The organism is Mesorhizobium sp. M0618, from assembly GCF_040320765.1.
Classification (GTDB): domain Bacteria; phylum Pseudomonadota; class Alphaproteobacteria; order Rhizobiales; family Rhizobiaceae; genus Mesorhizobium.
This window is the reverse complement of sequence record NZ_JAMYQH010000026.1, coordinates 1-55338: the sequence shown is the minus strand read 5'-3', so window position 1 is coordinate 55338 and position 55338 is coordinate 1. Positions and strand designations below refer to the sequence as shown.

General features: G+C 60.2%; 60 protein-coding genes and 1 tRNA gene. 29 read left to right on the top strand and 32 right to left on the bottom strand.

Annotated elements, in window-relative coordinates:
- Positions 1 to 116 precede the first annotated feature (116 nt).
- On the top strand, positions 117 to 599 hold the full coding sequence (locus NKJ04_RS24605) for a RidA family protein (protein WP_023811957.1): 483 nt from the start codon (positions 117 to 119) through the stop codon (positions 597 to 599).
- 269 nt (positions 600 to 868) lie between these two features.
- Positions 869 to 1246, top strand: coding sequence for a GNAT family N-acetyltransferase (locus NKJ04_RS24600; RefSeq protein ID WP_352677694.1), 378 nt, complete (start codon positions 869 to 871; stop codon positions 1244 to 1246).
- 13 nt (positions 1247 to 1259) lie between these two features.
- On the opposite strand, the gene NKJ04_RS24595 is transcribed toward NKJ04_RS24600, so the two are convergent.
- From NKJ04_RS24595 to NKJ04_RS24565, 7 genes are all read right to left on the bottom strand, one after another.
- Complete coding sequence (locus NKJ04_RS24595) at positions 1260 to 2078, bottom strand: MBL fold metallo-hydrolase (RefSeq protein ID WP_023811955.1); 819 nt, start codon at positions 2076 to 2078, stop codon at positions 1260 to 1262.
- 3 nt (positions 2079 to 2081) lie between these two features.
- The gene (locus NKJ04_RS24590) at positions 2082 to 2876 is read right to left on the bottom strand and encodes a TatD family hydrolase (RefSeq protein WP_352677692.1); all 795 of its coding nucleotides are present in this window, start codon (positions 2874 to 2876) and stop codon (positions 2082 to 2084) included.
- Positions 2876 to 4426, bottom strand: coding sequence for a methionine--tRNA ligase (metG, locus tag NKJ04_RS24585; protein WP_023811953.1), 1551 nt, complete (start codon positions 4424 to 4426; stop codon positions 2876 to 2878). The genes NKJ04_RS24590 and metG overlap by 1 nt, the downstream gene beginning before the upstream one ends.
- Before the next feature lie 90 nt (positions 4427 to 4516).
- Positions 4517 to 5572 (bottom strand): DNA polymerase III subunit delta', encoded by a 1056-nt coding sequence (locus tag NKJ04_RS24580; protein WP_352441502.1) that lies wholly within the window; start codon positions 5570 to 5572, stop codon positions 4517 to 4519.
- Entirely contained in the window at positions 5569 to 6243 is a 675-nt protein-coding gene (gene tmk / locus NKJ04_RS24575) for a dTMP kinase (RefSeq protein WP_023811951.1), read from the bottom strand. The genes NKJ04_RS24580 and tmk overlap by 4 nt, the downstream gene beginning before the upstream one ends.
- A 137-nt stretch (positions 6244 to 6380) precedes the next feature.
- Positions 6381 to 7544 carry a D-alanyl-D-alanine carboxypeptidase family protein gene (locus NKJ04_RS24570; RefSeq protein WP_164892962.1) on the bottom strand — a complete coding sequence of 388 codons (1164 nt, stop codon included), beginning with the start codon at positions 7542 to 7544 and terminating at the stop codon, positions 6381 to 6383.
- A gap of 103 nt (positions 7545 to 7647) precedes the next feature.
- Positions 7648 to 8880 (bottom strand): septal ring lytic transglycosylase RlpA family protein, encoded by a 1233-nt coding sequence (locus NKJ04_RS24565; protein ID WP_352677689.1) that lies wholly within the window; start codon positions 8878 to 8880, stop codon positions 7648 to 7650.
- Positions 8881 to 9256: 376 nt separating this feature from the next.
- Between NKJ04_RS24565 and NKJ04_RS24560 the strand changes: the two genes are divergently transcribed.
- The 5 genes from NKJ04_RS24560 to NKJ04_RS24540 all read left to right on the top strand — a co-directional run bounded on the left by NKJ04_RS24560 (position 9257) and on the right by NKJ04_RS24540 (position 13065).
- The gene (locus tag NKJ04_RS24560; RefSeq protein WP_023811948.1) at positions 9257 to 9592 is read left to right on the top strand and encodes a hypothetical protein; all 336 of its coding nucleotides are present in this window, start codon (positions 9257 to 9259) and stop codon (positions 9590 to 9592) included.
- Between the two features lie 468 nt (positions 9593 to 10060).
- Positions 10061 to 10150 (top strand) — tRNA-Ser (locus tag NKJ04_RS24555).
- Positions 10151 to 10450: 300 nt separating this feature from the next.
- Positions 10451 to 11581, top strand: a complete 1131-nt coding sequence (locus tag NKJ04_RS24550; RefSeq protein ID WP_352677687.1) for an integrase — start codon at positions 10451 to 10453, stop codon at positions 11579 to 11581.
- Between the two features lie 615 nt (positions 11582 to 12196).
- The gene (locus tag NKJ04_RS24545; RefSeq protein ID WP_155930582.1) at positions 12197 to 12631 is read left to right on the top strand and encodes a hypothetical protein; all 435 of its coding nucleotides are present in this window, start codon (positions 12197 to 12199) and stop codon (positions 12629 to 12631) included.
- Between the two features lie 164 nt (positions 12632 to 12795).
- Positions 12796 to 13065 (top strand): HGGxSTG domain-containing protein, encoded by a 270-nt coding sequence (locus NKJ04_RS24540; RefSeq protein ID WP_352441490.1) that lies wholly within the window; start codon positions 12796 to 12798, stop codon positions 13063 to 13065.
- 452 nt (positions 13066 to 13517) lie between these two features.
- Here NKJ04_RS24540 and NKJ04_RS24535 read toward each other — a convergent pair whose 3' ends face one another.
- The 9 genes from NKJ04_RS24535 to nanR form a co-directional block, all read right to left on the bottom strand.
- A complete protein-coding gene (locus tag NKJ04_RS24535; protein WP_352677684.1) occupies positions 13518 to 15494 on the bottom strand; it encodes a D-apionate lactonase family protein in 1977 nt (658 codons plus the stop codon).
- Positions 15491 to 16585 (bottom strand): ABC transporter ATP-binding protein, encoded by a 1095-nt coding sequence (locus NKJ04_RS24530; protein ID WP_352677682.1) that lies wholly within the window; start codon positions 16583 to 16585, stop codon positions 15491 to 15493. Before NKJ04_RS24530 ends, NKJ04_RS24535 begins: the two co-directional genes overlap by 4 nt.
- Before the next feature lie 11 nt (positions 16586 to 16596).
- Positions 16597 to 17445, bottom strand: coding sequence for a carbohydrate ABC transporter permease (locus tag NKJ04_RS24525; RefSeq protein WP_031213481.1), 849 nt, complete (start codon positions 17443 to 17445; stop codon positions 16597 to 16599).
- Positions 17445 to 18386 (bottom strand): carbohydrate ABC transporter permease, encoded by a 942-nt coding sequence (locus NKJ04_RS24520; protein ID WP_023811941.1) that lies wholly within the window; start codon positions 18384 to 18386, stop codon positions 17445 to 17447. The genes NKJ04_RS24525 and NKJ04_RS24520 overlap by 1 nt, the downstream gene beginning before the upstream one ends.
- A gap of 85 nt (positions 18387 to 18471) precedes the next feature.
- Positions 18472 to 20127: an extracellular solute-binding protein gene (locus NKJ04_RS24515; RefSeq protein ID WP_023811940.1), complete on the bottom strand. Its 1656-nt coding sequence runs from the start codon at positions 20125 to 20127 to the stop codon at positions 18472 to 18474.
- Positions 20128 to 20245: 118 nt separating this feature from the next.
- Positions 20246 to 21298: an NAD(P)-dependent oxidoreductase gene (locus NKJ04_RS24510; RefSeq protein ID WP_352677679.1), complete on the bottom strand. Its 1053-nt coding sequence runs from the start codon at positions 21296 to 21298 to the stop codon at positions 20246 to 20248.
- Between the two features lie 14 nt (positions 21299 to 21312).
- Positions 21313 to 22089, bottom strand: a complete 777-nt coding sequence (locus tag NKJ04_RS24505; RefSeq protein ID WP_352613355.1) for an HpcH/HpaI aldolase family protein — start codon at positions 22087 to 22089, stop codon at positions 21313 to 21315.
- A 46-nt stretch (positions 22090 to 22135) separates the two neighbouring features.
- Complete coding sequence (locus tag NKJ04_RS24500) at positions 22136 to 22441, bottom strand: putative quinol monooxygenase (protein WP_023811937.1); 306 nt, start codon at positions 22439 to 22441, stop codon at positions 22136 to 22138.
- Complete coding sequence (gene nanR / locus NKJ04_RS24495) at positions 22441 to 23148, bottom strand: transcriptional regulator NanR (protein ID WP_023811936.1); 708 nt, start codon at positions 23146 to 23148, stop codon at positions 22441 to 22443. Before nanR ends, NKJ04_RS24500 begins: the two co-directional genes overlap by 1 nt.
- A 177-nt stretch (positions 23149 to 23325) precedes the next feature.
- On the opposite strand from nanR, the gene NKJ04_RS24490 reads away from it, so the two are divergent.
- The 11 genes from NKJ04_RS24490 to NKJ04_RS24440 all read left to right on the top strand — a co-directional run bounded on the left by NKJ04_RS24490 (position 23326) and on the right by NKJ04_RS24440 (position 33561).
- Entirely contained in the window at positions 23326 to 23505 is a 180-nt protein-coding gene (locus NKJ04_RS24490; RefSeq protein WP_128304509.1) for a hypothetical protein, read from the top strand.
- A gap of 795 nt (positions 23506 to 24300) precedes the next feature.
- Positions 24301 to 25107: a heme-binding protein gene (locus tag NKJ04_RS24485; protein WP_502897968.1), complete on the top strand. Its 807-nt coding sequence runs from the start codon at positions 24301 to 24303 to the stop codon at positions 25105 to 25107.
- Positions 25104 to 26984: a methanol/ethanol family PQQ-dependent dehydrogenase gene (locus tag NKJ04_RS24480; RefSeq protein WP_352677674.1), complete on the top strand. Its 1881-nt coding sequence runs from the start codon at positions 25104 to 25106 to the stop codon at positions 26982 to 26984. Before NKJ04_RS24485 ends, NKJ04_RS24480 begins: the two co-directional genes overlap by 4 nt.
- Positions 26965 to 27834, top strand: a complete 870-nt coding sequence (locus NKJ04_RS24475) for a substrate-binding domain-containing protein (RefSeq protein ID WP_352677672.1) — start codon at positions 26965 to 26967, stop codon at positions 27832 to 27834. The genes NKJ04_RS24480 and NKJ04_RS24475 overlap by 20 nt, the downstream gene beginning before the upstream one ends.
- Positions 27831 to 28364, top strand: a complete 534-nt coding sequence (locus tag NKJ04_RS24470; RefSeq protein WP_023811931.1) for a c-type cytochrome — start codon at positions 27831 to 27833, stop codon at positions 28362 to 28364. The genes NKJ04_RS24475 and NKJ04_RS24470 overlap by 4 nt, the downstream gene beginning before the upstream one ends.
- A 14-nt stretch (positions 28365 to 28378) precedes the next feature.
- On the top strand, positions 28379 to 29374 hold the full coding sequence (gene coxB, locus NKJ04_RS24465; protein ID WP_352677736.1) for a cytochrome c oxidase subunit II: 996 nt from the start codon (positions 28379 to 28381) through the stop codon (positions 29372 to 29374).
- The gene (gene ctaD, locus NKJ04_RS24460) at positions 29371 to 31344 is read left to right on the top strand and encodes a cytochrome c oxidase subunit I (RefSeq protein ID WP_127296111.1); all 1974 of its coding nucleotides are present in this window, start codon (positions 29371 to 29373) and stop codon (positions 31342 to 31344) included. Before coxB ends, ctaD begins: the two co-directional genes overlap by 4 nt.
- Positions 31341 to 31946 (top strand): cytochrome c oxidase subunit 3, encoded by a 606-nt coding sequence (locus NKJ04_RS24455; RefSeq protein WP_023811928.1) that lies wholly within the window; start codon positions 31341 to 31343, stop codon positions 31944 to 31946. Before ctaD ends, NKJ04_RS24455 begins: the two co-directional genes overlap by 4 nt.
- A gap of 133 nt (positions 31947 to 32079) precedes the next feature.
- On the top strand, positions 32080 to 32289 hold the full coding sequence (locus NKJ04_RS24450; RefSeq protein WP_352677669.1) for a hypothetical protein: 210 nt from the start codon (positions 32080 to 32082) through the stop codon (positions 32287 to 32289).
- Positions 32286 to 33164 (top strand): cytochrome c oxidase assembly protein, encoded by an 879-nt coding sequence (locus tag NKJ04_RS24445; RefSeq protein ID WP_352552143.1) that lies wholly within the window; start codon positions 32286 to 32288, stop codon positions 33162 to 33164. The genes NKJ04_RS24450 and NKJ04_RS24445 overlap by 4 nt, the downstream gene beginning before the upstream one ends.
- On the top strand, positions 33145 to 33561 hold the full coding sequence (locus tag NKJ04_RS24440; protein WP_352552145.1) for a c-type cytochrome: 417 nt from the start codon (positions 33145 to 33147) through the stop codon (positions 33559 to 33561). The genes NKJ04_RS24445 and NKJ04_RS24440 overlap by 20 nt, the downstream gene beginning before the upstream one ends.
- An 80-nt stretch (positions 33562 to 33641) precedes the next feature.
- Here the strand turns inward: NKJ04_RS24440 and NKJ04_RS24435 are convergent, their stop codons facing one another.
- From NKJ04_RS24435 to NKJ04_RS24415, 5 genes are all read right to left on the bottom strand, one after another.
- Positions 33642 to 34478 carry a hypothetical protein gene (locus NKJ04_RS24435; protein WP_352677666.1) on the bottom strand — a complete coding sequence of 279 codons (837 nt, stop codon included), beginning with the start codon at positions 34476 to 34478 and terminating at the stop codon, positions 33642 to 33644.
- The gene (locus tag NKJ04_RS24430; protein WP_352442894.1) at positions 34475 to 34867 is read right to left on the bottom strand and encodes a phage holin family protein; all 393 of its coding nucleotides are present in this window, start codon (positions 34865 to 34867) and stop codon (positions 34475 to 34477) included. Before NKJ04_RS24430 ends, NKJ04_RS24435 begins: the two co-directional genes overlap by 4 nt.
- On the bottom strand, positions 34864 to 35469 hold the full coding sequence (locus NKJ04_RS24425; RefSeq protein ID WP_352677664.1) for a hypothetical protein: 606 nt from the start codon (positions 35467 to 35469) through the stop codon (positions 34864 to 34866). The genes NKJ04_RS24430 and NKJ04_RS24425 overlap by 4 nt, the downstream gene beginning before the upstream one ends.
- Before the next feature lie 318 nt (positions 35470 to 35787).
- Positions 35788 to 36633 carry a manganese catalase family protein gene (locus tag NKJ04_RS24420; protein ID WP_352552153.1) on the bottom strand — a complete coding sequence of 282 codons (846 nt, stop codon included), beginning with the start codon at positions 36631 to 36633 and terminating at the stop codon, positions 35788 to 35790.
- Positions 36634 to 36805: 172 nt separating this feature from the next.
- Positions 36806 to 37723: a glycoside hydrolase family protein gene (locus tag NKJ04_RS24415; RefSeq protein ID WP_352442897.1), complete on the bottom strand. Its 918-nt coding sequence runs from the start codon at positions 37721 to 37723 to the stop codon at positions 36806 to 36808.
- Between the two features lie 360 nt (positions 37724 to 38083).
- Between NKJ04_RS24415 and NKJ04_RS24410 the strand changes: the two genes are divergently transcribed.
- Together NKJ04_RS24410 and glf are read left to right on the top strand one after the other, a co-directional pair.
- On the top strand, positions 38084 to 39256 hold the full coding sequence (locus tag NKJ04_RS24410; RefSeq protein ID WP_023811918.1) for a glycosyltransferase family protein: 1173 nt from the start codon (positions 38084 to 38086) through the stop codon (positions 39254 to 39256).
- Between the two features lie 2 nt (positions 39257 to 39258).
- Entirely contained in the window at positions 39259 to 40401 is a 1143-nt protein-coding gene (glf, locus tag NKJ04_RS24405; protein WP_352552155.1) for a UDP-galactopyranose mutase, read from the top strand.
- Positions 40402 to 40488: 87 nt separating this feature from the next.
- Here glf and NKJ04_RS24400 read toward each other — a convergent pair whose 3' ends face one another.
- Complete coding sequence (locus NKJ04_RS24400) at positions 40489 to 41655, bottom strand: glycoside hydrolase family 26 protein (protein ID WP_352677661.1); 1167 nt, start codon at positions 41653 to 41655, stop codon at positions 40489 to 40491.
- Positions 41656 to 41860: 205 nt separating this feature from the next.
- On the opposite strand from NKJ04_RS24400, the gene NKJ04_RS24395 reads away from it, so the two are divergent.
- The 4 genes from NKJ04_RS24395 (at position 41861) to NKJ04_RS24380 (ending at position 44504) form a co-directional block, all read left to right on the top strand.
- Positions 41861 to 42736, top strand: a complete 876-nt coding sequence (locus NKJ04_RS24395; RefSeq protein WP_128305823.1) for an MBL fold metallo-hydrolase — start codon at positions 41861 to 41863, stop codon at positions 42734 to 42736.
- Positions 42737 to 43075: 339 nt separating this feature from the next.
- Complete coding sequence (locus tag NKJ04_RS24390; protein ID WP_352677659.1) at positions 43076 to 43810, top strand: Crp/Fnr family transcriptional regulator; 735 nt, start codon at positions 43076 to 43078, stop codon at positions 43808 to 43810.
- Between the two features lie 19 nt (positions 43811 to 43829).
- Entirely contained in the window at positions 43830 to 44066 is a 237-nt protein-coding gene (locus NKJ04_RS24385; RefSeq protein ID WP_127296098.1) for a DUF6894 family protein, read from the top strand.
- A gap of 195 nt (positions 44067 to 44261) precedes the next feature.
- Positions 44262 to 44504: a hypothetical protein gene (locus NKJ04_RS24380; RefSeq protein ID WP_352552161.1), complete on the top strand. Its 243-nt coding sequence runs from the start codon at positions 44262 to 44264 to the stop codon at positions 44502 to 44504.
- Between the two features lie 600 nt (positions 44505 to 45104).
- Here the strand turns inward: NKJ04_RS24380 and NKJ04_RS24375 are convergent.
- From NKJ04_RS24375 to NKJ04_RS24365, 3 genes are all read right to left on the bottom strand, one after another.
- Positions 45105 to 46055 carry an NAD(P)/FAD-dependent oxidoreductase gene (locus NKJ04_RS24375; protein WP_352677656.1) on the bottom strand — a complete coding sequence of 317 codons (951 nt, stop codon included), beginning with the start codon at positions 46053 to 46055 and terminating at the stop codon, positions 45105 to 45107.
- Positions 46056 to 46155: 100 nt separating this feature from the next.
- Positions 46156 to 46440: a DUF6894 family protein gene (locus tag NKJ04_RS24370; protein ID WP_023811910.1), complete on the bottom strand. Its 285-nt coding sequence runs from the start codon at positions 46438 to 46440 to the stop codon at positions 46156 to 46158.
- 108 nt (positions 46441 to 46548) lie between these two features.
- Entirely contained in the window at positions 46549 to 46797 is a 249-nt protein-coding gene (locus tag NKJ04_RS24365; RefSeq protein WP_127296096.1) for a hypothetical protein, read from the bottom strand.
- 510 nt (positions 46798 to 47307) lie between these two features.
- Here NKJ04_RS24365 and NKJ04_RS24360 point away from each other — a divergent pair.
- Positions 47308 to 47634 carry a low affinity iron permease family protein gene (locus NKJ04_RS24360; RefSeq protein WP_352677653.1) on the top strand — a complete coding sequence of 109 codons (327 nt, stop codon included), beginning with the start codon at positions 47308 to 47310 and terminating at the stop codon, positions 47632 to 47634.
- Between the two features lies 1 nt (position 47635).
- On the top strand, positions 47636 to 48967 hold the full coding sequence (locus NKJ04_RS24355; protein ID WP_352677651.1) for a phospholipase D-like domain-containing protein: 1332 nt from the start codon (positions 47636 to 47638) through the stop codon (positions 48965 to 48967).
- On the opposite strand, the gene NKJ04_RS24350 is transcribed toward NKJ04_RS24355, so the two are convergent.
- The 5 genes from NKJ04_RS24350 to NKJ04_RS24330 all read right to left on the bottom strand — a co-directional run bounded on the left by NKJ04_RS24350 (position 48914) and on the right by NKJ04_RS24330 (position 51529).
- Positions 48914 to 49258 carry a hypothetical protein gene (locus NKJ04_RS24350; protein ID WP_352442906.1) on the bottom strand — a complete coding sequence of 115 codons (345 nt, stop codon included), beginning with the start codon at positions 49256 to 49258 and terminating at the stop codon, positions 48914 to 48916. The two genes, NKJ04_RS24355 and NKJ04_RS24350, sit on opposite strands and share 54 nt — an antisense overlap.
- A gap of 735 nt (positions 49259 to 49993) precedes the next feature.
- Positions 49994 to 50119: a hypothetical protein gene (locus NKJ04_RS24345; protein WP_023811906.1), complete on the bottom strand. Its 126-nt coding sequence runs from the start codon at positions 50117 to 50119 to the stop codon at positions 49994 to 49996.
- Between the two features lie 50 nt (positions 50120 to 50169).
- Entirely contained in the window at positions 50170 to 50463 is a 294-nt protein-coding gene (locus NKJ04_RS24340; protein WP_023811905.1) for a hypothetical protein, read from the bottom strand.
- Positions 50464 to 50751: 288 nt separating this feature from the next.
- Entirely contained in the window at positions 50752 to 50997 is a 246-nt protein-coding gene (locus tag NKJ04_RS24335; RefSeq protein ID WP_023811904.1) for a hypothetical protein, read from the bottom strand.
- 253 nt (positions 50998 to 51250) lie between these two features.
- A complete protein-coding gene (locus NKJ04_RS24330; protein WP_352442907.1) occupies positions 51251 to 51529 on the bottom strand; it encodes a hypothetical protein in 279 nt (92 codons plus the stop codon).
- A gap of 172 nt (positions 51530 to 51701) precedes the next feature.
- Here NKJ04_RS24330 and NKJ04_RS24325 point away from each other — a divergent pair, with 172 nt between their 5' ends.
- Positions 51702 to 52211: a ferritin-like domain-containing protein gene (locus NKJ04_RS24325; protein ID WP_128305833.1), complete on the top strand. Its 510-nt coding sequence runs from the start codon at positions 51702 to 51704 to the stop codon at positions 52209 to 52211.
- 249 nt (positions 52212 to 52460) lie between these two features.
- Here the strand turns inward: NKJ04_RS24325 and NKJ04_RS24320 are convergent, their stop codons facing one another.
- Both NKJ04_RS24320 and NKJ04_RS24315 read right to left on the bottom strand, forming a co-directional pair.
- Entirely contained in the window at positions 52461 to 53306 is an 846-nt protein-coding gene (locus tag NKJ04_RS24320) for an SIR2 family NAD-dependent protein deacylase (protein WP_352442908.1), read from the bottom strand.
- 41 nt (positions 53307 to 53347) lie between these two features.
- A complete protein-coding gene (locus NKJ04_RS24315) occupies positions 53348 to 53656 on the bottom strand; it encodes a hypothetical protein (protein ID WP_023811900.1) in 309 nt (102 codons plus the stop codon).
- A gap of 564 nt (positions 53657 to 54220) precedes the next feature.
- Between NKJ04_RS24315 and NKJ04_RS24310 the strand changes: the two genes are divergently transcribed.
- Both NKJ04_RS24310 and NKJ04_RS24305 read left to right on the top strand, forming a co-directional pair.
- Entirely contained in the window at positions 54221 to 54397 is a 177-nt protein-coding gene (locus NKJ04_RS24310) for a hypothetical protein (RefSeq protein ID WP_352442909.1), read from the top strand.
- Between the two features lie 39 nt (positions 54398 to 54436).
- Positions 54437 to 54937 (top strand): metallophosphoesterase family protein, encoded by a 501-nt coding sequence (locus tag NKJ04_RS24305; protein ID WP_352677647.1) that lies wholly within the window; start codon positions 54437 to 54439, stop codon positions 54935 to 54937.
- Positions 54938 to 55338: the final 401 nt, after the last annotated feature.

Sequence of the window (55338 nt, the reverse complement as noted above, 5' to 3'; positions counted from 1 at the left end):
TACGATGTACCATACGACAACTCGTACATCGCACGATTCATCGTATGAGCGATCTGGTTTAAAGTTCATGCCGGCGGCGAGTGCGTTATTCGCAGTCAGCAGAGCCAGGAGAAATCATGTCACGCGCAATCAAGCATCTGCTTATCGGAGGGCTAATCATCATGACCATTGCAGTTCCCACTGCGTCGCCGGCGAACGAGTTCAAGCTGACCATCATCAATCCACAGACGCTCTACGACCCGTCGCCGAATGGCTACAGCACCGCCGTGATCGCACCGCGCGGAGCTCGGATTGCCTACATTTCCGGGCAGGGCGGCCAAGACAGCACAGGAGCCTTGTCACCCGATTTCGCCGTCCAGGTTAAGCAGGCCTACGCAAATTTGCATGCGGCGCTCGGGGGCATCGGCGCCAAGCCGGATCAGGTGGCGAAGCTCACGGTCTTCGTGGTCGACCACGACATGTCCAAGCTCGATGTGTTAACCAGGAACGTCAAGGACATGTTCGGCGAGGCGTTGCCGGCGCAGACACTGGTTCCCGTTCCCAAGCTTGCAATCGACCCCATGCTTTTCGAGGTGGAAGCCACCGTTATTCTGGAATAGGGAGCCTGATCGCCCCAACTGACATGGGGTCGAGCACGCCGCCGACAGCCGCGCGTTGGAACCACCAATTCATTTTGGCTCCCACGAAGCAAAGCCGTCACGACGCATACACTCTATTGCTATTGCCGCCGCATCCAAAAGTCGCATAAGATAGATTATGGAACTAACGCATCGGTCAAGAACTGGAAATTGCCGCTGATTCTCATAGGCTTGAGCCGATTGTCCGGATTCCGAGCCCGCCAGCGGTTGCGGTTGCTTCGGTCGAACGCGTGCAGACAGCCGAACGGGCGGCGGCGCAGTTGGGAAAGATCATCCGCAGACAGCCGATCCCGGATCATTTGCTCGGCGACAGCGCGCCGTTGCGCCAGTATGTGGCAGTCGATGGCGCCGATATCGTTGGGCGCGTGCGCAGCTTGGATGCCGTGGAAGCCACGTGGTGTTCGAGCATGTATGTCGAGCCTTCGCACCGGCGTCGCGGCATTGGCCAGGCTTTGATGTCGAAAATGTTGCACGACGATCGGGCGCGTGGGTCGAGGTGCTCGGTGCTGGCTGCAACCCACGCCGGGGCTCTGCTTTATCCCCGGATGGGCTACGAACGGATCGGAACGCTGCTGATATTCGCACCAATGAACCGAAAGCCTGTATGAAAGTCTATTCGCATCACGCTGATTCGTAAGGGATTTCAATCGCCATCCCATCATAGGCCGGCTCGACGTTGGCGGGTGTCTCGGCCATCACCGTGGCGTAGTCGAGCGGCACGTGCATATGTGTCAACACCGCATGTATCGGCGCCAGCCGCTCGATCCATTCAAGCGCTTCGCCAAGGGACAGGTGACTGGGATGCGTCCGGTACTGCAGCGCGTCGATGATCAGCACGTCGAGGTCGCGCAGCCGTTCGGCGGTGGGTTCCGGAAAGTCGCTGATGTCGGGACAATAGGCGAGACCGCCAATGCGGAAACCGAGCGATACGATGTCGCCGTGGATCTGCGGCAGCGGCTCAAGGGTGAGGGTACCCCCCTCTCCTTCGATGACCACCGGCCTGGTGTGGTCGATGAGATGCGGCCTGACGATCGGCGGATAGGAACTGCCTTGCGGCGTCTCGAAACAGTATCCGAACGCTTCCCGCAACCGAAGCATCGTCGCCCTGTCGGCATGGACGTCGATCAGTTGGCGCTGATCGAGAACGAAACCGCGCAGATCGTCGATGCCATGGATGTGGTCGGCATGCGGGTGGGTATAGACGACCGCATCGACACGTTTAACGCCGGCCAGCAGCATCTGCTGCCGAAAATCCGGCCCCGTGTCGATGACGACAGTTGTGCGGCTGCCGTTCGCCGCGATCCGCTCGACGAGTGCGGCGGCACGCGTGCGCCGGTTCTTGGGGTTGTCGGGGTCGCAATTGCCCCAGTCGCCGGTGATGCGCGGCGTACCTGGGGACGAGCCGCAGCCGAGAATGGTGAGGCGCAGCCGGTCGGTCATCGTTCAGGCACTTTGCTCTACAGGCCGCGGCATCTTGCCGAACAGCCGGAAGAAATTATCCGTCGTCAGATCAGCGATTTCAGCTTCGCTGACGCCGATGGTTTCGGCCAGCACCTTGGCCGTGTGCGCGACATAGGCGGGCTCGTTGCGTTTGCCGCGAAACGGCACGGGCGCCAGATAGGGCGCGTCGGTTTCGACCAGCAGCCGGTCATGCGGCACATCGGCGGCAATGGCGCGCAACTCAGCTGAATTCTTGAAGGTGAGGATACCCGAGAACGACACGTAGCCGCCGAGAGCGACGCCAATTTCGGCGAGCCGATGTCCGGAAGAAAAGCAATGCAGGATGAAGGGGAAGGCGCCCTTCCCCGTTTCGGCCTTGAGGATCGCTGCCATGTCGTCGTCGGCGTCGCGCGAATGGATGACCAGCGGTAGGCCGGTCTCGCGCGCGGCTGATATGTGGGTGCGAAAGCCTTGCGCCTGCGCATCGCGGGGCGCTTTGTCGTAGAAGTAGTCCAGCCCGGCCTCGCCGATGGCCACCACTTTCGGGTGCGCGGATAGCCGCACAAGCTCCTCGACCGTGATATCCAGCTCTTCGGCCGCATTGTGCGGATGAGTGCCGACAGAGCAATAGACTTCGTCGAAAGTTTCAGCGATCTCAAGTACTTGCGGAAACCGCCTCACGCGTGTCGAGATCGTCACCATACGGTCGATTCCGGCGGCTAACGCGCGGGCGACGATGGCCGCCCGCTCCTCGGCGAAGTCGGGAAAGTCGAGATGGCAGTGACTGTCGACGAGCATCAGACGTTCGCGTCCGGCTGTTCGACATAACGTGGAAACACCCCTTCCGGTACGGGCAACGCAGTGCCGGGCACCAGCGCATGGTCAGCATGGACATGCGCGAAAGCGCGGCTCTCCGCCGGCACCGCCAACAGGTCGAGCAGTTTCGCGGCCGATCCCGGAGTGAAGGGTTGACACAGTACCGCCACGCGGCGCACGACTTCGGCGGTCGTCCACAGCACCGTTTCCATGCGCGCAGGGTTGGTCTTTTTCAACGCCCATGGTGCCTCGCCGGCAAAGTAGCGATCGGCTTCCGCCACCACGCCGAAGATCGCCGCCAGCGCCAGATGGATGCCCTGCTCGGCCATCGCCTTGCGCGCGATGTCGAGAGCGGCGACGGCCTGATCCAGGATTGCTCTGTCTGCATCCGTCAGGTCGCCGCGCTGCGGCACCACGCCGCCGCAGTTCTTGGCGATCATCGACAGCGAGCGTTGCGCAAGGTTGCCGAGGCCGTTGGCAAGATCGGCATTGGTGCGGTTGACGATCGCGTCATGGCTGTAGCTGCCGTCGTTGCCGAAGGGCACCTCGCGCAGGAAGAAGTAGCGCACCTGGTCGAGGCCGTAGTGCTCGACCATCGCGAATGGATCCACGACGTTGCCAACCGATTTCGACATCTTCTCGCCGCGGTTGAACAGGAAGCCATGCGCGAAAACGCGGCTCGGCAACTCAATGCCCGCCGACATCAGAAATGCCGGCCAATAGACCGCATGGAAGCGGACAATGTCCTTGCCGATGATGTGCGTGGCCGGCCAATAGCGCCATTGCTCGGCCTTTGTGTCGGGATAGCCGGCGGCGGTGATGTAGTTGGTCAACGCGTCGACCCAGACATACATCACATGTTTGTCGTCGCCGGGCACCGGCACGCCCCATTTGAAGGTGGTGCGCGAGATCGACAGATCCTTCAGCCCGGACTTGACGAAGCTGAGCACCTCGTTGCGGCGCTCGGTGGGACCGATAAAGTCTGGCTGGCTCTCATAAAGGGCCAGCAATTTTTCCTGATAGGCGGAAAGCCGAAAGAAATAGCTTTCTTCCTCGTTCCATTCGACGGGCGAGCCGAGCGGTTCGCGACGCACGCCATCCTCGCCGAGCGTCGTCTCGCTCTCGTCGAAATAGGCTTCCTGGCGCACCGAATACCAACCGCTATAACGGTCGAGATAGATGTCGCCATTGGCGGCCATCGCCTTCCAGATCGCCTGACAGGATTCGTAGTGGCGCGGTTCCGTCGTGCGGATGTAGTCGTCGTTCGAGCCACCCATCGCCTCGGTCATCGCGCGGAAAATCGCCGAATTGCGGTCGGCCAGCGCCAGCGGCGTTATGCCTTCCTTCTCGGCCGTTTGCTGCATCTTCAGGCCGTGTTCGTCGGTACCGGTCAGGAAGAAGACGTCCTTGCCGTCCAGGCGCTGGAAGCGTGCCAGGGCGTCGGTTGCAATGACCGTATAGGCGTGGCCGATATGCGGCTTGCCGTTCGGATAAAAGATCGGGGTGGTGATGTAGAACTTGTCGCGTGACATGAAGGAACCGTCATGAATGTCTGAATGGAAAGGCGTGGCGGTGGATATCGTATCGAGGCAGCATTTGCCATCCCGATCCAGGAAACCCAGTCACATTCGCATTGCAGAATTCAGGCGGTCGATCATGATCAGGGCGTGCTGCTTCTTGTCGAGATTGTAGGTATCGGTCTCAGATATAGCGTCCAGCGCCTCATGCCAAGTGTCGGACAACGTTTTGGCCCGTGCGAGATCGCCCGCCAGTGCTGCCTGACTTGCCGCGTCCGACAACAGGTCCAGCGCCCGGCGGTTGAAGATATCGAACTGGATCGCCTGATCGCGGCCAGCCACGGCTTCGGCGAGGCGAAACGCGCCGCCGACATCGCTCTTTCTGCCGGTGACCAGAGCGTCGAGCGTGGAGGCGATCTCCAGCCCGCCATACTGCGTCAACAGGATCGCGTTCCGGGCGCTGCCCCCTGCCCGCCCGACCAGTGCCGCGCGAGCCGCCGGATCGTCAGGCGGCGCGGGCTCGGTCGTTTCCAGCACCGTCATCAGGTCGTCGGCGTCGAGCGGGTTCAATCGCACCACCTGACAGCGCGACCGGATCGTCGGCAGCAGGCTGCCCGGCGCGTGGACAATCAGGATGAACAGAGTCCGTGCCGGCGGCTCTTCAAGATTTTTCAGCAACGCATTGGCCGCATTGGTGTTCATGTCATCGGCGGGGTCGACGATGACGACCCGATAGCTGCCGTCGTGCGAGGTCAGCGACAGGAAGCGGCTGACCTTGCGTATCTCATCGACGGTGACGACTGTCTTGAAACTCTTGGTCTTGTCGTTCAGCGGCCGGGTCAGATGCAGCACGGAAGGATGCGCCCCGGTGGCGATCTGGCGAAACAGCGACGAAGCCGGATCGGCAGTGGCAAGGCTTTCCGGCGCCTGCGCAAAATCCGGGTGCTTCAGCAGATGATGCGCAAGGTGGAAGGCGAGCGTCGCCTTGCCGATGCCGACTGGCCCGGAGAAGATCAGCGCATGCGGCAGCTTGCCCGCACGATAAGCGGCGGTGAGCACGCCTGCAGCTTGGCTATGCCCGACCAGAACGGGCGTTTCGGAGGGCTCCGGCACGCCGTCGAGCGTGTCGTGCTGCTCGGGTGCGATGCGTTCGAAGATCATGCCGGCGTTGCCTGCCTGTCGCGTGCCGGCGTTCTCGCCGCCAGTGCCGCGAACACCGCCGCGGTGACGACGTTCTCGACCGCGTCGGGCTCGGCGGCTGCGTCGACGACGATGCAGCGCTCCGGCTCGGCCTTGGCGATCGCCAGAAACGCCTCGCGGCGGGCCTGATGGATCGCCAGCGTCTCCTTTTCGAAGCGGTCGGCGACTGCCTCGGTGCCGCGCCGCAGCGTTGCGCGCCTCAGGCCTTCCGCCGGATCGATGTCGAAGATCAGCGTCATGTCCGGCATCATGCCGTTGATGGCGACCTGCTCCAGCGCATCCATGAACGCCGAATCGATGCCGCCGGTGACGCCCTGGTAGACGCGCGAGGAATCGAGGAAGCGGTCGCAAAGCACGATGGAACCACGCTCGACCGCCGGCCGGATGAGCTGCTCGACATGATCGGATCGCGCGGCGGCGAAAAGCAGCGCTTCCATCTTCGGTCCGAACGGTTCGGCCGCGCCCGAAAGCAGCACATGCCTGACGGCTTCGGCGCCCGGCGAGCCGCCGGGTTCGCGGGTAAGCAGCACATCGTATTTCTTGGCGCGCATCTTCCTGGCCAGCCGCTCGATCTGCGTCGACTTGCCTGCCCCCTCGCCGCCTTCGAAGGTGATGAAAAAACCGCGTGCCAACCGAGAGGCCTTCTTGTCCATGGCTGAATGGGATTGTAGCGCTCTAGATAGTCCGCGTTCGGCCAAACGTCCATGCCGTCAATTTTTGCCCTTGTGCAGTCGCCCCCAAAACCATGGCTGGTTTTGAGTGATATGCGTTATCGCAGCCAGCCGACCGCCAGTTCCTTGACGGCATCGAGTGCGCGCTGCGGCAGCGTGCCGACGCCGATCGATTCGGCGGCGAAAAGCGGTGTCTCCTGGCTGAGCGTATCGCCGATCCAGACGCGCAGCGCACCCACCGGCTGCCCCTCCTCCACCGGTGCAGCAACCGGGCCGTTGTAGACGATCCTGGCCGTCAGCTTGTCGCGGTTGGTGATCGGCAGGAAAATGTCGATCGGACCCTTGGCCTTCAGCGTCACCCCGGATTTCGCTCCGCCGAAAACCTGGGCTTCTCCAACCACCTCGTCCTTGGCGAAAATTTCAGTCTTCTCGAACGAGCGGACACCCCAGTCGAGCAGCTTTCGCGCTTCCTCGGCGCGCTCCTTGTCCGAGGCCAGCCCGCTCATCGCCGCGATCACGCGGGTACCATTGTGGCTGAGCGAACCGACGATGCCGAAACCGGCTGCCTCGCTCGCACCGACCGCCAGGCCGTCGGCGCCGATGTCCATCGCCAGCAGCGGATTGCGGTTCCTCTGTGAGATCTTGTTCCAGGTGAAATCCTTCTGGCTGTAATAGCGATAGAGATCCGGATAATCGCGCCACAGGTGCAGGGCGAGCTGCGCCAGCTCGCGCATGGTCGTCTGTTGGCCATCCGCCGGCAGGCCGGTCGAATTGACGAAAGTCGACGTCTTGAGGCCGATCTGGCGGGCCCGTTCGGTCATCTGCGCGGCAAAATTGTCCTCGGATCCCGACATGCCTTCGGCGATGACGATGCAGCCGTCATTGGCCGCCTGCACGGTCACGCCCTGAATCAGGTCTTCGAGCCGGATCGACGACTTGAGCTTGGCGAACATTGTCGATGTTCCCGAAGGCGCGCCACCCTTGCGCCAGGCGTTTTCGCTGACAACGAACGTATCGTCGAGCTTCAGGCGACCGGACTTGATGGCGTTGAAAACCACTTCCATGGTCATCAGCTTGGCCATCGAGGCCGGCGGTATCGGCTTGTCGGCATCCTTGGAAAACAGCACCGTCCCGGTCTCGGCGTCGATCATGAAGGCCTGTGCGGCCTTGGTCTCGAACAGCTGCGCACCGGCCGGAGCCTGGAAAAACAGCAGCAGGCCAAAAACCAGAAGCCCGGCGAGCGGGAGCAAGCGCAATTGCATGATGTTCGACCCGTTGGCCGGCACCGCCGGCAAGCCCGCAAAAAGTATCGGGCTTTTTGCACGGCGGATCAACCGCGTAGCGGAAATCCAGCCTGGCTTGTGCTCAGTTGCGCACAGCCAGCGCATCGGGAGCGCCATGCGACCAGGCAGCCTGCAGCAAATCATCCAGGTTGTGATGGCCATCGGGATAGAGATTGACCGAATACCAATCCTCGCCGTCGAGTTCCGAACGCTGGATCTCGATCTTGCCGAAGGCGGCAAGCTGAGCGGCAATACGCTTGGCTTCTCCGGCATCCTCGAACGAACCGGCAGCAACGTAGTCGGTGGACGGACCGGCCGGTGGCGGCTGCCGCTTCCACGATTGGAGCACGTCGGCCGGCGACATGCCGTCGCCACCCATTGCGGCGAAGGCATTTGAGGCGCGTTCGACCCGCTCGTCGGCATAGGACAGCGAGGCCACGGCAAACGGTGATTGCGGCGGCAGATTGATCTGCGGGCGCTCCGGCACGATCGGGCCGAAATCCGGAAGCGCCAGATCGCCATAGGCCGAGGACTGCGTCGACATGACCGGCTGGACAGCGCCGGAATCGGTCAACTGGCCCGGAAACGGCACGGCGGCGGCGCCCGCAGGCAGGCTTGGCGACGGCCCGTTCATGGCGACCATGACGCCGGTCGGCAGTCCATCCGACGGGTCTGGCGCCCTGTTGCCGGGATGGTAGGAAGCCATCAGATACTGGTCGTCATCGCCGTCGAGCGGCGCGCGGCCGACATATTCGACCTTCACCTGAGCGGTGCCGGTGTTGGCATAGTCAAGCATCTGGGCAGCGCGCTCCGAGACATCGATGATGCGGCCTTCGTGATATGGGCCGCGATCGTTGACGCGAACGATGACCGAACTGCCGGTCTTGAGATTGGTGACGCGGGCATAGCTCGGCAGCGGCATGGTCGGGTGCGCCGCCGTTAGATGGGTCATGTCGTAGACTTCGCCATTGGCGGTAAGCCGGCCATGGAAGGCGTCGCCATACCAGGAGGCCAGGCCGACCTTGGCGTAGCGCTTGTCTTCCCGGGGGTAATACCACTTGCCGCGGACCTGATAGGGTTTGCCGAGCTGATCCCTGCCGCCGCCACGTTGGATGCGCCCATTCTGGGAGATCACACGCGGGCTTGCCTTCACGCCATATTCGGATTCGGCGAAATATTCTTTGGAGCGGGTCTTCTTGTAGACCATCGCTTTCGGCTCGTGCTGCGACGCACAAGCCGCCAGCAAGGCGGCCGACATGGCGAACAACGCGACTGCAGCAGCGCGACGAAGACGCGGTTGCGTCACAGCCTGCATTTTCCTGATGTCCCCTTCAGTCTTGACCTAGACGTCGTGTCCAACCGTCGAAGAAGCCGAAACACTCACCCGACCAATACAACGACGCCTTTGAACCCCGATCCTTTGTGCGCAGGAATTGCTTATCACGGTATTAACCGATTGTGGCTGCAACCGGGCAAGATTGTGGCGTCTCCACCGTGAAAGCCTTCTGAAAAGTAACGGTTTTCGTGCTTCCACGCGAGAGATGTGATGCCCTCTGCCACAGAGAGCCTGGCTTCGCTCCTGCCGCCCATGCCTGCCGTTGACCAAGCTTTGACGGGCAGCGGACCGACCGTCGGAACAAAGAAATGCGCCGCTAGTTTCTTCCGCAGGGCACTCGAACAGAAGGACGAGCATGATGAAAATGGCTTCATTGACAATCGCGATCGCAATGTCACTTTCTGCCGGGTCTGCGATCGCCGCATGCCCGGACAAGTCGGCTTCCAACGCAGGGACGGATTCCGAACAGACCGCCGGTATTTCGAAAGATGGAACTCATGCGCCTTTAGAGACCCCGAAAGCGTCGGATAGCGCGGGCAAGCCAGCCGCCAAGGATGGCGCCACGATGCCGTTGGCGGGCGCCGAAGGCGGCGGCGACAAGAATCTTGCAACCTCGCAGCAGGACATTGAGGCGCAGCAGCATGGTGATAAGGCCGCGGCGGCAAAGGCGGACGAAAGCTGCAAAGACTGAGGAACACGCAGGCCGGAGCCGATTTGCAGCTTCGGCCTTCCTCACGAGCAGCTGTTCCCTTGGCGAACTGAATTTTTTGGGGAAATGCCGCAGCTCTCCCAAGAGGTTGACCTATAGGGATTAACCCGCCCCGCCCGGTTGCAAGGATGGTTCTGGCGATAGCTGGACTGCGCCCTTGCCTGGGGCGCTGCATGGAAGCACTGCAGCGCCTCACAATCTCGGGCAACGCCCGCGGCGGGCTTCTTCTTCATGCACCATTGGACCGCGATGGTCCCGGTGCTCGATCCCGACAAGCTCAGAGTCTGCCCAGGACAGCAGGAAGCGACGCAGCGGTGGTTGACGCAGCCCTCAATGCCGCTTTACAGGAATGAGGCGTGAACCAGCCGGGAGCGCCTTCGGTGCCAATCCGGTGCCAACAGGCCAAACGGGTTGGCCCCCGCGCTACCCAAGTGGTTGAAAAATCACGATGGAGGAATGGCCGAGCGGTTTAAGGCACCGGTCTTGAAAACCGGCGTGGGTGCAAGCTCACCGTGGGTTCGAATCCCACTTCCTCCGCCAACTGGCGCCCCTGCAACCCACCTTTTTAGCATTTTGAACCTCCTATTGACCTTGCTCGCGCAACATGCCCCTTATTATGTGTAACAATCTGTGTAACGCCAGGGGATGGAATGGCGCGGAAAGATCCGCCAAAGGCGCATAAGCGCGACGGCACCTGGTACCTCGTTCGCCGTGTTCCGAAGGAATTCGCCGAGCTCGATCGCCGCGTCCTGGTCCGCATCAGCACCGACATTCCGATCGTAAACGATTCCCGTGGCATTCGTGCCAAGGAAGTAGTGCAGCGCCTCCACGTCGAGCTCGATGCGTATTGGGGAGGGCTTCGCGACGGTCAATCTGGCGAAGCGCTTGCGTTTCGAGGCGGCCCAGCAGCGGGCGAAAGCCCTGAGGCTGGTCTATCAGACGAATGCCGAGCTCGCTGAAGGCGCGCGCGATGATATTGTCGACCGCATTAGACTGCTCCTCGACAGGAACGTCATTGAGGACGAGCGGGAGGTGGCGGCCGCCCTGGGTGGTGAGGAGCGGCCGGCGATCCGCCTCACGGGGCTGGTTGCAGAATTCGAGAAGATCGAGGCCCAAAGCCTCAATGCCATGTCCCCGAACCAGCTCCGAAAGTGGCGCAATCCGAAAAAGCGCGCCGTTGGCAACCTTATCGAGGTTGTGGGCGACATGAACATAGCCGCCCTCACCCGGAGCCACGCCATACAATTTCGCGAGTGGTGGCAGAAACGCATACGCCTGGAAAGTCTCGACATCGGCACCGCAAACAAGGACATCGGCCACGTGTCGAAGATGCTGACCACTGTCGACATGGCACATCAGCTGAATTTGCCGCCGGTGTTCAAGAAATTGCGGCTCTCGGGACAGGTCGCGGTCCAACGAGCGGCTTTCGAAGCGGCTTTCGTCCAAGACAAGATCCTTGCCGACCGCGCGCTGGCGGAACTCAACGAGGAGGCCCGTCACCTTGTGCTGCTGATAGCGGACACCGGCATGCGTTTGTCGGAGGCGGCGAACCTTCTGCCGCACCGCATCTTGCTAGATCACGCGGTGCCACATGTGCAGGTGAGGCCCGATGGACGCGTGTTGAAGACAGACCACTCCCTGCGCGACATTCCGCTCGTGGGTTGCGCGCTCGCCGTAATGAAGCTCCACCCCAAAGGGTTTCCGCGCTATCTCGACAAGGCCGACTCGCTCTCTGCCTTGGTCAACAAGTTTCTTGACAATGCGAATCTCCTGCCGACTGATGACCACTCTCTCTACAGCCTGCGGCACACATACGAGGATCGGCTGACGGCCGTGGAGGCGCCCGAAAAGGTCGTGGCCATGCTGATGGGCCACAAATGGCATCGGCCAAAATACGGTTCTGGCCCGACGCTCGAGCAAAAGCAGTTCTGGCTGAAGAAGATCGCGTTCAAACCGCCGGCGCATCTTTGACCTCCCGCGCATCATTGCGGTGAGGACCGCCGCGTTATCATCGTGGCGCGCTTGAGCTCGACGGCGCGCTCCAGATGCTCGAACAACGGCACGTATGCGCTCTCAGGGGTACAGTCACGCTTGTATATGCGGTGCTCTCCGATTAATGGCCGTGAGCCGAGAACAAATCCGAGAGGCCGAAGGATGTATGGCGATGTCGTTAGGGAAGAACTCAATCTCCAGCCTTCGGCCCTCATCCGCTCCGAAGCTGAGTACATCCTCGACTTCCGTGATGCTGACGCCCTCTGAGCTCGACTTGCTTCGGCAACAGTCGAAAGAGACGGGCGACTTCGCGCGAAAAGCCTTCGAGGGTCTACGCCCCAAGGCAGCGAAATCGGCCTATGCGGCTGGGGTGCCGTCGACGGTGACACCGAGCAGACGCGCCTGAGTTTGGAGCGACCGGACGGACACCGCCGGCGGCTACTACACGCCTAGAGACGCAATCGTACCGCGCTGGACAGCGGCCGGCCCAATGCGGCCTACCACGAGGCGTTCCACCGCCTGCAGGCGCTGTTTCTCACCGATGCCGAGCCTCGGCTAAGATTTCTACGACGCTGGACGGGATCGAAGCGGCCCGTGCTTTTGCCAGCTCTGGAGAGCCACCATTTTTACGTTTACCTGCTTACGTCTCCGTACCAGACCAGTGGGGGCTGCTGTCAGCTCCCCGATGCTCATGCCATTGCAGAGAGCCGCCTAAATGAAAAACAGCTGTCATTGGCTCGAACTGTCCTTATCGAAGATCGTTTTGTCATCTACGATCCAAAGACTGAAGAATATTTCATTATCGACTGGTTCAAAGATAACCCGCCGATGGGTGAAAAACATCGGCTTGGCGTGATAATGCAAATCGACAAGATTGTAAGCAAGCGAGTTCGTGGAGCGGCGCTATCCGAGCTTGAGCGGCTTTGCCCAGTAAAGCTAAAAGATGAATCAGAGGTACTCCCATTCAAATCGGGTATTCATAATACCGCAATCGTCCGAAATGCTGGGTCTTTGAAACGCTCTCAGTGAGCCATCCTATCGAGACCCTGTCGCTGCCCTACCCTATCGATACCTTATCCATACCCCATCGATACCCTATCGATACCCTATCGACACAGAGACAGAGATAGAGACCATACAAGACGGAAATCCAACGAAACAAAAAATCTTACCTAAACCATTTTGAAAAATGTTTGCCGCGAGCGGCGAAGCTACCCTGTTCCGCGTTGGAGCGAAGGATCGAACATGGAGGACAGAACCAGTTGGCCCAAGACTACACCGAGACATGCGAAGCTAAAACTAGGAGGGGGACGGAATGCAGAAACGCAGCTGTGCCTGGAAAGCTCAGATGTCGGTTTCATGGTGGGCTGAGTACAGGCCCCACATCCCAAGGAGGAAAGGATAGGATAGCCGAAGCGCAGCGGTATCGTTGGGAGAGGTGGAGAGCTGCGGCTGATTCCTAGCAAATTGGCTTGGCAATCGTCGGCGCTCAACGAATGACTTGACTCCTCAACGGACATATTCGGACGGGTTTGAATGGGTCAACAATCCGCTTGAATGAATCAAGATGCAAACGGTGCCACTCCATGGGGTGTTACGATTATGTTGACTTTTGTTGACCTGAAAATCGTTTCGGTGAACGGGTTTCCAGGCACATGCTGAAGCGCACGTAGTGGCCAGGGGGCATTGAGGCGCGTGAGGCTTGCCCGGCGCAGCCAGAGCAAACCAGGCTCACGGACGTTTTGCACGGCAGACCAGGTCTCAATCATCTGCTGCTTTCGCGCGCTATGCCTTTGAATTGACCAACGATGGGGTTGGGGGTCAAAGCGAGATGGATCCCAAGCGCGGCCTTAGGGCCTCATAGAACTATCACCCTCATCTTTGTCGGGGTTTTGGCCAACTAGCGAAGATCGGGCTAGGTCGAAGACGGCCGATCTAGGTTGACTCGCACGACCGCGTAGGCGTCAAGCGAGATGAATTGGTCATCCAGCGGTCTTGCGGAAATTTCCATGAAGTTGGGATCGGTTGCCGCCTGCTCGAACTGCTCGGCGCCGAGAAGAGCAATACGGGCGCTGCTCGGCGCATCCGAAAGCCGCACAGATTGCGTCTTGGCGGTGAGGTTAGCGACCCACAGGGTCACGCCCCGATCGTTTTCAGCTGCGATCGTCACAACGCCGTCAGCGCCGAAAGTTCCTACGGACAGCAAGGTGGCTCCGCCGAGCTTTGAGAGACCAGCCAAGACATGGAAAGCGGGATAGACCGTTCGGGAATCCTGCTGGTCAAACCATGGCTGCACGAAATCAGCCTTCCTATGGATTTGGCCAAATGGACCGGTGAAGTCACCGAAGACGACGGCCTCGATGCCCTCGCGAGCGCATGCGGCGAAATAGCCGACGATCCAGGCCGCATTGAACAGCCCGCGCTGACGAGGATCGATGCGCGATAGGCAGACGCGACCATTCGCTTCGTTCTGCGCCGTGGAGGCACCGTAAGGGTTCTCGCGGCAGCCGAGCTGACTGGGACCCACACGCAGCGGCAATTCGCCCATGAAGGAACGGGCAGAGCGGATCAGGTGGGGAATGGCCTCAAGCGTCTCCATCACTGACACATCGTCGGCAGCGTGCACGCTTGGACAGGTGGTAAAGGTCGCGTAGTCGAGCGCCTCGCTTGGCGGGCGCTTGCGATTGAGCTCGGTGAAGTAGGCGGCCATGCCGCCGCCGACCGGTACACCCGGGAAAGCCCGGCGCGCTGCCGAGTAGCTTTCCTGGAAGCTCGGCATGGCCGGCCATGCTGCTCCCGGCTGTACCGATTTCATGTCCTGCGCCGGAAAGACGCAGATAGCTTCTAGATTGAGGCCGAGGCGACGGACAACATCCGCGACCGGCTTCAACTCGCCGAAGGGATCCAGCGTTCCCCTGGTTATGATCTCCAGCACGACGCTTGCACCAATCAACCGGGTCAGCGCTGCGTACCGTTCAAGTTCATCGTGGCCGTGCCCGAGACGGAGATCGACCTGGCAGGCTATCCACTGCGGAGCCAATTGCCGAATTAGATCGGAGTTTCCAAGGGCGTGCCTGGCCTCGTCGGCGGCGACGCCGACGCCAATGCGAGGCACTCGGCCGGCCGGTCCGCCAATCGTCACTTTGATCGGCGGGTCAGGATTTTCAGACATCGGCGCAAGAAGCGTCCCCGACATATGCAGCCGGACGGCCTGGGTGAATTTCTGGCCCTTGGGCAGTCTGTAGGGCCACGGGCGACGCAAGGGACGAACATAGGTTTTATAGGATGCGTCAGACCAATTGCGTTGATCCTCCATCTCAAAGGCATCACCATCCATGGTGCAGGTGGCCCAGATCCCAGGCGCGATCTCATGTGACAACGCGCGCACGTCGGTGAACGGACATTCCGGATCAATAAAGTCCGGAAAATGCGAAAGCCTTTCGAGACCATCTTGATGCAGGACCCGCACCGGCTTGCCGGCCAAATCTGCTATGGGATGCAGCACGACGAAGCCGGTCCGGTTGGTCAAAAGGTCGGTCTCAGGCTCTGCTTGTGTCACAAACGACAGCGCACCATCGCTACTGCCCGAGACGCGTGCCCGGTAAACCAGGCGGCCGGATGTTGCGGCACATGTTGCACGGTATTCAATGGCGAACGCATCCGGCCTCTCGTCGATCCGCAGATCATCGAGAACGGGGGTACATGTTCCCCAGTTTTCGTCCCGTACAAGAAACGAGATTCCGCGCAAGATCTCGATCGTCCCGATGCGGATGTAGCGCAACGCCCCATTGTCGAACGCGACCGACAAGGATCCGGCGCGCAGTGTGCGCAGCGGTGCCTCGGGCTGTTCGGTGCCACATAAGCGGACTGCCAGGGAAGCTGTCGAGGTCAAATTGCCCGCTCCGTCGTGGCGTCGAAGATCGAGGCCCGGTTCATGTTGATGTCGATCGCAAGCTTCTCGCCCGGACGGCTGACGTCGTGCGCCTGCAGCTCAGCCATCACCGGCGCGCCAGCCAGTCGGAATGTCGCGTAGCTGCGCGAGCCGGTCGGCTGCAGCAGGTCGATCGTTGCCTCATAGCGAAACGTGCCCTGCTCCGGTGTGGCAGTGTGCGCCCGAGTGAGATGTTCTGGCCTCAACCCGAGCAGCACCTGCTGTCCGTCTGCGACGCCCTTCAGCCCCCTGCCCGGCGCTAAGGGCAGCAGCGCGTCCGCGAGCTGGATGGCGGCGGCGCTTCCGTCCAAGGCAAGGTTGCCTGGCAGGAAGCTCATCCGCGGCGAACCCAGAAACCCAGCGACGAAGGTTGAGGCCGGGTGCTCGAACAACTCGAGTGGCGCGCCCTGCTGCTCTATCAACCCGTCGCGCATCAGCACGATGCGGTCAGCCAACGTCATCGCTTCGATCTGGTCATGGGTGACGTAGATCATCGTTGTGGCAATGTCCTGGTGAAGGCGTTTGATTTCGCCGCGCATTTCGTCGCGAAGCTGTGCGTCGAGATTGGACAGTGGCTCGTCGAACAAAAAGATGAGGGGGTTGCGGACTATGGCGCGGCCGATGGCGACGCGCTGACGCTGGCCACCGGACAGCTGACGCGGAAAACGCCCCAGCAAGGGAGTGATGCCAAGCATGCGTGCCGCCTCGGCCACGCGCACCTCGACCTCTGGCTTCGGCATCTTGCGAGCCTTGAGGCCGAAGCCAATGTTCTTGGCCACGCTCATATGCGGATAGAGCGCATAATCTTGAAACACCATTGCCACGTCGCGATCGCGCGGCCGGAAATCATTGACCACTTCGCCGCCAATCTCGATCGTGCCTTGTGAGCTCTCCTCCAGTCCTGCGATGGTCCTCAGCAGAGTGCTCTTGCCGCATCCGGAGGGTCCAACCAGGACAGTGAACTCGCCGTCGGGGATGTGGAGGTCAATGCCGCGCACCGCATGGAAGGCGCCGTAGCGCTTGTGCAAGCCGGTGATTCTGACTTCGGCCATGCCTTCCCTTCCTATCCGCGAACGGCGCCGAGCGTCAGCCCGCGCACGAGATGTCGTTGAGCAAGCACTCCAAGGGCGATCGATGGCACAAGGGAGACAATGGCAAGGGCTGCGGCTTCACCATATTGTGCGCCCTGGAAGCCGATGAAGGCTCGGAAGACCGTTGGCAGCGTAAAGGCAGTTCGGCTGGTCAAAATCAGAGCGAAGAAGAACTCCGTCCAGCAGGCAATGAAGGCGAAGACAGCCGCCGCGACGATGCCTGGTGCTGCGAGCGGCACGGCAACGCGCCAGAACGCCTCCCATCTCGTGCAGCCATCGACGAGGGCCGCCTCCTCCATCGACTTCGGCATGCCGCGGAAATAGGCAAACATCATCCAAACCGACACCGGTAGCGTGAAGACCGTGTAAGCTAGGATCAGCCCGATATGGGTGTCGTACAGCCCGACGCCACGATAGATAAGGAATACCGGCAGGACGATGCCTATCGGTGGCAGGAAGCGCTGCGACAGGACCCAGAAGGACAGATGCCGGCCGCCCGTGTTGTAGCGCGCCAGACTATAAGCCATCAGCGTGCCGATCAGTGCCGAAAGCACCGTCGCCGAAAGCGAAATAATCAGGCTGTTGATAAGCCCGTCGAGACCGCGATAGGTGAACAGCGCAGCTTCGTAGTGGACAAGCGTCGGTGCGGCAGGGAACCAGACAGGCGGTACGGTGAGGTAGTCGTCGCTGGGCTTGATGGAGGTGTTGAACATCCAGTAGAGCGGCCACAGCACAAACACCAGGAAGAACCCCAGCAGCAGAATTCGGCCGATCGGCAACGACCGGCGTTTCCTGCGGCGGGCGGGCGCGACGGCGGCCATTAGACCGGTTCTACCTTCAAGAGCCGACGCACCAGCAACGTCACGATGAGCGCCGTAAAGATCAGGAACAGCCAACTTCCTGCTGTTGCTTGCGATAGATGAAACTGCGTGAAGCCGACGGTATAGAGATAATAGGAGGCCGTGTAAGTTTGTGTTCCCGGGCCACCGCCTGTCATGATGAAAATGGTATCGAACATACGGATTGCGTCGAGCAGACGGAAGGTCAGGGCCAGCAGCATCATCGGCCCGAGATGCGGGAGCGTGATCGCCCAAAAAGCCTGCCAGGCGTTGACGCCGTCAAGTTCTGCCGCCTCATAGAGATTGGGTGGGATTGCGGTCAGCCCAGCGAGCAGGATGACGAACATGAACGGCGTCCACTGCCAGACATCGGCGATGATCAGCGAGATATAGAGCCACGGGCGCTCCGTCATCCAGCCGATCGTAACCTCCTGCCCCAATAGTTGCGTCAGGATATAGTTGGTCGGTCCGAAAGGCCGCTGTAAAAGCAGCGTCCAGGCCTGGCCGACGATGACCGGGCTGATGAACAGCGGCACGATCAGGATAGACATGATCACACCGCGGCCCGGAAAGCTGCGCACCATTGTCAGCGCCACCAGGAGACCGAGCACGAATTCGATAGCGACGCTGATGCCCGACAGCCATGCTGTCAGCAACAGCGACCAACGCGCTACTGGATCGAACACGACTCGCTCGAAGTTCTTCAATCCGACAAAGGCGTGGCCCGGCACCTGGAAGTCGTAGTTGATGAAAGATACCACCAGCGAGAACAGAAGGGGATAAATCGAGAGCGCCAAAATCAGCAGCACCGCAGGCGCCACCAGCAGCCACTTAAAGTGACGGTCTGCCCATTGGGCAAAGGCAGACAGCCGGGGCGGTGCGCCGGCGGCCTTCAAGCGACGGATCGTGGCGGTGGGCTGCATAGGCGTATCCAAAAATCGCCGCTTAGCGGGGAGGTGTTGCGAGCCAAGCGCCCGCAACACCAATTGCTCCAGAGCATGCCTCCCCTCAGAGGGTGACGGCCATGCCAAGTTTTTCCACCGTGTTGTCGGCAGTGGCGCCAGGCAGTTTCAAGAACTCGGTGTAGAAGCCTTTCTGCGAATCCACACCCAGTCGGTCGGTCGTCTCGTTCCACTCGGCGGCCGCCGTTTCAAGCGACGCCTTCGCATCCGCCCCAGCCCACACCGCGGTGCACATGCGGTCGATGCTCAAGAAGTAGTCCTGCGCGCCCGGCATGATCGGATCGAGCAGACCGACATTTGCCGAGTTGTTGAGGTTGGCAAGGTACTCCTTGGCACTGGGGAAGAGCGCGCCGTAGAGCTCGGACTTGAAGTGCGAGATGCGGTATGGGTCGCGTAGCGCATAGGGCAGCATGCAACGTGCCAGCGAGACGGGTGGCGAGCATACCCATTGCATGAACAGATACGCCGCCTCTGGGTTGGGTGAATCCGCCGACAGTGCCTTGTTGTAGCCGGTCGCATGTTCCGGATTTCCCGGAACGACGGCATAGCCGACCTTGCCAGCGATCTGCGACTGCGGAATGAAGTTGATTGCCGTGGCGGACTGCGAATAGTTCGCCGCCATACGGCCGCTAGGAGGCCAGGAATAGATCATCGCGACTTTGCCGGTCAGGAAAGCCGCCCACAAGGAAACGGCGTCGAGCTCGTTGTTACCGGGGATCGAGGCCTTGTTTGCGGCGAGCATGTTTGTCAGCGTCTTGACGCCGGCATCCGACACCAAGCCGGCCTTCATGTCGTCTCCGAACAGTTTTCCGCCGTTGGCGCGGTACTGCTGCAGAAAGTCGAACTGATTGCCAGGGCTGCCCGCCTTGCGGAAATGTCCCGCGCCATAAACCTTTGGCGCCATCTGGTCGGTAATGAACTGGGCGATCTGGGCATATTCTTCCCAGGTCTTCGGCGGTCCAAGCTTGGCGTTGAACTTCGCCTGGTAAGCCTCCACCATTTTCGGATCCTCGAAGATGTCCTTGCGGTAGTAGAGAGCGAACATGTCGCCGTCGTCGAAGAACCCCCAGATCTTGCCCTTGTAGGTCGGCAGCGCCTTGTACAGGGGATGATAGTCCTCGAGGTCTGCCGGGTTCATGTATTTGGCGATGTAGTCGTCTAGAGGGGCAATGACGCCGCCATCGGCAAGCGACGGTGTCCAGGCCGGTGAGATGTCGAGAACGTCATAGGCACCCGAGCCGGCGATGTGCTCGGCGACTGCCTTGGAGTACTGGTCAGGGTTCGACAGTTCGACGACATTCGACTTCATCCCGGTAAGCTGCTCCCACATCGGCCCACTGAAATTGCGCGGATCGAGTGCCTGCAGGCCAGCCTCGTAGGTCATGTTGAGGGTGACGCCCGAATGCGCCTTGGCGGCCTCCACCGCGCGAAAGGCGGAACCGTCCGCCGGGCCTTCCTTCGATGCTTTCAGGGCTGCGGCCTGCGCTTGGCCGAGCGGCGAGGTGGCGTCCGCCAGTTCCAGCGTCTGCTGCGCCACCGCCCAATCGGTCATCATCCCCAGCATCGGGCCAGACGCAGCCAACATGCCGGTCATCTGACCGAAGCGGGTTATGAAAGTTCGGCGGGTGGTTTCGCCGCGCATGAAGGCGTCGACCTCTGCTTCGAGACCTGCCTGAAAGTCACGTTTGTCACGATCGTTCATAGTGCTTGGTCCTCCCGTTTCCATTTGCCTCACTCGTCCGCGGGCGCGGCGGTCGAGCATTCCTCCCGTAAAGTCGCCGCAAGGGGGCCGCGGCGGCGCACCAAAAATCAGCGTCCTCCTAGGTTCCGAAGCGGGCCGCGAGCCCCGACAGCCTGGTCTTCCACAGCTCGCTCGAAAGCACCTCGCGATTGACCACGCCGTGCGGATCGCGACCGTGTTGCACCTCGATCACCGCCTTGACGTCGGCGGCACCGTTGCCGGCAAAGCACTGGTCGGTCCAGCAAAGCGCGTGCGGCGCCAGGATGACATTGTCGAGTTTGAGGATCGCATCGTCTGCATCGGGAGGCTCCGGCTCGAGCACGTCGAGACCGGCCCCCGCGATGCGGCGCGCCTGCAGCGCTTGTGTCAGCGCTTTCTGGTCGACGATCGGGCCGCGCGCGGTGTTGATCAGGTAAGCTGTCGGCTTCATCAGGGCAATCCGCTCAGCGTTGACGATGTGGTGGGTCTGCGGCGACAGCGGGCAACTCACCGACAGCACGTCGGCGCGGCGAAACAGGTCCTCCAGCCCGACCAGTTCGACGCCCAGGTCGGCAGCAATCCTCTTGTCAGCGAACGGGTCATGGGCAATGAATTGCATGTCAAAGGGCCTCGCCAAGCGGAAGACCTCGGCGCCGATGTTGCCGATGCCCAGCGACCCAAGCGTACGCCCGACGAGCCCGACGCCCATATGTTCCGAGCGCTCCTGGAAGCCATGAGGTCCCTTGCGGGTGAGCGCGTCCTTTGTCAGCAGTTTGCCGGTCAGTGCCAGCATGAAGGTGATGACGGATACGGCGACGGGCCGTCGCACGCCATCGGGCGTGATGACCAAGGCAATGCCGGCTGCGGTGCAGGCCTCAACGTCGACAGTGTCGTAGCCGACCCCGAAGCGGGCAACGACGGCCAGGCGTCCGCTCCTGGGGACGCTCGTGGCATCGAAGCGATGGGCGAGGAGGATCAGCGCGTCGAAATCCTCAAGTTGGTCGGCGCGAAGCGGACTGTTTGACTCCAGGAACACCATCTCGACGCCCGTCGCATTGCGCAGTGGCACCAGATCGAAATCTGGGTAGGTCGGCGAGCCGTCCGGCTTGCGGAAATCACCGGAAAGCGCCACCCTGAATTTTACGCTGTCCATCGTCTCCTCCGCTCCTATTCGCACCCGGCGCGGATCTTGGAAACCGCGTCGGCGATCGCGTCGTGCAGAATCCAAACGTCGCCTGAATAACAAATAAAATCGAAGCCTTGTGCGTAGAAGTCGTGTCCCTGCGCGACGTTGGGAACCAAGCGTCCAAGCGATTTGTTGTGCTTCTTGGCGGCGGCAACGATTTTGGCCATTGCAGCAGAGAAAGTGGGGTGGGCGAAGTCGCCAGGAATGCCGAGCGAGACGGACAGGTCGAAATGTCCGACCCACAGACAATCGACCCCGTCCAGTCCCGCGATGCCGTCAATGTTCTTGACGCCGTCGGCGGTCTCGATCAGGCAGATGAATGTCGAGCGCTTGTTGGCGGCTGAGAATTTATCAGCGACCGAGCCCGGACGGTAGCGGTCATGAGCGATCTGCAGCGCCACGCCGCGGACGCCGGCAGGGTGATATTTCATGGAATTGATGATGTGCTGCGCCTGCTCGACGGTACTCACCATCGGGGCGATCAGGCCTTCGGCCCCCATGTCCATGGCGCGGGCAAGGAAATGGTAGTCCTGCGATGGCACACGCACCATAACCGGCAGGTCGGCCGCTTCGAAATAGCGGATCGCACTCTTCACCGTTTCCAGGCTGAAGCCCGAATGCTCCATATCGAAAAAGACGAAGTCACAGCCAGCGGACTTCAGGATGTGACCTATACCCGGCGTCGCGAACTCGGCGACGAGCGTACCAAGTTTGACCCGCCTGTGAGAAGTTAACGCCCTGAGACTTGGCTCTGACATGCACTTCCTCCCGTTCGCCCAAAAGGGCCAATCCGCCTAGTTCTCGTCAATGCGTGGCCTCAAGAACGAGGTCGCAGGTCATCACCAACTTGGTCACGACGAGCGGCGCGCTCTGCGTATTGAATTCGTCGAAGTGAGCGGTGCGGCAGTGCTCCTCGAATGCGGCCTCGCTATCGTAAATCTCATAGAGCAGGACCCGGTCCGGTTCGCCGCGCGCCTCCGTCACGTCAAAGCGGCGGCAGCCGGCCTCGCTGCGCATCGACGCGGTTGCATTGGCGTCCACAAGTTCGCGGAATCTGCCCCGGGCACCCGGCTTGAGGCGGAAATCGACCCAGACCACGAAGCCCCTCATCACTTGGCACCTGCAATTTCCAGATAGCGCCTGGACACATATTCCAGATGCCTGCGCATAGCCGCTTCGGAGGCGTCTGGATCGCGCGCGGCGACGGCATCAAAGATTTCGCGATGAGCCTCATAGGCCTTGCGGTCTTCACCTTTGGCCAAAGTCGTGCGCCGCTGTTCGAGCAGCCATTCGGCCAACGCCGCGTGGATAGCTGTGAAGATTCGATTGCGGGTGATCACCGCCAGCACGTAGTGGAAGTCCACGTCGGTGCGCTCGAAGCGCGTCAGGTCCCCGATCGACTGTCGGTTGATTTCAAGCGCCTCTTTGAGACTTTCAATATCTTCTGGGGTGGCATTGATGGCGGCGTTGCGGGCAAGACCGACTTCGAAAAACAAACGCGCGCTCTGGAAGTCATGAACCCCGCCGGGGGCCGAAATCATGTGACGCGCCGGCCCCGAGAGGGCGTCGATCACGAATTGGGGCGTTGGCCGAGTGACGCGGGCGCGCTCGCCGGATTTCACCTCGACAAGGCCCATCTTGCTCAGATGCAGCAGGGCTTCGCGGATTGAAGGGCGCCCGACCCCAAACTGCCGCATGAGTTCCCGTTCGGATGGGAGCCGGTCGGCTTCGGCCAGCTCTCCCTCGCGGATCATCCGCTCAAGGTGCGCTGCAACCTCGTCCGAAAGCTTCCGCGGCTTGATCAGAACTCCGATCATTGGCATACCTGTTATACCAATACGCTATGGCCCCAGAGCGCCTCTGTCAACGATCCTTCTACCAACAGACGCTCGTGACCAAGTGAGAACGGTCATTGTTCTTCCTGTCAAACGAGTATCTATCGGCGTTCGCCCAACTGAGACGCCGCACAAAGTTGGAACGAATCTGGCGTAAAATTGGCTGGGCGCATCGACGCCGGCATCGAGGAGGCGCTCGCCCGCTTTGGCATCGATACTCGTGGCGCAGCAGACGGCTGGGGAGCGACACTCGACAGCGTATATGACGGAGCGATTGAGGCGCTGACCTCCCTTGATGCTAGCTTTGCAAAGGCACTAGCGATCATCGCCGAGGGCTGAGCATGGCAGACATCGATGCTACACAGCGCGTCGTCGAACATCTTTTGACGCATTTCGCCTGACCAAAAGCGGGCGCAAGCAGTCCGGCGGCAACGGGCTGTAACCGACTGTCAGGTCTCGGCAGGCATTTGAGATAGCTGCCGTTCTCCATACGATCCCCAGTTGGACGATAAGACCAAGCGTCCCAACAGCCAGAAGCGGACATCGTCAACGAGTTTAATTTACGCAGCCAGGATCGACCTCGCAGTTCGGGCCGATGCGACACCCATCCGGAACGCCATAGCTCAAAACCCCTCAAGCGCTTCAGCGCAGCGTTGCAAAAGGTCAAGCTGCGTTGCGGACCTCGGGTCTGCCGTTCGTTCTCCTCCGTCACGGCTGGTATACGGAGAACCACACGCCTTCCGTGATCCCTGACCTCTCTGGGCAGCATGATCCCGACCGCTTCCTGCAACGGAGGGGCGATCATTTCCACTAAATCCAATGCTTTATGAGGAAAGCCGGGGTACCGTTGGCTGGGATCAGTTCGCCCATCAACCAACTGTTTTTGTCACGTTTTTCCTTCCTGCGGGGTGTTGTTTGTATCACAATATGTATCACAGCAGGCAGCACAATCTCGCCGCGGATATTCCGCCGGCGACACGGACAGACGGCAACTTGCATCGGCGTACGAGGGGCTACGCAATTTTTTGCAGAAGCAGGAACATAGCTGCATCGCCCAAGTTTAAATACCGACGGCATTGGATCACGGATTCATTCTCGTATTTCCAGTCTGCCAGAGTGCTCCGGGATTCTTTGATGCTCGAACGAATGGGCAGGACAATGTATCGCTGTCAGCTTTTGCTATCAGCCTTTGGTCTGGTGTTGTTGACGGGTGGCCTGTTCCCACAGGGCCAAGCCATGGCACAGGCGCCCTGCCCGGCCGACCACGATAGGCTGCTCGCTGTCCTCAAGGCCAATGTGAAAGCAAGCGGCGGACCTGCCAACGGTGGCTTTGAGACCAACGAATGGGCCGCTATCGTCGCCCGCGACGGCGCCGTATGCGTGATCGCTTTCAGCGGTCCCGCCGCCGATTCGCAATGGCCAGGCAGTCGCCTCGTCGCGGCAGAGAAGGCCAATACGGCCAATGGACTCAGCCTGGCGCAGATGGCCCTGTCGACGGCCAATCTCTACGCGGGGGCGCAGCCGGGCGGGCCGCTTTTCGGCTTGCAGGAGACCAATCCGGTCAACCAGGCCACGGCCTATGCGGGCGATCCCAAAACGTTCGGAAGCGCCAGCGATCCCCTCGTCGGCAAGCCGATTGGAGGCGTCGTTGTGTTTGGCGGCGGACTTGCCCTCTATGACGGCAAGAGCATCGTCGGAGGGATCGGGGTTTCCGGAGATTCCTCATGCGCCGATCACAATGTCGCCTGGCGTGTTCGCGCGGCGCTCGGCCTCGACAAGGTTCCCGCCGGGGTCAATCCCAATCGCAAGGACGCCATCGTCTACGATCTCGATCCCGGCGGCAAAAGCGCCTCGGGCTGGGGTCATCCGCTTTGTGCCGGCACCGAGGCTGACATCGCGGCGGAGCTCGGCGCCGGCGTGGGAGGCTCGATCCACAAATGAAAGGCATGCTGCACCCGGCACCGGCGCGCGTTGACGCAGGACAAGGCGCCCGCGCATTGGCGACCTGGAATTCTTTTCGCACCTGCATACTCCCGGTGATGCTGCTGGCATGCGGCCCATTCCTGAGCGGTGCCTCGGAGCCCCCATCGGCGGCGGCTATTGCGCCGCCCGCCGCCCCCGCGCCACCCGATGACGGGCAATGGACAATGCCGGCCAAGAACTACGCGTCGACCCGCTTCAGCGACCTGACCGAGATCAACGAAGGCAACGTCAAGAACCTGCAGGTCGCCTTCACCTTCTCGACCGGCGTGAACAAGGGCCAGGAAGCAGCGCCGCTGGTTGTCGGCAGCAGCATGTACATCGTCACGCCCTTTCCCAACATCGTCTACGCACTTGACCTCTCCAGGCCAGGCGCGCCGATGAAATGGAAGTACGAGCCCAACCCCGAGCCGGCGGCACAAGGGGTGGCCTGCTGCGATGTCGTCAACCGCGGCGCGGCCTTCGCCGACGGGCGCATCTTCTTCAACACGCTGGACGGCCACACGATCGCGCTCGATGCCGATACGGGCAAGCCGATCTGGAACGCTCATATCGGCAACATCAACATCGGCGAGACAATCACCATGGCGCCGCTGGTGGTGAAGGGAAAAGTTCTGGTCGGCAATTCCGGCGGCGAAATGGGCGTCCGCGGCTGGGTGAAGGCGCTGGATGCCGGAAACGGGCATGTTGTCTGGACGGCTTATGGCACTGGACCCGACAAGGATGTGCTGATCGGCCCGGACTTCAAGCCCCACTATGACATGGACAAGGGCACAGACCTTGGCGTGACGACATGGCCGCCCGAAGCCTGGAAGATCGGCGGCGGCAATATGTGGGGCTGGATCTCCTACGATCCGGACTTGAACTTGATCTTCCACGGCACAGGCAATCCAGGACCGTGGAATCCGGATTTGCGGCCAGGCGACAACAAATGGACGTCCGGTATTTTCGCGCGTGATCCCGATACCGGAGCGGCGAAGTGGTTCTATCAGTGGAGCCCGCATGACCTCCATGACTATGACGGCATCAACGAGCAGATCCTTCTGGACATGACCTGGCAAGGCAAGCCGCGCAAGGTCCTAGTCCGACCGGAACGCAACGGCTACCTCTATATCCTCGATCGAACCACTGGCGAGGTGCTGTCGGCCACAGCCTATGGCCCGGTCAATTCCAGCAAGGGCGTCGACCTGAAGACCGGCCGGCTGATTGCAAACCCCGACAAGAGAACCGGCACCGGCAAGGTGGTGCGAGACATTTGCCCGACAGCGTCCGGCCTCAAGGACTGGCAGCCATCGGCCTTTTCGCCGAAGACCGGCCTGCTCTACATCCCCCACAACAATCTCTGCATGGATGAAGAAGGCGTCGAGGTAAACTACATCGCAGGCACGCCCTATGTCGGCATGAACGTACGCATGATCCCCGGGCCGGGCGGCAATCGTGGTGCCTTCACCGCCTGGGATGTTGCCGCCGCCAAGCCGGCCTGGGTCCTGAAGGAGAACTTTCCGGTGTGGAGCGGCACCGTCGTCACTGCCGGCGATGTCGTCTTTTACGGCACCATGGAAGGCTGGTTCAAGGCGGTCAGCGCCAGGACTGGCGACCTCCTTTGGCAATTCAAGACATCGTCCGGCATCATCGGCCAGCCGATAACCTATCGCGGCCCCGATGGGCACCAATATGTCGCAACTCTGTCAGGCGTCGGTGGCTGGGCCGGTGCCATCGTTTCCGGCGACCTCGACCCACGCGATGCCACCGCGGCACTTGGCTTCGTCAACGCGATGAAGGATCTGAAGAACGCTACCACGGCGGGAGGCACGCTTTATGTGTTCCGGCTTCCTTGATGGATTGGACTTGACCGTCCGTCCGACGCGCAAGGCGTTCCAACGGGTGGCGATCGGCATGGCCGGGCTCGCCTTGTTGCTCTTGCCGGCTATTGCCAATGCACGTGAGTTGAGAGTGTGCGCCGACCCGAACAACATGCCGTTTTCCAACGCGGCCGGTCAAGGCTTCGAGAACAGGATCGCGGAAATTATCGCCACTGATCTCGGCGCCAAGCTGACGTATACTTGGTGGGCGCAGCGCCGTGGCTTCATCCGCAACACGCTGAAGGCAGGCCTTTGCGATCTCGTGCCCGGCACGCCTGCCAATCTCGAAATGCTGCGCACCACCACGCCTTACTACCGTTCGTCCTATGTCTTCGTGACCCGCCAGGACGGCCCGGACGTGGCCTCATTCAACGACCCGCGGTTGCGAGAATTGCGCATCGGTGTTCAGCTCATCGGCGACGATGGCGCCAACTCGCCGCCTGTCCAAGCGCTTGGCCGCCGCGGCATCGTCGGACATCTGATCGGCTATCCCGTCTATGGCGACTACTCCGCTCCCAACCCTCCGGCGCGCATCGTCGAAGCTGTCGCGAACGGTGAGATTGATCTTGCCGTGGTCTGGGGTCCGCTCGCCGGCTATTTCGCCCAGAGGCAAAAGGTGTCGCTCCGGATCACGCCGGTCACGCCTCGCATCGACGGACCGCAACTGCCGCTGATGTACGACATCTCAATGGGTGTTCGGCGCGAGGACGATGCGCTGCGTGGCGATGTGAATAGCGCGCTTGCCAGACACAAGGCCGAGATCGACGCGGTTCTGGCGCAATACGGCGTACCGCGTCTGGACATGGCCGGGAATCCGGCGCGATGAGGCAGGCTCTGGCGATGTTGCTGCCCTTGACGCTGGTCCTGGTCGCCTGCCAGCGTGAGGAGCGCGATACCCGGCCACAATCGGCGCTCGGCTCAGGCGAACAGCCGACACCGGTGACCGCGCTTGAGCCCGGCGGCCAGCGGCCTTCCGCCAGTGACAACAAGGCGGCGAGCTTCGAGGCGAACGCCTTTCACCTTAGCGAGGGCAAGCGCCTGTTCGGCTGGTTCAACTGCTCGGGCTGTCACGCCAATGGCGGTGGCGGCATGGGCCCGGCGCTGATGGACGAAAAGTGGCTCTACGGCAGCTCGATCGAAAGCATCCATGCCACGATCCGCGACGGGCGACCAAACGGGATGCCGAGCTTCCGCCAGAAGATACCCGACGACCAAATCTGGGAACTTGCGGCCTTCGTACGCGCACTGAGCGGCAACGCGCCCTCCTCCGCCGCGCCGCAGCGCAACGACGATATGATGGTGCACCCGTCTGAAAACCGCCTGCCGGATGCCGCGACGCTGGGAAAGTCGCCGTGAAACGGCTCGCCTTCATGGCGCTTGCCCCCTTGTGTGTCCTGCTTCTGCAGGGATGCGCAGGCTGGCAGTCGGCGCTGGACCCGAAAGGCCCCGCGGCCGGCGAGTTGGCTTGGCTGATCTGGTTCTTCACCGCGCTTTGCGCGGTTGTGTGGGTGCTGGTGATGATCGCGCTCGCAGCACCGCTGGTCATGCGATCGCGTCCCGGCGATGAGCCGCTCTTACTCGACGAAGGGGCCGAACGCCGCAAGATGCGCGTGGTTGTCACCGCTGTTGGGCTGACCGCCATAATCCTGATCGGACTTACGCTGCTGAGCTTTTTCGCCAACAGGACGCTTGCCGCCATTGGCCCGGACGCCGCGCTGACAATCAGGGTAACCGGGCATCAGTGGTGGTGGGAGGTGCGTTACGAGAATGCTACGCCGAGCCGCATCCTGACGACGGCGAATGAGGTCCACATCCCCGCCGGCGAGCCGGTGAGGCTGCTATTGACCTCGACCGATGTGATCCATTCGTTCTGGATTCCAAGCTTGGCCGGTAAGCTCGACCTTATACCGGGTCACATGAACGTGCTGGACATCAAGGCGGACAAGCCGGGCGTCTACCGTGGTCAATGCGCTGAATTCTGCGGCGCGCAGCATGCCAACATGGGCACCTTCATCATTGCTGAGCCGCGTCCGAAATTCGATGCCTGGCTGAACGACCAGTTGCAGCCGGCCGGCGCGCCGGCGAGTGGCGAGGCCAAGGCCGGCGCGGACCTGTTCCTCAAGCGCCCCTGCGTAATGTGCCATAGGATCGGGGGGACGCCGGCCGGCGGAACGGTGGCTCCCGATCTCACCCACATAGCAAGCCGGAAAACATTGGCGGCCGGAACGCTGACGATGAGCCGCGGCAATCTCGCCGCCTGGATAGCCGACCCGCAAGGCATCAAGCCGGGTTCCCACATGCCAGTGGCAGATCTCAATGGCGACGAGCTCAACGCAATTGTGGCTTATCTCGAGGGACTGAAATGAGCAGCGCCGATATCACAGGCGACCGCCACATCCCGGAACTGGATACCGCCTCCAAGGGCGACCTCGCTCCCGAACGCGACGGACCCCGGGATACGGGAATGGATGATGCCAGTCTGCATCGCTGGCTCGAACGCACTTGGCGGACGCCGTCCGGTATCTTTGGAGCGCTGTCTAGCGTCGATCACAAGGTGATCGCACGACGCTATTTGATCACCGCATTTGTTTTCCTGTGTCTTGGCGGCCTCAACGCTGTGGCCATGCGTATCCAGCTCTCGGGACCGCAACGCGGCCTGATCGGGCCGGACCTCTACAACCAGCTGTTCACGATGCACGGCGTTACGATGATGTTTCTGTTCGCCGTGCCTATCGTGCAGGCGACTGGCATTTATCTGGTACCGCTGATGGTCGGCACCCGCAACATCGCGTTTCCGCGCCTGAATGCGTTCAGCTACTGGATCTACGTCTCGGGCGGCGCTTTTGCCTGGGTGTCCTTCGCCCTCAACATGGCTCCTGATGTCGGTTGGTTCGCTTACGTGCCGCTGTCCGGCCCCGAATTCGCACCGGGCAAGCGCGCCGACGTCTGGGCGCAGATGATCACGTATACGGAAGTGTCTTCATTGGCCGTGGCGGTGGCGACCATCGTCACCGTGTTCAAGCAGCGAGCCCCCGGCATGTCGCTGGACAAGATCCCGCTCTATGTCTGGGCGATGCTGGTCACTTCCTTCGTCGTCGTTTTCGCGATGCCGGCGGTGATGATCACCTCGACCTTCCTGATCCTGGACCGGCTAGTCGGCACACATATCTTCAACCCGGCTGAGGGTGGGGATGCTCTGCTGTTCCAACATCTCTTCTGGTTCTTCGGCCATCCGGAAGTCTACATCATCTTCCTGCCGGCGACGGGCATGGTCTCTTCGATCATCCCGGCTTTCGCCAGGCGACCGACATTCGGCCATCTCGGGCTTGTCCTGTCACTCTTCGCTGTCGGCCTCCTGTCGTTCGGGCTCTGGGTCCATCACATGTTCGCCACCGGATTGCCGAAGCTCGGCGCAAGCTTCTTCACCGCGTCCAGCATGATGATCGCCATTCCGAACGGCGTGCAGATCTTCTGCTGGCTGGCAACATTATGGGATGGCAGACCGGTAATCCGGACCCCGTTGCTGTTTGTCTTCGGCTTCTTCTTCATCTTCGTCATCGGCGGGCTGACCGGCGTCATGCTAGCCTCTGTGCCATTGGATCTTCAGGTGCACGACACCTATTTCGTCGTCGCGCATTTCCATTACGTGCTGATCGGCGGCTCGGTGTTCCCGCTGCTTGGCGCTGCTTATTTCTGGTTCCCGAAGATCAGCGGCCGCATGATGAGCGAACGCCTTGGGCGTTGGCATTTCTGGCTGGCCTTCATCGGGTTTAATGCGACCTTTTTCCCGATGCATCTCGTCGGTCTATGGGGCATGCCACGACGGGTCTACACCTATCCGGCCGAGCTTGGCTGGGGCAACATCAACCTTTTCATCTCGGCCGGGGCGCTGCTCTTCTTCCTGAGCTTTGTGCTGTTCACCTTCAACCTTGTGCATGGCGCGTTGAAAGGCACCTCGGCCGGCAACAATCCGTGGGACGCAGGAACCTTGGAGTGGGCAACATCCTCGCCGCCGCCGAGCTATAATTTCGCACGCATTCCCATCGTCACCCATATCGAGCCGCTCTGGGCCGAGCGCGAGACGCTCCCTGTAGCGACCGGGCTCCGCGTCGATGCGCGCGAGCTCCTCATCTCCACCGTGGCGGAAGCTCATCCCGACATTCGTGAGAAATCGGCCACACCGTCGATCTGGCCTCTTTTCGCGGCGCTCGCCGTCGGTGGTACGTTTCTCTATTCGATTTTCACGCCTTGGGCCATCGTCTGGGGCGCCGCGCCGATCGCCATCACTTTGATCGGTTGGTTCTGGCCGAAGGGCGATCCGGAGGACCAGGAATGAAGCATCGAGTTGCCGCCGATCTTTCAGGACTGCCGACCTTCGGGCATGGTCCGCACAGCCCGACCTGGTGGGGCACGCTGGGCTTCATGGCGCTCGAAGGCACCGGTTTCGCGCTGGCAGCGGGCGCATATCTCTATCTTGCGTTGTCGTGGCCAGCGTGGCGGCTTAGCGCACCGCAACCGAACCATTGGCCCGGAACGATCGTGATGATTTTGTTTGTCGTCAGCCTTGTTCCCAACCACGTCCTCCACCGCCACGCCAAGCAATGCTCCATGATTCCGGTGCGGATCGGCCTGGTGGTCATGTCGCTGCTCGGCATCGCTCCGCTCGTCGTGCGCTGGTTCGAATTCCCCGCCCTCAACATCTATTGGGACACCAACGCCTATGGATCGATGCTCTGGGTGCTGCTTGGCCTGCACACCACGCACCTCATAACCGATGTCGGCGACACCATCGTGCTGATGGTGCTGATGTTCACGCGCCACGGCTATAGCGGCCGGCGCTTCGGCGATGTCGGCGACAATGTCTTCTACTGGGATTTCGTGGTCCTGACCTGGATCCCGATCTACGTGCTCATCTATTGGGCGCCGAGGCTAGGCTGAGATGCGAGCGTTGCGGTTGGGAACGTCTTGGGGTGGTCTTCTGTCAGGTCCGCTGGCCTGGGCGGTCTCGACACAGCTGAATTATGCGCTGGTGCCTTGGCAATGCAATCGCCAGGTGCCGGTCGTGCTTCCCGTGGCGCTGCTGCTCGTCTTATTGTCGCTGCTCGGCGGGGCGCTGTCGTGGCGGGCGAAGCGGCGAGGCGGTGCCGCATTCAAGCCGGAGCGTACGCGCGGCACAGAGCGCTTCGTCGCCAACCTCGGAATGTTGTCGGCGTTGCTGTTTGCGCTTGTGATCCTCATGCAAGGCAGCGCGGCGCTGATCCTGGATGAGTGCCTGCGATGAACCTGGACGCGCTGTTCTCTACTTCCATCTGCTACGGCGCCGGCGCACCCGAGGCCGGGTGGACGCTCGCGCTGCCCATTACGCTGCCGCTTGCCGTCCTCGGACTCGCCTATGTCGTGGGCGCGAGCCGGCTTTGGCGGCGCAGCGGCCGCGGCAGGACTTTGCGGCTGCGCCAGGCTCTGCTGTTCACGGCCGGATGGGGCGTGTTGACAGCCGCATTGGTCAGCCCGATTCATGCGCTCGGCGAGCAGGTATTTGCGGCGCATATGATCGAGCATGAACTTCTGATGGCCGTGGCGGCGCCGCTGTTGGTCTCTGCCTGCCCGGCTGCTGCCTTGATGTGGGGCCTACCCACCCGATTCCGGCGCATTCTGGGAATTGCCGGGCACGCCAATTGGCTGAAGGCGGTCTGGGCTTTCGCAACGCGGCCGATCATGGCGACCATTATCCACGGCATAGCCATATGGATCTGGCACATTCCGGTGTTATTCGAAGCCGCGCTCGAACGCGGCGTGCTGCACTATGCACAGCACGCGAGCTTCTTCGGAACAGGGCTGCTGTTCTGGTGGGTGCTCTTGCCGCGTCCCGGCCGCCAGCATGCCTATGGGAGCGCAGTGATGCACCTCTTCATCACCTCGCTGCATACCGGCCTGCTCGGCGTTCTCCTGTTGCTCTCGCCACGGCTCTGGTACCCGGAGAACGCCGAGGGAGCGGCACTGTGGAATTTGAGTCCCCTGGAAGACCAGCAGCTTGCCGGGCTGGTCATGTGGGTTCCAGCTGGACTGATCTATGGCGGCGTAGCGCTGCTGCTGGCCGCGCTGTGGATCAAGGCGAGCGGAAGCAGGGAGGCGGCGCATGCGTACGAGCTTGTCTAAACTGCTTGCCGCCGTCAGCGCCGCGCTGGTGCTGCTCGTCGCGGCCGTGGCCGGAATGACCTGGTGGTCCGATCGGGCCGCACGCGTCCGCCACGAGGCGGAGGCGGCCACGGGCGGTGACACTGCGAGGGCCTTGCCGATCATGACGGCGAACGGCTGTTCCGGCTGCCATACGATTGCGGGCGTGCCGGGCGCGCAAGGGCAGGTCGGCCCTCGCCTGGATGCCAGTCTTGCTGACCGTGTTTTTATCGGCGGCGGGCTAGCCAACAATCCAGAGAACCTGATCCGCTGGATACGATCGGCAAGGGAAGTCAATCCGCACACGGCCATGCCATCGACACGGATTACGGAGCAGCAGGCGCGCGATATCGCGGCCTACCTCTACGCTCTGAAATGACTCGAGCGGTTCACCGTTCGACGGACAACGCCGACCCCTTTCTGGAAGAGACCGACTATCGTTGATCTATGATTACCAAGCTAGGTTTGGCGCTGAGACGGATCGGAAATCCGTTCCCGCACGGCACGCTCGGTCTTGTCTGCTGTGGACTTCACAATCTCGCCGAGCTGATCGGCCATCGTGCCTGCTTCCATATGTTGCCGGCCAGCTTCCTGCTTAATGGTCTCATAGGCGTCAGCGGCGACCTGCTTGGCCTCATCGAGACCCCTGTCGAGCATGGTTTCGGCGGTGTCGCGAAGCTTGTCCCCATAGGCGCCTAGTTGCTCATCCTCCGTTGCCGTATGGGGCAGCATTGCACCTATAGCGGCACCGATGGCGAGACCGACGGCCGCTACGGCCAAGGGTTGGTCCTCCAACAGATATTGGGCGGAGCGGCTGGCTTTCGCCATGTCACCAGTCGTCGAGCTTGCATTGGCAGCGCTTCCCGTCAGACCCGCCGCAGCGGCTCTTGCGGTGCTCGATATGGTATCGCCGACGCTGGTAGCGCTCGATGAGAGCGATTCCGCGGCATCGGAGAGCGTGCCGCTGAAGCCGCCGCGCTCACCTTCATCATGTCGTGCCGGCGCTGAAGGCAATGGGTAACCAGCGGGACCGTGGGCCGTGTTTGATGTGCCGCTGCCGAACATCAGCCAAGCCAGACCCGCGCCCACCATGGTGACCGGCAAAGGATTGTCTCGGACCTGCGTTCTGAGATTGCTGAGCATGGCCGAGCTCTCCCCTCCCGAGAACAGCCCGGTGAACTCATCCAGCAATTGTCCCGGCGTCATCTTGCCTCGAATGGATTCGGCGGTCTCCATCACCCGGGCGCGAGCCGCCTCGGCCTCGCGTTCAAGTTCGGCTGCGGATTTCTCTTTCATCTCACCTGTTCCTTGATCACGCTCGCGTCGCGCTTGAGCTGTTCCTGGGTCCGGTCGGGGGTAAGTTCCGAAGGCGCCATGCTGGCCATCCCGGTCCGCAGCAGGATGACGCCGAGGACCGCCACGACCACACCGACCAGCAGAGAAGACCACCCCGCGCCAAGCCCTGCCCGTGTCAGTGCGATAACGAGTGCCTGCAGCAACACCAATAGCGCGGCGAGAAGGCAAATCGCGCCGCCCAGCACTTCCGCGGCACCTGCTCCGGCTTTGGTAAGCTTTTCAGAGAGCTCTGCCCGAAACAGCCTGGCTTCGGTTTGCACCAGCGTGGTGACGTTCTGGGCCAGGTCCGTCACCAGCCCGGCAAGGCTGGTATTGTCCTGTGTGCTCATCTGTCTTGCTCCGCATTCTGAGTGGCCGGATCCTCGCCGAGAAGGTCGAAATTCTGGGAACTGTCGGCGGACCAATCGGCGGCCTGGCTGGACGTGATGTCTCCCGACGCTCCCTGAGCTGCTTCAGGACCCGCCGGCGGAGAAGCCTTGATGAACCGCCCGAGAGCCAATCCGGCCAATACCGATCCGGCAAGCAAGACACCGGGATTTTGCCGGCCAAAGGACTGCACGTCCTCCAGGACCTGGCCGAACGGCTTCTGTTTCAATGACGATGAAAGCCGCTCCAAGCCACCGGCGGCATCCAATGCGAACTTCGATGCGTTCCTTTCATCGTTGTTGGCCAGATGGTCACTGGCCGCGCGCAGTGCGCCGCCCAGCGCCGCCAGACTCGATCCGATGTCGCGCTGAGCTTCCTCCGCCTTGTCGGAAATGACATCCCTGGCTTCAGATGCATAGTCGCCAGCCTTGTGGGTCACCGTGTCACGCGCGTCGTGGAGCAACTCGCTGGCACGTTCTTGTTCCAGGCGAAGCCTGTCGGAAACGTCGCTTTTCGCCTTGTCAAAATCGGTGGGCTGTCCGCCCTGATCGTTCTCACGCTGCATGGGCCACCTAGTGAAGACCGAGGAAGGAGAGGACCGCGAGCACGACAACGATAAGGCCGATAAGATAGATGACACTGTTCATGTGCACGTCCTCCGTGGCTTCCCAACTTCGTGGAACCTCCGATGTTCCATTAGGTGAAGCATTTATAGCTAGGCTGAAAATGGAGAGCTCGTCAGGCACACACCAATCACCAATGAGCTGCGCTGTCTCTCGTACACAGCGTCAATTGGCCGATATAACCGCGTGCGGCCGAGTCAGCGAGAAGCTCCAAGGGGGAGACAGCCAGTGCCGGCTGCCTTCGGTATTGCTATGACAGCCTATTCGGCGGCCCGCCTGTCGATCATCTGCTCGCTCTGGGCGCCGGAACTTGGCCGTGGCGGCGAAAGCATGGGCTCCTCGCCCATTGGTGCACCGGCGACCAGGGAGAACTCTCCCTTGCCGTCCATCGAGGGTCCATCGCTCCAACGTCCCCGCGCTGGTTCGACACCTTCGACGAAGCAATTGATGAAGGCATAGGATACGTCCTGATGCTCCTTCTCCTGCGGGAAGGAGTTGGGGACCGGCAGAGACGCGTTCAGTCCGCCCATGTCTTCGATGGCCGCGAGCCACTGCTGTTGGTGCATGGTGTCGCGCGCAATAAGGAAGGACAGCATGTCCTTCATGCCGGGATCGTTGGTCATGTTGTACAGGCGGGTAGCCAGTACGCGGCCGCTTCCTTCCGCGGTGACGTTTGCGACCATATCCGCGGCAAGATTGCCGCTGGCATAGACATGCGAAGCATTGAAGGGAACGCCGTTGGCGTTTTCAGGCAGTGCGGCCAGGCCGGTCGACAAGATATGGCGGAAGTTCATCCCGTTGAGGACCGAGCCGCCGACCGTGTCCGACGAGATGTCCTCCTGCAGCGAAAGTGGTGCACCCTCTAGATTGAGGGCGACCGCAGTCGCCAGCATTTCGATATGGCCGAGTTCCTCGGTCGCCGTGTTTAACAACAGGTCGCGGTATTTGGCCGGTCCGCGGCATCCCCATGCCTGGAAGAAATACTGCAAGGCGACGCGGATCTCGCCTTCTACTCCACCTATGGCCTGCTGCAACGCGCGGGCAAAGACTGGATTCGGCGTTTCCACACGAACCGGGTACTGCAATTTCTTGTCGGTGTAATACATGGCTGACTCCTGGTTTGAAGTCAGCCGAACCTCAGCTCGGACGCATTGTTCCGTAGGAGGAACGTTTAATTCCGGCAGGCTTCCCGACGGAACGTCTCGAGCTACGGAAGCTCATTGCGCAATGCGAGCCGTCCAGTCGGTCTACGCCGTGGGTGCCCATTGGCACCGGGGATCATGCGACCTTGGAAAACAGGGCGACGTCGCATCTGGCCAGGCCGTAGCGCCACCGATGATCGGTCGTGGCGACCCGGCTTTGGTAAAACAACGATAGTTGGCTGCCTTCGATCATCACCGTCGAGTGGCCGTTCTCTCCCGGCTGGCCTGGCTCCAGCACCGGGCCGATCGATACGTAAGGTCCAGCAACGTCATCAGCGATAGCGAAGAACACGCGTTGCCGGTTCCCCCGAAGTCCATTCGGCAGAAAACAAGTGGCATTGAGAAGCACCCGACCGTCCGGCAACTCGACCAGCTGTGCGCCTTCTATGCCCCATTCATAGTCGGGATCCTCTCTCGTATTATGGTGAGGGACATCATTATGGTCGAGGATCTTGCCGATCCGCTTCCAGGGACCGAACCACGAGTCGGATTGGCTCCGTGCGAGGTAGATGTCGGGTTGCGGCACCCTGGTGAATTTTGGCATCGCGGAATAGACGAGGTAGCGCTTGCCGCCAATAACTGCGGGATGCGGATCGTAAATGCCGTCCTCCTCGGTGTCCGGGATGGCAAGGATCGCCGGGCTGAGAACCACCCACTGGAATCCGTCATTGGAAACCGCGTGCTCGCACCGGCCGCCAGACTTCATGAACTCGGTCTGGATGAACATATGAAAGACGCCGCTTTCGTGGATGACGCCGGGAGCCGCAACACCACTCCCGTTGATAGGAAGTTCGATCGGCGGATGCTCGGTCCACGGTCCATAGAGATCGGGCGCCGTGGCATGAAGGATCCTCCACGTCTCGGTGGTCACCGTGCCACTTGAGCCGAAGACGTGCCACAGACTGCCATCGAAGACAGGGCACGGGTCTTTGAGATCATCGACGCTTTGCGGATGAAACAGCGGAAAAACATTGGTCGCAAAGTCGATCTTCATATCAGCCCCGGAATCTTGCCCTGCCAAAACCGAATCGCCAGTCGTGCAGGCGAATCAACGTGATGTTCTGCACATTTTATAGCCGACAAGTTCAACGCAAATACGGCAATGCCGTTCTCCACCAGCATTCCCCAGTCGCCCCGCGCCTCAAAGCCCGCCGACACACGATAGCCGTTCTCGACTCAGCGAGCGGATCTCGTTTTCGTCTATCGAGCGGCGACTGAAGGCGCTCCATTTCACCTTGGAACAACTCACCTCGTTGAAAGTTAGGAGACGGGAACGAAGTTTAGTTCTCTCCCGTCCGCGACTAACAAATGTTAGTCGGAACATAAACGACAGACTAAAGGAAGGAAATCTTCAATGGAAGCAGCCTTGGGTGGGGCAGTCGCCAGTAACCGCGCTGGCAGGGAAAATCTACTGGTTTGCTTCTCCCATTTGCGGTGGAATTTCGTTCATCAACGCCCGCAACATATCCTCAGTCTCGCCTCCATGCAGCAGAGAGTGGTCTACTTCGAAGAGCCTGTTTTCGAAGACCTGCCACAGCCGCTGATGCGGACGAGCGAGGCAGCGCCAAGCATTCTAATTGTGACGCCAGTGCTTCCGCTCGGCATGTCGGCCGCGAAAGCAGATGCCGTCCAGCGGAGATTTGTCCAGCAGATCATAGCTTCAATGCCGCACAGCCGGTTGATCGCTTGGTACTACACGCCGATGGCTCTGCGCTTCACCGAGCACCTCGACCCAGACATATGCATCTATGACTGCATGGACGAACTCTCCGCATTCAAGAATGCGCCGCCCGAGCTGGGGCAGATGGAAAAGGCCCTGCTGCGCCGCGCCGATCTCGTTTTCACCGGAGGCCTAAGCCTGTTCGAGACCAAGCGTCACCTGCATCACGCGATCTTCCCTTTTCCTAGCAGCATCGATGTGAAGCACTTTCACACTGCGAGACGCCCAGGAAAGGAGCCAACCGACCAGGCCGGCATTCCTCATCCGAGGGTCGGATATTTCGGAGTTATCGACGAGCGGCTGGACGTCGAGCTCGTAGCGCAGGCGGCGGAGACTATGTCGGACGTGCATTTCGTGATGCTTGGCCCGGTCGTCAAGATCGACCCCGCAACCCTGCCCAGAGCCGAAAACCTGCATTGGTTGGGCGCGAAGGCCTACTGCGACCTGCCCCACTATATGCGCCATTGGGATGCCGGTTGGATGCCGTTTGCACTCAACGAAGCGACCCGCTTCATCAGTCCGACCAAGACGCCAGAGTTCCTAGCGGCCGGTCTCCCGGTGATCTCGACGGCAATCGTTGACGTTGTGCGCAGCTACGGCGCTGCTGGACTGGTGGAAATCGCCGACAGTGACGATCTGGAAATCAAGCTGCGCTCCATTCTATTGCGACCTCGTGAGACGTTCCTGCCGCAAGTCGACGCCTATCTTGCGGACATGTCTTGGCAAAAGACATGGAGTGGCATGACCGCTCACATCGAGCGTGCCTATCGAGGTAAGAAGGTCATCCCTCTCCGCAGGAGTGCATAGCCATGTTCGATTGGCTGATCGTCGGCGCGGGATTTGCCGGCAGCGTGCTTGCTGAAAGGATAGCCTCCCAGCGCCACGAAAGTGTTCTCCTGGTCGACCGCCGCAGCCATGTCGGCGGCAACGCCTATGATTGCTATAATGAAGCCGGCATCCTCATCCATCGTTATGGGCCACATATTTTTCACACCAACAGCCAGTCGATCGTGGACTACCTCTCGCAGTTCACGGAATGGCGCACATACGAGCATAGGGTGCTGGCGGCCGTGGATGAGAAACTGCTTCCCATCCCGATCAATCTCGACACGGTAAATCGCCTTTACGGCCTCGACCTGAATTCCACACAGTTGGAGGAGTTCTTCGCGTCGCGGCGCGAAACCGTAGAGGACGTACGAACGGCCGAGGACGTCGTCGTCAGCACGGTGGGACGCGAACTCTATGAGAAATTCTTCCGTGGCTACACCAGGAAGCAATGGGGCGTCGATCCTAGCCAACTGAGCAAATCAGTGACGGCACGAGTGCCGACCAGAACCAACCGCGATGACCGCTATTTTAGCGACAGCTTCCAGAAGATGCCGGCCGGCGGGTACACGAGAATGTTCGAACGCATGCTCGACCATCCGAACATCAAGGTCATGTTGCAGACCGACTTCCGCGAAATTCGTGACGAGATACCATTCAACCACCTGATCTATACCGGCCCGATCGACGAATACTTCGGCTGGCAGCTCGGGCGTCTTCCTTATCGCTCGCTCCGTTTCGAGCACGTCACCCTCGACCAAGAGCAGTTTCAGCCGGTTGCCGTCGTCAACTACCCCCAGACGGAAAATTACACCCGCATCACCGAGTACAAACATCTGACCGGCCAGCAGAACGCGCGGACCAGCCTGACCTACGAATATCCCACAGATATCGGGGACCCGTACTATCCGGTGCCGCGGGCCGAAAACGAAGAGCTCTACAAGCGTTACGAAGCGCTCGGCGCAACCTGTCCCGACGTGTGGTTTGTCGGCCGCCTGGCAACCTACCGCTACTACAACATGGATCAGGTGGTCGGGCAGGCCCTGGCAACCTTCGCCCGCATCCAAAAGAGCGTCCCGGAATGGGCGAGCGCGGGGAAGGCGTCGTTGGCCGAAGGGGCGCTGTAGCTCCCCACCTAGACGTACTTGGGAGCATCGGACGTGGCAAAGCGGCGTCAACAGGCGCTCGCAACAGTCCTCGTGCCGCTCATGTATCTAACGCGTCGGGTTCGCCGCGAACAAAGTTTGCTGGCGGGCCAATTCATCCGCGATGGGCGTGCGGATGTGTCGGCTGCCGTCCGCCTGGATGACCGAAAACAATCCCACTTCCGCATGCCGCGAATTGTCCCAGCCCGGATAGGCGGTTATCGGGTATAGGCAAATACCTTCGATTGGCGCTTCGAGACCGATTGCGGCACGCACCTCGTCGCAGACATAATGGAGCCAAGCCGCCCCGCCCGATCCTTCGGAGCCGGTCTCGGCGATGAACATCGGCTTGCCGTATCGATGCGCGACCTCAATCAGCATCTCCGAAAGGGCACGGTACTCGTGATGCCCCATCGGAATCGTCGGCCCGTTTAGGTACCACTGATTGTGTGGGTAGAAATTCAGGCCAACGACATCGACAACATCTTCGCTGCCCCCCAACTCAGGTTCTGCCCGGCCCAGCAGCATGTCGTAAGCTTCGAACTGTCCGAGATGGGCATTTTCGGCCCGGCGCCGTTCGGTCCGCGTTCGGTCGCGAGGAGCAATGTGGATAAGCGGCTCGGCCCAGACAAATCTGCAAGCGGGATCGACCTCCCGCATCGCGCGAACGCCAGCTATTGCAGCTTTCACGAGGTGCCGCTTGAACCATCCCCGCTTCTTCGGACCGACGCGCGGGAAATACCCGACCTCAACAGCCCAGGCGAAAAACGAAATTTCGTTGATTGGGCACAACAGAGGTGCTGTACCGGCGATTGAACGATGAACCCTCACAGCTTCCGCGGCGAACGAGGCATAGGCATCGATGAAATGCATCGACCCCTGATCAACGTGGTCTGGAGATCCGTAGTGGAAAATGTCCCAGATGACCTGGACACCTGCCGATTGCGCTGCTTCGACCATCGGCGTCCAGCTTGACCAGTCATAGGTCCCAGGAGCGGTTTCGATGAGGTGCCAGCGCAAACCGTCGCGGATGGTACGAAGACCGAGTTCGGCGCAACCGCGGTAGTCGCCCAGGGCATGCAAATAATGCGACGTCGCGCGGATAAGATCGAGGCGAACGCCGTCCTTGCGCCGGTGCGACGAGCACTCAAAGCCAGCCATGAAAAAACTGGCGAACGCCGACGTGCCCGCAATCGAAGTCAAGCCATCGCTATCGCTTTGTGCTGCTTCGCTCATGCGGCAACCCCTTCTCATTTGCCATGCTGCACCATCGTCCAGTGTATTACTCAGGGCCAAACCCGGATGGTCGAGCCTTTGTTCCCCGATCGAGCCCACCGAGCCGGTGGAGCAGACAGGAGCCAGGGAACAAGGTGCGCCGAGGCAAGTTCGGGACCGAGCCGTCATCGATTGTCCAGCGGTTACAACGGAGGCAGGGAACAGCATGACCGTTCAGATTCGACTTTCCGACATCGACCATGCCAGGCGCGAGGATCGTGGCGACGGCGTCTGGAGCATCGCGCCGGATTTGGCCTATTTGCGGCTGACAATCGTGAATGTCGTGTTCTTCGGCGCTCCCGGCAGCGGAGATCGAAACTGGGTCCTGATCGATACGGGTTTGCCGACGTCGCGAAGCAGCATCCTGGCGGTCGCGGAAAAGCGCTTTGGAGCCGGCGCGCGGCCCGCCGCGATCATCTTGACCCATGGCCATTTCGACCATGTGGGAGCGGTTGTGGATCTGGCCGGCACATGGGATGCGCCCGTTTTCGCGCACCCGCTCGAGCGTCCCTATTTGGACGGAACCGGGTCCTATCCACCGCCTGATCCTTGGGTGGGGGGCGGCCTGATAGCGCTGCTTTCGCCACTCTTTCCTCGTGGCCCAATCGATCTCGGAGATCGCCTGCAACTCTTGCCGGCCGACGGATCGGTCCCCGGCATGCCCGGATGGCGCTGGCTGCACACGCCCGGGCATGCGCCGGGGCATGTCTCTCTCTGGCGCGAAGAAGACCGCTCGCTGATCGCTGGGGACGCCTTCATCACCACGGGTCAGGAGTCGGTCTATGAAGTCGCCGTTCAGGACTTGGAGATGCATGGTCCACCGCGCTACTTCACACCGGATTGGGATGCGGCGGAAAAATCCGTGAAACAACTGGCTGCGCTGAAGCCGCAGATGGTGATCAGCGGACACGGAGCGCCAGCTGCGGGAGTTGGCATGCGCCAAGCCCTCGACAGACTGGCTGAGCGGTTCACGGCATTCGCCGTGCCGCCGCGGATGAAGTTCGTGCGTGAGCCAGCCACTGTTTCAAATAGCGGAGCTTAGCGGAGCGCCAGGAGCTGTATTGCCGCTCCAAGGTGCTTGCAGATTGTCTCGGCGGAACAACCTCGTAGCGCCAGTTGGGGCATATGTTCCGTTGCGGACGTCAAAGCCTTGCCGAATTGGCGCCAATGGTTATCTCAGCGACAATTTCGAACACAGCCCATGTCATAGGTTAATGCGTGGCTCCGCAGGCTCCCCTATGGGCGGCATAACTGCGGGTTCGATTGTGCGGCGGTCCAATCACCCGCCGAACCGGGCCCGTTCTCCGCCGCCGCTCTGTAATGTCACGGAACTTTCAGCGCGATTGCAAGTTCGATAAATAACATAAGCTAGGTAGCCAATTTGTCTCCCACCTCATCCTCGGATGTACTAATCCGCAAACTCCTGAGCATCTCGGATGTTCGACAGACCGACATCGACGTTTTGAAGAGCATCCCGATCCAGGAGAAGGATTTTTTGCCCAACTACGACCTGGTGCGTGAGGGGGACCGTCCTGTCAGTTCGTTTGTCGTTTTGGATGGCCTGCTCGGTTCCACCAAACTTACCGGCGACGGCAAACGGCAGATTACATCCTTCTTTGTGGCTGGGGATATTCCGGATCTGCACGGACTGCATCTGTCGGTCATGGATTGCAATTTTACGACCCTCACAGCAGCTAGACTGGGCTTCATACGACATGACGCTCTTCGCGCCGTTTGCGAACAGCATCCTCGAATCGCGACGGCTTTTTGGCGGTCGACCCTGATCGATGCAGCTATTTACAGGGAATGGGTCACTAATGTGGGAAGACGCGAGGCATACACGCGCATGGCTCACATATTGTGCGAATTGATTTTTCGCTTGCGCTCGGTTGGACGCATCCAGGATCACGTCGCGGATCTTCCCATTACCCAGGCAGCCCTTGGCGATGCATTGGGCTTGTCCACAGTCCACGTCAACCGAATGCTTCAGGAACTTCGACGTAGAGGCCTCATCGCCACCACAGGATCAAGAGTGCATGTTCTGGATTGGCTTGGCCTCACTCATGCAGGTGATTTCGACACGACCTACCTGCACCAAAGAAACCCTGCAGTTTAGTGGTGACGGATGCTCTCGCATGGCACGATTTTTCTTTGATAGTGGCGATCACGATCTGGTCTTCGAGGACCAAATCGGCATCGAATGTGCCGGTTTGGAGGAGGTGCGCCGCGTGGGCTTCGAGGGCCTTATCGACCTTACGAGAGATGCACTCACTGAGGTGGACGGGCAGCAAGTGTTTGTTGAAGTGCGGAACGAAAACGGCGACAGGATTCTGAGGCTGAGCATCTCGCTTCAGATCAAGTTGATGAGGTGACGTGCGCACCGGACTTGCTGCGTCGAAAAGCTGCCGAGCGCCGGCACACGCCGCGTGGTCGGACAGTCGGACGAAGATGCCGCCGCGATTTGCGACCGACGACAAGTCGGGGCGGGCCCACATGGAAGAAATCGGCAAGGCACAGCCAGAAGGGCATAGCCCGTCCCATACGGCCCAACCGGTGTCGCGTATTTTTTGTATAAAGTTCTGGAACGCGCACTCTCGGCGCTCGTTCATGTTGTCTCAGCAGTGGGTGTCGAAGTGCAACGAAAAGCGAACGAGGCAAGCCGGGTAGCGAAAGGCCAGGAACTTGAGGTCGAACATCTGGTCGAGCTCACGGACATTGACCCCAAGCAGGCCCGAACGCTGCTTCGCAAGCACGGCGCCGATTGGCCGAAGCTCAAAGACGAGGCGGAAGCTCTGAAGAAGGAAGACTAATCGTCACCTTCCCAGCGGTTGGCGAGAAAGCTGTTCTAACTCATCCTCGTCCGTGATCCCCGCCTGGTAGTAGGCCAGAATACGTGATGCCCGGCGTTCCCTCTCGGTTGCGGTTTCGTGTTTGATTTTGCTGCGTGCGAAGACGCGACTGAGTAGGGCAAGTTCTGATGGCGTGAAGGCGTCTCTATGCATCGCATCTCAACTCCGCGCGCCGCCCGTCTCGAGAGGGGCCGAGGCGGGCTGAAGCTGTGGTTGCAACCTCTGATGCCGGCCAGCAAGAGATCGCAGAACAGGTCGTCCGGCGCGCGCTAACGCTGGACGAGAAAGAATGTTCCACGTGTTTTCTTAGATGGAAAGCCCGCCCCGGACAAAGCCGAGACGGGCCGAAGCTGCTTCGGCAGCCTCAAGGCCCAGACACTGAGGGAGGATTGTAGGCCTGCAGCCAAAACCTCGTGCCGCAGTGAATGTTCCGCGGCTGTAACTGTTGGCGGGATCATCTGCTGCGATTGCAGGGCGCGGCAACTTCTTGTCGGCCGGGCTTGAGACGTTTCGACGCGCCGTCAAGCGGCCGACATCCCGATCAGCCGCGTGGTCTCATGTTCATTGAGAAGGCTGATCTGCAAATCCAGTCCGCTCGGCGCTCTCCAGCTCTCTATGGGCATGCGACGCGGCAATGGCAGCCTGTCCAAAAGCGACGGCTATCTGGTTCAACGCTTTGACAACGTCACCGATGGCGTACATGCCGTGGATGGAACTCTGCTGATGCTCGTCGACTGTGACATAGCCGTCTTTACAACATCTTGCGCCAACGGCCTCGGCGAGTTGAGAACGAACCTTGCATCCCAGTGCCAGATAAATGGCATCGAAGCGGTATGACGTCCCATCTTTCAAAATCGCCTCGCAGCCGTCTGCTGCCGGACAGAGCGTGTCGAGAGCGTCACCGACGACTATGCCTCTTGCGCTCGCCGCACGACGAGTGCTGATCGAAAAGTCGGATGCGTCGCTCCCAAGCATCGTTATGAGCGGTGTAAACCGACTGAGAAAAATGGCCTCTTTCAAGGCTCTCACGTCGTGCCCGACGACCGCAATCTTCTGGTCGATCGCCTCATACCCATCGCATACCGGGCAGAGTCGAATGACACCTGCGGCAATTGCCTCGCGTAGACGCGGAATGACGGGTGTCGTGTCGGTGATCCCTGTCGCCAAAAACACCTTGCGTGTCCGGATTGCGCCAATCGAGGTCTCAGTGACGAACCCCCCATAGGCAGGGGCGAGGGAATAGACCTGCCCTCCAACCAGAGTGGCTCCATACAAGGTGGCGTGACGTCGAAGGCGATCCAGAATATCGGCTCCACTTATCCCTTCGGGAAAGCCAGGACAGTTATGGCTCGTTGGGATCAAGGCGGCGCGAGGATCGCCGGCATCGATCACCAGCACGCGATGGCGAAAACGGGCCAGATATTGAGCGGCGGTGAGTCCTGCCGGCCCGCCTCCGACGATCAGGACATCTTCGGTCTCGGCGGCCGGTCGACTGACGTGGCTATCGTGCATGGTTCGGCGCATCACCGGCGAACGATTTGGTTCGTACGATGTTCCAAGGGCGGTGTTCGGGACATCCGGCTCGATGGCGACAGCGTAGAGACACCAGGCTTCAACCCGACCGCAAGACGCCAGGCTCCTCTGTTTCCTTGAACTCTTCCGTATCCTTGGGCGCAGCGACCAGATCCTGGAATCCGACAGTGGCGACGAGATAGCCTGCCTCATCGTAAACCTTCGTCACCCAACTGGTCGGGTCCACGCCGTCGACAATTCCGTCGAGCATGGCCTCTTTGGCAGCGCGCTTCGCCTCCCTGACAGCCTCATCTCGATCAGCCATATCGGCGAAGATTGCAGGCTGCGACATGCCTTCGATAAACTCGAAGCGAAATTTCGGCATCGGTTGCTCCAGTCGGTGTGCAGCGGATCGGCCATTCTGGCAGGTTTGACGTCAACGCGGCGGTGCCGAAAAGGATGCAGCGGGTGGTGTTCGCATGACCATCCAACGTCAGGCAGCGTTGCTGCGTCCCATCTCCCAATCGTCCCGCCAACGTGCGCGCACGGCAATCATCAGCGTGGCCGCTTCCGTCATTCCTGTTTGGAACAGCCTGATCAACTCTCTTGCGACGGCATAGGCCGCCGCCGTGTCAGGCAAAATGGCAAATTCCTGGCACAGCGCGTCAAATGCCGCGCGAAGGATATTCAGGTCACTGGGGTAGAGAGCTTCTGTGTTCATGCGGATGGGTCGGTTAAGCATCAGGCTCCTCCAAACGGGCGAGAGTGCGATAGTCGTTCCAAGCAGCGAAACCCGTTACACAGCCGCGGACCACGGCTTTATGCGGCACAGCCCACCAGCTGTCATTAAACTATGATGCACTCGGCCGTTGTTCATGCGTGAAGATCGCCCACCGCCCATTCATCGCTTAACCTTCGCAAGGGTGTAGACGGCGAAGCCCTATACTCCAGCGACTATAACTCTTCGCGGCGCGATTGATGGGGCACAACGTGCAGCAGAATTTACCAAGCGCAACCGCAGGTGCCGAAGCGGCTGAATCCAAATCGCCTCGTCGCCGATATGAGCGTTTGCTGAACCGAACGCTTGGCGAGACTATCCAAATCAAGACCGTTCTCGATGCCGGATGGCATGTGGGAGGGCCGACGCAGGACACCTGGAAAGCGCGCGCTGCTCAACTGTACCTTTTGTTGATTCATGGCGGGGGGATATAATGCCCCGCGGAACCAGGGGCACTGCCGCGAGTTCTTTGGAATGGCAAATCATCCGGTCACGAGCGCCCTTACCTCAATCGGCACATTGACTTCCCGTCCCGCAGCGTTCCTGGTGTTGCTGGCCTATGCAATCCTTTGGATGATTTTCGAGCGACAGAGCTTGGATTGGCATGGAGCCGCTACATTGTTTACTTGGGCGATGACGCTGTTCATCCAGCGCGCGGAGCACCGCGACACTCAAGCGATCCACGCTAAGCTTGACGAGGTTCTGCGGTCAGATCACGCGGCTTCAAACATCACGCGGATCGACGATGAAGAGCCCGAGGAGATCGAGAGACATCGCCATCGCCAGCAGCGGGGCGATTGACGTGCAGCCTTTCGGTTCCGTTGCGTCAGGCGCCCGCAAGAAGACCTCCGGCATTGAGTTCTGGCGAAAGGTGCTCATCTATCTGGCCATTGCCGCTATCGCCAGCCTGCTCACGGTGTTGATCATAAATCTCACTCCAGAGCCGCGCGTTTTACGACCAATCGTTCCCCACCGGTTCGACGCTACGGATCCCCAATTTTCCAAGACGATGAGCAGCTATTCGCAAGGGCAGATGTTCGGTTCCAATGCGGTCCAAACTCTCATCAACGGGGACGAAATATTTCCGTCAATGCTGCAAGCAATCGGGGCGGCTCGATCCAGCGTCGACATGGAGACATATATTTATTGGTCAGGAGCCATCGGCTACGAGTTCGCGATCGCATTGGCGACCAAGGCCAGAGAAGGCGTCGAAGTCCGCGTGAACGTCGACGGGGTTGGCAGCCTTCCCTTCGACGAGGACTTGATCCACATCATGACCACGGCCGGTGTGAGGTTCGAACGCTATCGGCCGCTACGCTGGTATACGTTGGACCGTGTAAACAACCGAACTCATCGCAAGCTGCTGATCGTCGATGGCCGGGTCGCTTTCACTGGCGGGGTCGGCATTGCCGATGATTGGCGCGGGAACGCACGCAACTCAAATGAATGGCGCGACACGCATTACCGGATCGAAGGACCCGCCGTGGCCGCATTCCAAGCGGCGTTCGCCGAAAACTGGCTTGAGACGACCGGCGAGACATTGCAGGGCGCGAAGTTCTACCCTGCAGTTGCGCCCGCTGGTGGGCTCGATGCCCAGCTAATACTTTCTTCGCAGCCAAACGGCTCGGAGAACATGGAGTTGATGATGTTGGCGGCAATAGCCGCGGCCAAGGATCATCTGCGCATCGGCATGGCCTACTTCGTACCGGACGACATAGCCCTGCAGCAGATTCTTGATGCAAGGAGGCGAGGCGTCTCGGTCGATGTCATCGTTCCCAATTGGCTGACGGACGTGCCTATAGTGCGAAAGGGTTCACGTTACTTCTGGGGCGAATTGCTCAAGGCCGGTGTGCGCATCTTTGAGTTTCAACCCACAATGTACCATCCGAAGCTTTTGATCGTCGACGATGTCTGGGTGAGCTTTGGCTCGGCTAATTTGGATGAGCGTTCCTTGCGCCTCAACGATGAGGCCACTCTGAATGTCTACGGCATGGAATTCGCGCGGACGCAAATAGACGTTTTCAACGAGGACTTGAAACGATCAAGGCAGGTCAGTGTGGAAGAATGGCAAGCTCGTCCGCTAAGCGAAAAGGTCACCGACTACTTTGCGAGCAGGCTTCGCTCGCAGCTTTAATGGCGAGGTGCGGAGATGCAAAGTCCCCGCGATTGCTCGCCATTGGTATTGATAGACGTTCTCGGTCGAATTTAAACGCCGCGCCGCTTTACGGCTTCTCTTTTTGAGAGCCTGAATGGATTTGCGATGAATTTGCGGTTGCGCCGGCGACGACTCCACCAGATGCTGTGCAAGCCTTGCTTGTCTCAGCCGCGCCGTCTTCTCGGCGCGTTCGGCTCGTTCAGCGTCCAGCATCTCTTGGCTGATACGTTTGGCGCGGTCGTATCTTTCTTTGTCGTGATTGCGAGTCACGGACACCTCCTAGCCAGCAACAAAAATCCTGCGAACCTTTTGGTGACACGCGGCTTGCGTTGGCTGGGACCGGGCGTGATGGCTTGTGCGAGGCGAGCCTCCTTCAACCGCGCCGTCTTGGCGGCGCGCTCAGCACGTTCCTTGTCGACAATGAGTGCTGCAGCCGATGTGGTATTCTCGTTGCGACCGTCATCATTGATCCGCGGCATCTCAGTGCCTCGCCCCGATTCTCGTTGCCCGTGGTGCCATTTTGCACCTGCGTCCCGCCCTAAACTGGTCTATCGCCACTTTGAGTGAGATTTCGGTTGCATGTTCCGGTTTCTCGCCCGGCTGGTGGTTGTCGTTGGCAGCTTGTGCGATGGCCATCTTGGTTCTCCTATGACACAAGTGTTCCAAGGCAACTCGCAAGCTGCAGGGCTATTTTCGATGTAGGGACACGCGCGGATGCTCAGGCGCGTGATCGGAGCATGGTGTTGGGGGCCGTAGCTGGAACTATGAGAGCGCAGATAGCGTCGGCGCCTGAACTGAACGGCGGCCTTCCCCCCTCTCGCAAAAAGCTGTCAACGCGATATTGTTACCGGGAGCAAAGGAGCCTAGTGTCGACGAGAACTTTTCTCGCGACGAGATCGTTCAGACTTTGCTGCAGCACAGGGCCCCCGCAAGCGCATCAGCTCGGTATTGTAGGGAATTCGGGCGTTAGAGCCATTGAACCGCTACGGGTGTGTCAGTAGCAAACTACAGGCAGCCGCAGGTCCAAACGAGCAGCACCGTTCCAAGCGCATACGGGACCAGAAGCAAACCAATCGTCACCCAGAAAGCCGGCTCTGCCAAGGCGGCCATGTCCTTGCGAAACTGCTCCATAGGGCTACCCCGGCAACTTCGACAAACGAATAGAGCTAATCTGGTAAGGCCTACGGCCCGCTTTTGGCATCTTCGACCTCCAGCGCATCCATGAGGGCTGCCACATCGGTGGGTTCGCCATCGGCGTCACCATGCACCCTAGTTCGGGCGTTCTTTAGCGCTTGTTCGATCGCATCTTCAATGTTACCGAGCTCGTCCTCACGCACCTCGCGACCATAACCGGCCGCTTCGGCATCCTGCTCGAATTGCTGGACAAGCACGGCGAAGCTCACTTCCTCTTTGCCAGCAAGAGTGCCGACATTCTCCTGCAGCCAGGTTTCAAAAAACACTTTGGTCGCGTTCATCGGATAACTCCTCCGCCGGATTAAGCGCGGCGGCGATCCGAAGTTCCGCAATGTCGTCACTTTCCCAATCAGCAAGGGGATATGCTCATGGTGGGCTTGGCTGATGATCGCGATAATGGCTCCAGCCATCCCCATCTGCGTATCGGAGCAAGGCCGCCGGATGCCAGTTTGCGCCCGCCGAGCGCTCGTCGATCCGCATGCTCCCATCTTCGATCGGTCTGCATGGAACTATTGCCCGCTCCGTTGCGCAAGGCTGCCCCGGCGGTCGTTGTTCGCCTTCCCGCTATTCTATCCCGACATTCCGGATTGTATCACCTCATCAGCCGACAACCGGTCAGACATCGCTGCACTGTTGGTCTGGTCCATCCCGAACTGAGCGACCTGAATCATCATAGCCTTGGCCTTTGCGATGAGTTCGTCGTCGGGAAGACTATGCCCGGCCTGCAGGGTGACTGTAATCCACTCGCCGCCCTCCCCGCGGAATTCCACGACCGGAGCCTGGTCTCGGCTGACGACAATTTCCATCATCTGCATAAGAACCTCCTCGTGCTTCGACTATGGCGGCCAGCCGAAACTCAACGCAGCTCGGCCGTCTAATTCTTGACATAAGCCCCAGGCTGACGACCGCCTTTGGGCGCCTTGGCGTCTTTCGAATGCTCGGCCATCGCAGGACCTGCTCCAGAGGTTTTCTCTGCGGCCGGTGAAGGTGTCGCCTGCTTTGGCGGGCTCCTGCCACCCGATTTTTCGGGACGGGGTGATATGCCAACTGAAGAATTGTCTGAAGAAGTCATGGCTCGTTTCCTTGGTTGCGAAATTCCATTACCAACCTGCGAAACGCCGTGACGTTCCATTGCAATTCGTTCGTGAAAACAAGAACTCCGCTGGTGAACCCGGGGCCTCGCTGAGCCAACGGGCTGTTTTCGCAAGACAAACGGTAAATGCCGGCCAGCTCGGGCAAGACAGAGCTTAGCCTGACACATGGCAGCGTGGCAGCAGAATACGAGCCAACACGAAACTCGTAGAGATACCCATCGCCGAACGCGGTGACGGCAGCAGCTTCGGTCATTCTGCAGAATGCGTTTCCAGCGCCGCGGCAATGCCCATCGCCCGAGGTCCAGGAGCCTGAATCCAGCGCCGACCAGCAAAAGGCTCGCGATACAGGCCGAGGCCGCAGTTCAACCGATGAGGAACAATATCTCCCTTTGAAAGTTCTGGCCGACCCATGAAGGAGATATGAAATGTCAGAATCGCGCGAATGGCTTGTCCAATGGCTCAGGGATGCTCACGCCATGGAAGAGCAGGCCGAGACCATGTTGAATGGGCAGTTGAACCGAATTGAGAACTATCCTGAGCTCAGCGAACGGATTCGCCAGCACGTCCAGGAGACCAGGCAGCAGGCTGCTCGGCTGGAAACCTGTCTCGACCGCATCGGACAAGGATCTTCCACACTGAAGGATGCCGGCGGCAAGCTGACGGCGATGGCGCAGTCGCTCAGCGGGGTCTTCGCCGGTGACGAAGTGATGAAAGGATCGCTTGCAAGCTACACGTTCGAGCACATGGAAATCGCCTCCTACACAATCCTTATCGCCGCTGCCAAATCCCTGGGTGAAGCAGAGGTCGCCCAGGTCTGCGAAGAGAACCTGCGTGAGGAAGTCGCAATGGCGGACTGGTTGAAAAGCCATATTCCAGCGACAACCGAGCAGTTCCTGGCGCGGGCCGACTCGGAGAGTGAGAACGCCAAGCGTTGATCAGCCGGTAGCGTCATTGCTAAACAAGCTCGCGCCTTGCGCTGAAGCTCGGCGCAAGGCGCATCGAGGTTGAGCCGTTACCGCTGTGAAAGGCACTTCGAAGTAGGCAGCGCGTGAGTAAGTTTTCCGATTAGCTCTCCGTGCCGCGATAGTATCCTTGACGCCAATTGAACTTGAAATTCCGGACGGAATTCTCTGCCATGTGCCGCTCCTTGAGAGCCCGCCGAACTGCCCATCATACGGATGTTGCTATCGCCCACTTTTTGGCGACAGTTCCCCATCCCCAACCATCTCCGCCAGCCGGCTGAGGAAGTCCACCAAAGCAGCTTGCGGCTCGTCGATTTCGCCGACGACGACCGAAATGCCCCAACGCCCAAGAACGGCCTCCTCCACAGGGTTTCGGCTGGTCATGAGGATGAACGAGGGCGGGCGATCTTTCTCATAGCCGGACCGATGCCACGTCTGCCAGAGACGGTGCAACAGCAACCGAATATTTGGGTCGGAAAGGCTATAGCCAATGAAGAGGATCGTGCTGCCGAGTGCATCCGAGCGAAAACGCACGTCCAGCGGAGAATTGAAGGAGAGGCGATCGAGGTAGTCCGTTTCGGTGAGGACGAGGGACGAATCCTCGTCGAAATCACCATGGAACTTGACGATGTGGGTAACGCCTTGGCGGGCCTGCGCTACATCGCGTGCATTGGCCACTTTCACGTAGTCCCGGCCGTATATCTCATAAGCCAGTTCTAGGTTCCGGTCATAATTAGTTGTGTAGATGACAGGGAAGTCGAGCCTCACGATGAGACGATGCAACTCGGATTTCTCGATCCGGTCCTTGGGGACGGACCAGTTTCTGTCCATCCAACTGCGAAGTGGCCCGATGCTGCCATGCTTGATCCGATAGTACTCGGCCAGGGTTTGAAAACGATCGCGTCGCGTGGAAAATTCGTCGTCGACGCCGAGCTCCTTTGCCATTCGCTCTATCAGCTTCTCCCAGGAGGGTAGTCCAACACTGATCGACACCCCTGCCCCAACAAACAGAATTGCGCTGCGATGGCGAATTGCGTTGGCGAGCGAATCTACAGGGTCATCGTTCATCAAGTCTTTTGAGGCCACCCGCGCAGGTCGACCTTCCTCCCTCACATCTGGTCGTTGTTAGGCTGCTTGGTGATCCCCACCTGCCTGGCCAGCTCGGAAAACGGTGGCACACTCGCTTCGAACTGCTTGGTGTTAGCCAGCCGCAAAAGACGCAAAGGGAAACACACTGCGTCGCGGTTAGCAGGCGACATATCCTCGAAGAGGCGCTCATCAACCGTGAACGAGGCTTCGGCGTTTTTCAACGCCGTGTCGATATCATCGACCGAGAGAAGGCCTCTGCGGACCAAGGCGTTATTGACGGCCGCGACCGCCATGAGCAAACCTTCCAATTGCAGGTTGGCGACGTTCATGGGCCATGTCCTTCATATCGTTGGAAGCCCGTCGATAGATAATCCTGCTCCGGAGGCCTTGTGCCGTGCCGGTGATGGGGTTGTCGCTTGCCAGAGCGTTTTGGCTGCGCGGCGGCGCCGGGATTGGCATCTGGTGGCGCCATGGCTTGGATCTCCGCTGGGCTGCTGGACAACTCTCCACATGCCTCGAGGTTCCGGATCGCCATGGCACTACCGTCGGGTGCACGAGGTGATCGAGGTTTGGTCTTCAGACTACGATTCAACAAGCGCGTTACATGGTTCCTCCGCGAGCGCGAGCCGCCTTCGGCAGAAGATGCCAGCCGCGTCCCGCTCTAGCCAAAAGCAACCGTCTGCAAGGCGTTCGGCAACTTTAGAGCTCCGACTGTGCCTCCCAGATGGGCCATATAGAGCCATATAGAAACGACCAAGCTGATGCCTGCTAAGGTCTCGGGATCTCGTTTTATCGGCGACATCAGGCTGCCGCGCTCGGCAGGTCAGCAGATCCGATGGAGGGAACAACCCGGCACGGTGATGGTTCGGTGGCATCAAAGGTGATAGAGAACGATGGGTAAAAAGCCCAAACAGCACACAGAAGCCACGGCGGATCGTGAAAAAGCGATCGAAGCGCTCTACTTTGCGCGCAAGTGCGGCCTCACCAAGGAAGAGGCACTCAAGATGTTCAGGGAAGCCCAAATCAGGATCGATGATGGACCCAAAAGGCACTCCGGCAAGCGAACTTAGAAGCGTTCGTCGAGCGCTCGTCTCAGCCAGCGGCGGCGCATGATCTTCTTCACCTCCGACACGCATTTCAACGATCCCCGCATTTTGCGGCTCGACCCCCGCCCCTTCAGTTCATTGGCGGCGCATGACCAGGCACTGACTGAACTTTGGAACGAGACTGTTGCTCCAAACGACGAGGTTTGGCACCTCGGCGACTTTGCCAAGGGATCGGCCGAGACAGTGTCTTCGCTGCTGTCCTGCCTCCACGGCACCAAGCACCTCATCATCGGCAACAACGACGGCGTGGTAACGCTCCGCGCTTCGGCTTGGGCTAGCGTGCAACACTACAAGGAGCTGACTGTCGAGGGCCGTTTCTTGGTTCTTTGCCACTACCCGTTCCGCACCTGGAACCAGATCGGCAAGAAATCGATAAACCTGCACGGCCATTCTCATGGCCGGCTGAAGCCGATGACGCGCCAGCACGACGTCGGCGTAGACGCCTGGGATTTTCGCCCAGTCACTTTTGCTGCCATACAGGCCAGGCGGCGCCGCCGAGGTTAGCGCAGCAGATGGTCGAACGATCGACGTCTTTACGTGGTGATGCTAGCCGCAAACAGGAATCCAGAAATCCTGCCCCTGGGGTATTGCAGCCTTGCCTGGAACGCACCGCGAGTAAACCGGACCGAGGAGCGCCCCACCCGTCTGCACAGCCGTCACAACCTTTGGGACAGGCGCCGACCCCCGTCGTCACCCCGGCGGCGCGCCACTGGCGCCCAATCGTTCATCCACCTCGCTTGAAACGAGCTTCAATCGCCGTCCTTGGCGATCTCAGTGCCACATTCTCTCTCTAAGCCACTTAAGAAACCTGTTCCCTCCAATCGACCGGCGGACTCTAGCGGCAGCCCACTGCCCTCTGAACGTGGTTCCGACATGGCAACTGCAGACGATGTCATGCAACTCAC

Bases quoted from the DNA above. Each gene is read 5' to 3' on its own strand.
- NKJ04_RS24605 (WP_023811957.1), top strand. From the start codon at position 117: ATGTCACGCGCAATCAAGCATCTGCTTATCGGAGGGCTAATCATCATG.
- NKJ04_RS24595 (WP_023811955.1), bottom strand. From the start codon at position 2,078: ATGACCGACCGGCTGCGCCTCACCATTCTCGGCTGCGGCTCGTCCCCA.
- NKJ04_RS24590 (WP_352677692.1), bottom strand. From the start codon at position 2,876: ATGCTCGTCGACAGTCACTGCCATCTCGACTTTCCCGACTTCGCCGAG.
- metG (WP_023811953.1), bottom strand. From the start codon at position 4,426: ATGTCACGCGACAAGTTCTACATCACCACCCCGATCTTTTATCCGAAC.
- NKJ04_RS24580 (WP_352441502.1), bottom strand. From the start codon at position 5,572: ATGATCTTCGAACGCATCGCACCCGAGCAGCACGACACGCTCGACGGC.
- NKJ04_RS24570 (WP_164892962.1), bottom strand. From the start codon at position 7,544: ATGCAATTGCGCTTGCTCCCGCTCGCCGGGCTTCTGGTTTTTGGCCTG.
- NKJ04_RS24565 (WP_352677689.1), bottom strand. From the start codon at position 8,880: ATGCAGGCTGTGACGCAACCGCGTCTTCGTCGCGCTGCTGCAGTCGCG.
- NKJ04_RS24560 (WP_023811948.1), top strand. From the start codon at position 9,257: ATGATGAAAATGGCTTCATTGACAATCGCGATCGCAATGTCACTTTCT.
- NKJ04_RS24550 (WP_352677687.1), top strand. From the start codon at position 10,451: ATGCGTATTGGGGAGGGCTTCGCGACGGTCAATCTGGCGAAGCGCTTG.
- NKJ04_RS24530 (WP_352677682.1), bottom strand. From the start codon at position 16,585: ATGGCCGAAGTCAGAATCACCGGCTTGCACAAGCGCTACGGCGCCTTC.
- NKJ04_RS24525 (WP_031213481.1), bottom strand. From the start codon at position 17,445: ATGGCCGCCGTCGCGCCCGCCCGCCGCAGGAAACGCCGGTCGTTGCCG.
- NKJ04_RS24520 (WP_023811941.1), bottom strand. From the start codon at position 18,386: ATGCAGCCCACCGCCACGATCCGTCGCTTGAAGGCCGCCGGCGCACCG.
- NKJ04_RS24515 (WP_023811940.1), bottom strand. From the start codon at position 20,127: ATGAACGATCGTGACAAACGTGACTTTCAGGCAGGTCTCGAAGCAGAG.
- NKJ04_RS24510 (WP_352677679.1), bottom strand. From the start codon at position 21,298: ATGGACAGCGTAAAATTCAGGGTGGCGCTTTCCGGTGATTTCCGCAAG.
- NKJ04_RS24505 (WP_352613355.1), bottom strand. From the start codon at position 22,089: ATGTCAGAGCCAAGTCTCAGGGCGTTAACTTCTCACAGGCGGGTCAAA.
- NKJ04_RS24500 (WP_023811937.1), bottom strand. From the start codon at position 22,441: ATGAGGGGCTTCGTGGTCTGGGTCGATTTCCGCCTCAAGCCGGGTGCC.
- nanR (WP_023811936.1), bottom strand. From the start codon at position 23,148: ATGATCGGAGTTCTGATCAAGCCGCGGAAGCTTTCGGACGAGGTTGCA.
- NKJ04_RS24485 (WP_502897968.1), top strand. From the start codon at position 24,301: ATGCTCGAACGAATGGGCAGGACAATGTATCGCTGTCAGCTTTTGCTA.
- NKJ04_RS24480 (WP_352677674.1), top strand. From the start codon at position 25,104: ATGAAAGGCATGCTGCACCCGGCACCGGCGCGCGTTGACGCAGGACAA.
- NKJ04_RS24475 (WP_352677672.1), top strand. From the start codon at position 26,965: ATGTGTTCCGGCTTCCTTGATGGATTGGACTTGACCGTCCGTCCGACG.
- NKJ04_RS24470 (WP_023811931.1), top strand. From the start codon at position 27,831: ATGAGGCAGGCTCTGGCGATGTTGCTGCCCTTGACGCTGGTCCTGGTC.
- coxB (WP_352677736.1), top strand. From the start codon at position 28,379: ATGGCGCTTGCCCCCTTGTGTGTCCTGCTTCTGCAGGGATGCGCAGGC.
- ctaD (WP_127296111.1), top strand. From the start codon at position 29,371: ATGAGCAGCGCCGATATCACAGGCGACCGCCACATCCCGGAACTGGAT.
- NKJ04_RS24455 (WP_023811928.1), top strand. From the start codon at position 31,341: ATGAAGCATCGAGTTGCCGCCGATCTTTCAGGACTGCCGACCTTCGGG.
- NKJ04_RS24445 (WP_352552143.1), top strand. From the start codon at position 32,286: ATGAACCTGGACGCGCTGTTCTCTACTTCCATCTGCTACGGCGCCGGC.
- NKJ04_RS24440 (WP_352552145.1), top strand. From the start codon at position 33,145: ATGCGTACGAGCTTGTCTAAACTGCTTGCCGCCGTCAGCGCCGCGCTG.
- NKJ04_RS24435 (WP_352677666.1), bottom strand. From the start codon at position 34,478: ATGAAAGAGAAATCCGCAGCCGAACTTGAACGCGAGGCCGAGGCGGCT.
- NKJ04_RS24430 (WP_352442894.1), bottom strand. From the start codon at position 34,867: ATGAGCACACAGGACAATACCAGCCTTGCCGGGCTGGTGACGGACCTG.
- NKJ04_RS24425 (WP_352677664.1), bottom strand. From the start codon at position 35,469: ATGCAGCGTGAGAACGATCAGGGCGGACAGCCCACCGATTTTGACAAG.
- NKJ04_RS24420 (WP_352552153.1), bottom strand. From the start codon at position 36,633: ATGTATTACACCGACAAGAAATTGCAGTACCCGGTTCGTGTGGAAACG.
- NKJ04_RS24415 (WP_352442897.1), bottom strand. From the start codon at position 37,723: ATGAAGATCGACTTTGCGACCAATGTTTTTCCGCTGTTTCATCCGCAA.
- NKJ04_RS24410 (WP_023811918.1), top strand. From the start codon at position 38,084: ATGGAAGCAGCCTTGGGTGGGGCAGTCGCCAGTAACCGCGCTGGCAGG.
- glf (WP_352552155.1), top strand. From the start codon at position 39,259: ATGTTCGATTGGCTGATCGTCGGCGCGGGATTTGCCGGCAGCGTGCTT.
- NKJ04_RS24400 (WP_352677661.1), bottom strand. From the start codon at position 41,655: ATGAGCGAAGCAGCACAAAGCGATAGCGATGGCTTGACTTCGATTGCG.
- NKJ04_RS24395 (WP_128305823.1), top strand. From the start codon at position 41,861: ATGACCGTTCAGATTCGACTTTCCGACATCGACCATGCCAGGCGCGAG.
- NKJ04_RS24385 (WP_127296098.1), top strand. From the start codon at position 43,830: ATGGCACGATTTTTCTTTGATAGTGGCGATCACGATCTGGTCTTCGAG.
- NKJ04_RS24375 (WP_352677656.1), bottom strand. From the start codon at position 46,055: ATGCACGATAGCCACGTCAGTCGACCGGCCGCCGAGACCGAAGATGTC.
- NKJ04_RS24370 (WP_023811910.1), bottom strand. From the start codon at position 46,440: ATGCCGAAATTTCGCTTCGAGTTTATCGAAGGCATGTCGCAGCCTGCA.
- NKJ04_RS24365 (WP_127296096.1), bottom strand. From the start codon at position 46,797: ATGCTTAACCGACCCATCCGCATGAACACAGAAGCTCTCTACCCCAGT.
- NKJ04_RS24360 (WP_352677653.1), top strand. From the start codon at position 47,308: ATGGCAAATCATCCGGTCACGAGCGCCCTTACCTCAATCGGCACATTG.
- NKJ04_RS24345 (WP_023811906.1), bottom strand. From the start codon at position 50,119: ATGGAGCAGTTTCGCAAGGACATGGCCGCCTTGGCAGAGCCGGCTTTC.
- NKJ04_RS24340 (WP_023811905.1), bottom strand. From the start codon at position 50,463: ATGAACGCGACCAAAGTGTTTTTTGAAACCTGGCTGCAGGAGAATGTC.
- NKJ04_RS24335 (WP_023811904.1), bottom strand. From the start codon at position 50,997: ATGCAGATGATGGAAATTGTCGTCAGCCGAGACCAGGCTCCGGTCGTG.
- NKJ04_RS24330 (WP_352442907.1), bottom strand. From the start codon at position 51,529: ATGACCGAAGCTGCTGCCGTCACCGCGTTCGGCGATGGGTATCTCTAC.
- NKJ04_RS24325 (WP_128305833.1), top strand. From the start codon at position 51,702: ATGTCAGAATCGCGCGAATGGCTTGTCCAATGGCTCAGGGATGCTCAC.
- NKJ04_RS24320 (WP_352442908.1), bottom strand. From the start codon at position 53,306: ATGAACGATGACCCTGTAGATTCGCTCGCCAACGCAATTCGCCATCGC.
- NKJ04_RS24315 (WP_023811900.1), bottom strand. From the start codon at position 53,656: ATGAACGTCGCCAACCTGCAATTGGAAGGTTTGCTCATGGCGGTCGCG.
- NKJ04_RS24310 (WP_352442909.1), top strand. From the start codon at position 54,221: ATGGGTAAAAAGCCCAAACAGCACACAGAAGCCACGGCGGATCGTGAA.
- NKJ04_RS24305 (WP_352677647.1), top strand. From the start codon at position 54,437: ATGATCTTCTTCACCTCCGACACGCATTTCAACGATCCCCGCATTTTG.